We start from the raw sequence: 57,671 nt of genomic DNA, 5'->3' as shown, positions 1-57,671 counted from the left end.
GGCTACCGACTATGCTCTGTACAAAGCGGTAAAATGGAACGCGAAGGTCATTCTTTCCGTGCCCTGCTGCCAGCATGAACTGAACGGCCAGATCGAAAACGAGACCCTGGCGCCGGTGCTTGGCTACGGGCTTCTGAAGGAACGGTTCGCGGCCCTTATGACAGACGGACTGCGGGCCCGGCTTCTGGAGGGACAGGGCTATGACACGCAGATTCTGGAATTTATCGACATGGAGCACACGCCGAAGAACATTCTGATCCGGGCAGTGAAGCGTCCGGGAACGGAAGAGGCGGAGGAAGAAAAGCGGAGGCAGTGCATGGAGGAGTATGAGCGCTGCGCGTCGGCCATTCATGCGGATCTGACGCTTGCGCGTCTGCTGAGCGCAGAGGCGTCTCCCGCGGAAGCCTACCGGAGAAGAAAGAAAGGAGGAGAAAGCTGTTGAAGAAAACCATTCTGAAAATCGTGTCTATTACAGCAGCGTTTTTCCTGGGGCTTATGGGAATGGGCTATTATCTCATGGCCGGGAACGCGGATTCTACCGCGCATATGGCTTCCGCCACTCTGCCGCTCATCTACCTGGAAAGAGGCGGCCGCTCCTTCAATCTTCTCCACGGCTACACGGAGAGCATGGACGCGGCGTATATCCGGGACGCTGTGCTGCCGCTTTCTGACGACAGGACGATTTCCATCCGGATTGAAAGTCCGGATACGTCTGTACGGAATGTGTATTATGAAGTGCGGAGCACCAATATGGAGCGTCTGATTGAGGACGGTGAGCTGACGGATCTGCAGAGAGACGGAGACGAAATCCGGGCGGACTTTCAGCTGATGGACCTCCTGGAGGAAGGAGAGGAATACCTGCTTGTGCTCCGCCTGGAACTGGAGCAGGGCAGGGAGGTCTGGTATTATACCCATCTGTCCAACATCCCGGATACGCACCTGGACGAATGCCTGGATTTTGTGGACACGATCCACAATGCCCTGTTTGACAAAAACAATACGGTCAGCATTGCCCAGTATATGGAGACAGACTCCACCGCCGACAACGATACCCTCGATCATGTGACGATTCATTCCCGTTACAATCAGATGATCTGGGCGGATATGGACGTACAGCCGCCTTCGGGAGAGGTCCGGACCTATATCACGGAGATAGAGGATTCTGTCGCTTCGATCCGCCTGGAGTATGAGGCAGACTATGTGAATGAAAACGGAGAGACGGAGAGCTATGAGGTGACGGAAGCTTACCGCGTGCGGTATACGGATCAGAGGATGTATCTTCTGAACTATGACAGGAAGACTGACCGGATTTTCGACCCGTCTCTTGATATTTTCTCGGATACAGCCATAAATCTGGGTATCCTGAATACAGAGGTGGAATACCGGAAAAACGAAGAGGAAAACATCGTTGGTTTCGTGCAGAACGGGCAGCTCTGGAGCTATGACGCGGCGCAGAACAAGCTGGCGCTGGTTTTCGGCTTCCGGGAGGGCAGCGATCTCCGGGGCAGCTATGACGAGCATGGAATCCGGATTCTGGATGTGTCGGAATCCGGAAGCATGAATTTCCTGGTATACGGTTATATGAACCGCGGAACACATGAAGGCGAGACCGGCATAGCGCTGTATACCTATGACGCCCTGGCAAATTCTGTGGAGGAAAGAGTTTTTATCGAGAGCAGCCGTTCCTTCGCGGCTCTGGAGGCAGAGCTGGGAGAACTGGCGTATGTGAACAATGATCAGCAGTTCTATCTGTTCCTGGACGGAAATATTGTCCGGATTGATCTGAATACGCTGGAATATGAGAATATTGTGACGGATATCGAAGAAGAAAGCTGTATGGTATCCTCGGATGGGCGGTTTGCCGCATGGCATCAGGAAAACTCCCTGTATGAGTCCGGGGCGGTGACGGTTCTGGATCTGGAGACAGGCACGGGCAGGACGGTGTCGGCTCAGGACGGGTATTATATTCAGGCTCTGGGCTTTATGGGGACGGATTTTATCTACGGAGAAGCCAGACAGAGTGATGTGCAGCAGGATATTGCGGGAAATACGGTCTTCCCCATGGGACGCGTAGTGATTCAGGATCAGAACGGGAATGAACTCCGGACGTCCGATTATGAGTCTCTGGGGAAATATGTGGTTTCCATTTCCATCGAGAACAACCGGATTTCCTTAAGCTGCGTGCAGCGGTCGGCAGATGGAAGCTATACAGAGACTTCGCCGGAGACGATCACCAGCCGTGATGTGGAGAATGCGGAAAAGATTTCCCTGGAGACCAGAAATTCCGGAGATAAGAAACGGGAATATTATTTTGCCCTGTCAGAAGGACACGGATCGGGAAGGCTGAGGAGGCTTACGCCGGAGCAGGTACTCTTTGAAGGCAGCCGCGGCCTGGCTCTTGGAAATGAGACAGCGGATGAACGGTATTACGCCTACGGCTTCGATGGCTCTTTCCTGGGGGCTTATACAAAGGCGAACGCGGCCATCCTTGAGGCCTATGACGCGATGGGCAGCGTGGTGGACGGCAGACAGGCATATATCTGGAAGAGAGGCGGACGCAGCACCCGTGTGGATCTGGGAACCTTTGAGAATCCCCAGCAGAGTGCCGGAGAGTCCAGTCTTCAGGCAGCCATTGAGATTCTGCTGGGAACACAAAAGATTTACAGCGATGTGGAGGCCTATCTGTCCCAGGGCTACACGCCTTATGAAATTCTGACAGAGCAGTCGGGAGGACGGGTTCTCGATCTGTCGGGCTGCTCGATCAGCATGATACAGTATTATATCAGCCAGGGCTGCCCGGTGCTTGCCATGCAGGGCGGAAACGCGGCGGAGCTGATCACGGGCTACGATCAGCAGAATATCATCGTGACAGATCCGCTGACGGGCGAGAGCAGCCGCCGGGGACTGAACGACAGCACTCAGATGTATGAAGGGCTGGGGAATCTGTTCCTGGTCTGTCTTCCGGCTGAGGAGACCTGAGAAAGAAACATGGGAATATAGAAGAAGGAGGAAATGAAACATGGATGAGCGAATCAAGACGCTGGCAAAAAATCTGGTAAACTATTCCTGCAGGGTAAAGGCAGGGGACAAGGTATATATCAATTATACCGGTCCTTCCACAGAAGATTTGGCGAGACAGCTGGTAAAGGAAGTCTATGCCGCGGGCGGTCTTCCCTTTGTACACTATATTAACCCGAAGGTTCAGCGGGAAGTGCTGCTGAACTGTACGGAAGAGCAGATTCGGATCATGGCAGATCTGGCGGCTCAGGAAATGTCTCAGATGGACTGCTATATCGGCGTCCGCGGAAGCGACAACGTATCGGAGCTGTCGGATGTGCCCGCCGATAAAATGAATCTGTACGAAACCCTGTACTCTACTCCGGTGCATCATGGTATCCGCGTGCCGAAGACCCGCTGGGTGGTTCTGCGCTATCCCAACGCGTCTATGGCCCAGCTTTCCGGAACCAGTACGGAGGCCTTTGAGGATTTCTATTTCCAGGTGTGCAATCTGGACTACTCGAAAATGGGCCGGGCTATGAAAGCTCTGGTGGAGCTTATGAACCGCACGGATAAGGTGCGTCTGACTGGAAAGGATACGGATCTGACCTTCTCCATCAAGGATATTCCGGCCATCGCCTGCGACGGCCAGCTGAATATTCCGGACGGCGAGGTATACACGGCTCCGGTGCGGGATTCCATAAACGGCGTTATTACCTACAATACCCCCTCCCTTTACCAGGGCTTCACCTTTGAAAATGTGCGGCTGGAATTTGAAAACGGAAAGATCGTGAAGGCCACAGCAAACAATACCGAGCGGCTGAATCAGATTCTGGACACGGACGAAGGGGCCCGCTATGTGGGAGAGTTTGCTATCGGTGTGAACCCCTATATTCTGAAGCCCATGAAAGATATTCTTTTTGATGAGAAGATTATGGGATCTATCCACTTTACTCCCGGCAACTGCTACGATGACGCCTATAATGGCAATTCCAGCGCTATCCACTGGGATCTGGTGATGATTCAGAGAGAGGAGTACGGCGGAGGAGAGATCTATTTTGACGACCGTCTGATCCGGAAGAATGGCCGCTTTGTGCTGCCGGAGCTGGACTGCCTGAATCCGGAAAACCTGATCTGAAAAGCCTGGCAGACGTAAACGAAGACAGACAGAGACAGACAGAGACAGACACGGGAGCCCCGAAGGCCGCGTTCCGCAGAACCGGCCCCGGGGCTCCCTCTTTTCCCGCGCGCCTGTCGGCGCGCGTCTCATTTTGTTTTTTGCGCTGCTTTCGGTTCCATCCAGCAGGTTAATCTTCTTCGATGACCTGCAGCTCCAGGTAATCGAAATCTATCTGTTCGATAAAGCTGTCCTGATAGAAGCGCACTTTCGCGTGCCGCTGGAATTCCCGGATGTTTGTATCCAGCCACAGGGGCTGGCTTAAATCAAATTCCTGGCAGATCTGATCCAGCGCGTGGAAGACCTTATGAGTTCTCGTGTCCTTTGTGTCATCACAGATGACCGTATCCCGCAGCATGCGGTTATCTTTAAATTCCTTTGCCCAGAGACGGAACATGATTTCCCTCCAAAAAATGAAATGAAGTTTCGATGATTTTCAGTATAGAGGATTCCGGCAGGTTTGTAAAGAAGAGCTGTTTTTGGCTTGCCATTTTTCCCGGAATCCGGTATAATGTCGCTCATATCTTTGAACTGCCGGCTGGCTGCCGGACCGGGAAATCTGCCCGCCGGCGGCAGAACATTTACATTTTATCTGATGTGAAAGAGGAGGAGACATGAGTCCGATATTGTATGATCTTCTGTGGTTCTTTTTCCTGTATGCTTTTGCAGGCTGGGTGATTGGCACTGCCGCAGCCGCTGTCCGCGAAAAAAAGTTTGTGGACGTGGGCTTTCTTTATGGCCCCATATGTCCCGCCTACGGCTTCGGAGGCGTCATCTATATCATATTCCTGACAGAGCTTCGGGGACATCTGTTTTTCCTGTTCCTGGGCGGCGCGATCCTGTCCTTTCTGCTGACGCTGCTTACCGGCTTCGTGCTGGAGCGTATTTTCCACCGGAAATGGTGGGATTATTCCAGAAAACGGTTCCAGTTCAGCGGCTATGTGAACCTGCCTTATGCTCTTGTCTGGGGCGCGCTGGCGGTGATTTCCATTCGCTTCGTGAACCCCTTCCTGCGCGGAATGTTCCGGCTGCTGTCAAGAAGGGCAGGGGAAGTGGTTCTTCTGGTCCTTGTGATCCTGACATTTCTTGATCTGGCAGGGACCCTCACGGGAATTCTGAAGGTGAAATCTCATGTAAAGAAGCAGTCTCTGCTTTACGGAGTGTCGGAAAATCTTCAGAAGACTGCGGATATGATGGGAAAAGGGCTGACCCGGCTGGTCCTCCGGCGTATGGAACGGGCCTATCCCTCTCTGAATGCCGGAGAGCTTCTGAAGGCGCGCAGAGAGCAGGAGCAGAAAAAGAAGGAGGCCAAAGAGGGCGGGGCAGTATTTGCCGCAGGCTGCTCTTTCTATAAGCTGATAGTCCTGTTTTTCCTGGGAGCGTTTCTGGGAGATATTACAGAGACGATTTTTGTCTTTGTGACAGCCGGGAAGCTAATGAGCCGCAGCAGCGTGGTATATGGTCCTTTCAGTATTGTCTGGGGACTTGGCTGTATGCTTCTGACAGCCATTCTCTACCAGTACAGGAACCGCAGCGACAGTTTTATTTTCGTGTTCGGCACGGTGATGGGAGGCGCCTATGAGTACATCTGCAGCGTGTTTACGGAAATCGTGTTCGGTACGGTTTTCTGGGATTACAGCAAGATTCCCTTTAACCTGGGAGGCCGGATCAACCTTCTGTTCTGCTTCTTCTGGGGAATCGCGGCGGTAATCTGGATGAAGGTCCTGTACCCGTTCATCTCAAAATGGATTGAGAAAATTCCAAAGAAAACAGGTATCTGGGCCACATGGATTCTGATAGTTTTTATGGTTTTTGACATCGGAGTGACCGCCCTGGCTCTGAACCGGTATACGGTAAGACAGACGGGAGAGGGAATACATACGGCGGCAGACGCATACATGGACGCTCACTTTCCGGACGAGCGGATCGAAAGCCGTTTTCCGAACCTGAGAATGGTAGAAAAGCCAGTGGGACGGGAAATTCACTAAAAAAATTCTGTGTATTTTTCAGAGGAAAACGCTTGAATTTCGGGAAATTCTATGGTATAGTATTACCTCGTGATATATTATTAAATTCCTTGTTTCCTCCAAAGTGAGGAAGCCAGAGACCAAAAGGAGGTAAAGCATGAACAAGTATGAATTGGCATTAGTTGTGAATGCAAAGGTAGAGGATGATGTCAGAACCGCTACCGTAGAGAAGGCAAAAGAGTACATTGCCCGCTACGGCGGAGTTGTGACAGAGGTTGAGGACTGGGGCAAGAAGCGTCTTGCTTACGAGATTCAGCACATGAGAGAAGGATTCTACTACTTCATTCAGTTCGACGCTGAGGCTGACTGCCCGGCTGAGGTAGAGAAGCATGTTCGTATCATGGAGAATGTCATCCGCTATCTGTGTGTTCGCAAAGACGCATAGACGTAAGGTTTTTTGACCGGAAAAGTGGAGGATTGTTGGTATGAATAAAGTCATTTTAATGGGACGTTTGACGAGAGATCCGGATGTACGCTATTCCCAGGGCGAGAGCGCCACGGCGGTAGCGAGATATACACTGGCGGTAGACCGCAGATTCAGAAGGGACGGCGATGCCACTGCTGATTTTATCGGCTGCGTGGCTTTCGGCAGACAGGCTGAGTTTGCTGAGAAATATCTGCGCCAGGGAACGAAGATAGCGATCACCGGCCGTATCCAGACCGGAAGCTATACGAACCGTGACGGACAGAAGGTATATACCACAGACGTGGTAGTGGAGGAGCAGGAATTTGCGGAGAGCAAGGCCGCAGCGGGCGAGCGCGGCGCAGGCTTCCAGCCCCAGCAGAACTCCAATCCGTTCCAGTCCGCGCCGGCGCCTTCCGCAGCGGCGGGAGACGGCTTTATGAATATCCCGGACGGAATCGACGAGGAGCTCCCGTTCAACTGACAATCGTGGAACAGTTTTTGAAATATAGAAGGAGGTAACAGCCATGGCTTACACAAAATCCGATAAAGGCGACGCTCCGATGAGACGGAGAGGCATGGGACGCAGAAGAAAGAAAGTCTGCGTATTCTGTGGCAAAGAGAATAACGAAATCAGCTACAAGGATGTAGCGAAGTTAAAGAGATACGTATCTGAGAGAGGAAAGATCCTTCCCAGAAGAATTACAGGAAACTGTGCAAAGCACCAGAGAGCGCTGACTGTAGCGATCAAGAGAGCGCGTCACGTAGCTCTGATGCCCTACGTAATGGACTAATACCTGATACATGCGGGTTTTCCGGGGTGCCGGAGAGAAAATTTGACGCAATTTTTACTCAACTATGACACAGGAAAATCGGGGTCGGACTCAGGAAAAAGAACGGGCCGGAGGGCGGGAGGAAAGGAATGGATACATGATTTTCCCTTGCTTTCCGGCCTGGATTATGTTATATTAACGGTAGAAAAGGGAAAGCCAGAGACATGCGGCCTGCCCGATAATAGTTAGCTTATCTCAGATGAGGTCAGCCGTCACTAGTGCGAGTAGTGGCGGCTATTTTCTACCCCGGATTATTCTGTATTAACACTGTATTAACAATAGAAAGCGTCGGTGTATCAAGCGTATTGCTTTTGTACACCGACGCTGTGGGTCTTGACAGTATGAAGAGGAAGGCAAGATGATTCAAAAGAAAAAACTGAATCAGTTTTATATAGAAGAATATGAGCGGGCCGGGCGGAAAAAGTCGAAGAACTCCGTCAGGGATTCGGTGCTGCAATCCCGGGTAAAGAACCTTCAGAGAGCGTTCCGCAGGGCCAGACCCTATCAGACCAACAGCCAGGTGCTGGAGGATCTGCATCGGCAGCTGAAAAATGTGGCGGCTTACGCTTACCGGAAAAACAGGAGGGAACTGATCGAACAGATCAATACGGAGATGATTCCCAAACTGACAGCCCTGGATCTGGGGCTGCTTCTGGAGGAGCAGCGGGAAGGGATAAACGGCGAATTCCTTGCCTGGCTCCGGCGCACCATGCCGGAGGCGGTCTGTTCGGAGACGCTCTTTACCCTTTATCCGAAATTCCGCCGGTATAAGGTGAGAAACAGGATTCTGGAGCTGGTTCCGGCCAGGCCGGAGATGGAGTTTGCGGAGGTGCGGGAGCTCCGCCGCCATTTCATTTTCCATATCGGTCCCACGAACAGCGGAAAGACCTTCCAGGCGCTGGAGCGCCTGAAAGAAGCCGCCTGCGGCGTCTACCTTGGACCCTTGCGTCTTCTGGCGCTGGAGGTCTATGAGCGGATGAATGAGATGGGAGTGCCCTGCACTATGAGAACCGGGCAGGAGTGCATTGAGGAAGAAAACAGCCGGGTTACGGCGTCCACCATAGAAATGGCGGATTTCGATGAAAACTATGATATCGCCGTCATTGACGAGGCTCAGCTGGTGGCGGATACGGATCGGGGCCATTCCTGGACCAAGGCTGTTCTTGGCCTGCGGGCGGAAGAAATCCATATCTGCATGAGCCCTGCGGCTGAGCAGGTGATCTGCCACCTCGTCGGACTCTGCGGGGATGATTATGAAGTCAGGCGCTATGAACGCAAGACAGAGCTGATCTGCGAGGACAGGCCCTTTGTATTTCCGGATGACGTGCGGGAGGGAGATGCCCTTATCGCGTTTTCCAAGAAATCTGTTCTGGATGTGGCGGGACGGCTGGAGGAAGCGGGCGTGAGCTCCAGCGTCATCTACGGCAGCCTGCCGCCGGAGATCAGGAGGCGGCAGACCCGCCTTTTCAACCGGGGAAAGACAAAGGTAGCCGTAGCTACGGACGCCATCGGCATGGGGCTGAATCTCCCGGTGCGCAGAATCGTGTTTCTCCAGGCCGACAAGTTCGACGGAACCAGCCGGAGGCCCTTAAGGACACCGGAGATCAAGCAGATTGCGGGCCGGGCAGGACGTTATGGGATCTATGACAAAGGGTATGTGAGCGCCATGGGTGAGCAGGAACTGGAATATATCCGGGAGAGATTTGAGGCGCCGGAAGAGCCCCTGACCCAGGTGAACTTAGGCTTTCCCCAGGTGCTTCTGGATATCAATGCTCCCCTGGATGAGCTGATGAAAATCTGGTATTCAGTGACGCCATCGGAGCCCTTTGTGAAAGAGAATATCGACGAGGCTCTGTATCTCTATGAGCAGGCGAAAAAATGCCGGAATATGATAGACGGCTTTGAAAACAAGCATCTTCTCTACCGGATGATCACCTGTCCCATCGATATCAAGGACCGCAAGGTGGTGGCGCTGTGGCTGAATTACTGCAAGACCTGGTCGGCCGACGTGTCTCTGGAACGGCCGGTTCTGCGCCGGGAGAAAAAGGGCGGCATTCTTCAGTACGAGACCTATTACAAGCAGCTGGATCTGTATTACCAGTTCTCCCACCGGATGCAGAAGGAGATTGACGAGGAATGGCTGGCCGCGGAGCGGGAAAAGACGGAGATGCAGATCATGAATTATCTGGCGAAGGGCAAGCAGAATTATATCGCCCGCTGCCGCTACTGCGGAAAGCTGCTGCCACTGGGATCGCCGTTTCAGGTCTGCGACCGCTGTTACGAGAGAAAATAAGGAGGGATCTTATGGCGGCAGAGCAAAATCCCTATCAGTTTAACGCGGGGAAATCGCTGCTGTTAAGTAGGCCTGTCTCCAGCCTACAGTATCTACCAGCCAGGAAATAATGGGGGTAGTCACCATAGAGGCAAGAGGAACGCCCGCTCCGGCGATGCCGATAGCCAGTCCCTTTTTCTCCACGAACCAGTTGTTGATGATGGTGGACACGGGTACGTTGTTGACAAACGCGGTGGTTGCTCCGGCAAGGGGAATTAAGACGTAGAACCAGTAAATGTTCGGGGCCAGTGAGCAGGCGAACAGAGCCAGTCCAAAGACGACGGAGCCCGCAATCATAATCTTCTTTTTGGGATTGGTACGGAAATACCTTCCTGCAACCGGCGAGAGCACCATGACGACCGGCATGGAAATGACGGTGGCGAGGTTGAACATGGTACGCGGTACGGAGAAGTCTTCTGATACCAGCCCAATGACGACGTTGGCAATGCTGTTCAGAAGATTGGTGGCCGCGCCTATGAGCACTCCGCCCAGGACAATGATCCAGCCATAGAACAATTTGTCTCCTTTTTTCATTTGTTTCACTCCTATCCTTAATTTTTCTTATTTTAGAATGATGTCTTTTGTATTTTCAATAGAATCGGGGAAGGATGATGAATATTTGAAATCAGAACAATTTTTTTATATCCTGACAGAAAAATATGCCGGAGAGTAGAGAAAAGTATGCGATCAAAAACGCCGCCCGGTCATCATACAGCAGATGACCGGGCGGCAGGTTTTTTCTAAAATATCAGACAGACCGGCGGCGTATCTCTGCCGCCAGCCGGGACAGGCGCGGCATGGCGGCGTCCAGGAAGGCCCGGTGGCCGCAGAAGCCGTCTCTGGAGGAACAGAATACGGAGCTTCTCATGCGGGGACAGCCTCCGCCGCAGATGGAAGCGTAGGGACAGTCCCCGCACTGTTCCGGCATCGTCCGGGGACGGGAGCGGAAAGAAGCGTGCGCGGATGAATCGTAGAGTGTACGGATATTGTCCTCCTGAAGATTTCCGGACAGCCATTCATCCACTGCATAGAAATCGCAGGGATAGACATTTCCGTTGGCCTCCACCACGATCTGGGGATGGCAGTGCCCGGTGATGCCGCAGGCAGTCTCCTGGCCGAAAGCCAGGAGGGCCAGAAGATCGTCGAAGAGCTTGATGCTCATGGGCCGGCCCTGGGTCAGAGTGGGGTACCAGAGGTCAAAAAGCGCGGTATAAAAGGAAGCGTACCGCTCCGGGGTGAGGGCGTATACATTCTGCTCTCCGTCCAGCGGGGCGAGGCAGGGGACGAACTGCACCCAGGCGATCTGCTGCTCGTTCAGAAAATTCCAAAGCTTCTGCGGGTGGCGTGCCGCGGCGTTTGTGAGCACGGTCAGGATATTGTAGGACACATGGAGGCGGTCCATCTTCTTTTTGATATCCAGAAGGTGGGCAAAGGTTCCGTTCCCATGAGCGTCCGGCCGGTTTCGGTCATGAAAATCCTTCGGGCCGTCCAGGGAAAGGCCCACCAGAAAATGGTGCTCTTTAAAGAGGTTCAGCCAGTCGTCGTCCAGCAGCAGGCCGTTGGTCTGGAAGGCATAGGAAATCTGGATACCGTCTCCGGCCAGCTGTCTGGCTTCCTGAATAAACTGCCGGAACCAGCCGATACCGGCCATGGTGGGTTCGCCGCCCTGAAAGGCAAAGGTAATGGAATCGCCGGAGTCCAGCTGGGAAAAAATGTTGGACAGAACTTTCTTTCTGGTCTCGGAGGTCATAACCCCATAGGAGGGCTGCTCCCGGATACTGCTGATATCCGCGTAAAAGCAGTATTTACAGCGCATGTTGCAGAGTGATGAGGCAGGTTTGATCATTACAGACAGATTTTTCATGGGGTCCTCCTTCGATGTACGGCTCTCCCTCCCGGCAGAAGTCTTCTGACGGGAGGGAGAACTTTCTTTTAACAAGATTATAACAAGGGGCGGAGGAAAAGAAAAGGAAATGTTGCAAATGCGACAAACATTTCTGCCCCGGCTGGTTATAATAAAATTATCTGAAATAAAGTTATTTGAAAACTGAAAACGAACTGCCAAACAAAAAATCATACGCGCGGACTGTGGATCTGGATACCGGGAGCAGAGACGCGCCGCGCGGGAAAAGAGAACAGGAGGAAAGAACATGCAGACCAAAGCCTTAAAGCTTCGCGAGAACTTTTACTGGGCGGGAATTCTGGACGACACGCTCCGCGTATTTGACATCATTATGTATACGGAGTTTGGAACCACCTACAATTCCTATATTTACAAGGCCGGAGATAAGGTCATCCTTTTCGAAACGGTCAAGGCAAAGTTTTTTGACGATTATCTGAAGGAACTGAAAGAGATCACAGACGTGACGAAGATTGATTATCTGGTGGTTAACCACACTGAGCCGGATCATGCGGGCAGTGTGGAGAAGCTGCTGGAGCTGAATCCTCAGTTGAAAATTATCGCCACGCCCACGGCTGTCTCCTTCCTGCAGAATATTGTAAACAGGGACTTCTGCAGCATTGCGGTAAGGGATGAGCAGGAGATGCAGATCGGAAACATCACGCTCCGTTTTCTGCATGTGCCGAACCTGCACTGGCCGGATACCATGTACACCTACATTGAGGAAGAACAGGCGCTGGTGACCTGTGATTCCTTCGGCTCCCACTATGCTTCCGAGGACATTCTGGTGAGCAAAGTGAAGAACGAGGATGACTACTGGAAGGCCACCAAGTATTATTTTGACTGCATTATCGGCCCCTTCAAGCCCTTTATGCTGAAGGCTCTTGAGCGGGTGCGCCAGCTTGACGTTTCCATAATCTGTACGGGACACGGACCGGTCCTGGATGCCGGTATTGACAAGATGTACAACACTTACGAAGAGTGGTGCACTGTCGTCAATCCCAATCAGAAAAAGACCGTGGTGATGCCTTACGTGAGCGCCTACGGCTATACCGGCCAGCTGGCAGAGCAGATTGCAAAGGGAATCGAGGACAGCGGCGATATCGAGGTGCGCCGTTATGATATGGTGACGGCGGATCAGGCGAAGGTTCTGGACGAGCTGGGATTTGCGGACGGCATCCTGTTCGGCACGCCTACAATTGTGGGAGAAGCGCTGAAACCCATCTGGGATCTGACCACATCCATTTTCGCGGGAACCCACGGCGGAAAGCTGGCCAGCGCTTTTGGAAGCTACGGCTGGAGCGGAGAAGGTGTGCCTCACATCATCGAGCGTCTGAAGCAGCTCCGTATGCGGGTGCCGGATGAGGGCTTTAAGGTACGCTTCAAGCCAGGCGAAGTGGACATGCTGAACGCATACGATTACGGCTACAATTTCGGATGCATCCTGCAGGATAAGGAGAATCCAAAGAAGAAATCTGCGAAGACGACCCTGGTGAAATGTCTGGTCTGCGGAGAAATTTTTGATTCCTCCCTGGAGGTATGTCCGGTCTGCGGCGTAGGCAAAGAAAACTTTGTGCCGGTGGAGGCAGAGGATACCGGATACCGCAGGGACACGCAGAATCTGTACGCCATCATCGGAGGCGGAGCCGCAGGACTGAACGCGGCGAAGGCGATTCGGGAGAGAGACAAGACAGGCTCCATCTACATGCTTTCCAATGAAGCATATCCGGCCTATAACCGTCCCATGCTGACCAAGTCTCTGGTAGCGGGACTGGACGCGGAGCAGATTGCGGTGCAGGAAGCTTCCTGGTATGAGGAGAACAATGTCTGCCTGCTTCTCGGAAAGAATGTGGTCTCCATCGATACGGAGAAGAAGGAAATCCATACAGATGACGGAGCAAAATTCAAATATACGAAGCTGATTTACGCCCTCGGTTCCGAGTGCTTCATTCCGCCCATTCAAGGCGCGGATCAGCCGGAGGTAATCGCTATCCGCCGGCTGTCGGATACGCAGAAGGTGACAGAGCTTCTGCCCCAGACGAAGGAAGCGGTGGTCATCGGAGGCGGTGTGCTTGGTCTGGAAGCAGCCTGGGAGCTGAAAAAAGCCCGCTGTAAGGTGACGGTTCTGGAACTGGCTCCGAGACTGATGGGCCGCCAGCTGGACGAGGGAGCCGGAGAGATGATTAAGGCAGTCAGCGAAGCGCAGGGAATCACGATCCACACCGGCGTCCAGATTGAAGCTATCGAAGGAGACGGACATGTGACCGGCGTGCGTCTCGGAGACGGACGGGTCTTCCCGGCACAGCTTGTCATTGTATCCTGCGGCGTCCGTGCCAATGTGGCAGTGGCAAAGGCAGCAGGCATCGAGACAGACCGGGCGGTCGTGGTCAACAGCCGCATGGAGACGTCCGCAGCGGATGTATACGCCTGCGGCGACTGCGCCCAGTATCAGGGAATCAATTACGCCATCTGGCCCCAGGCGGTGGAAGAAGGCAAGACAGCCGGAGCAAATGCTGCCGGCGAGACCCTGGAGTACACGGGCGTTCCCGCAGCCCTGACCTTCCACGGCATGAATACAGCTCTGTTCGCTATCGGAGACAACGGCTCCCATCCGGATCTGGTCTACCGGACCGTGGAGTTCAAGGATATGGCGAGAAAACAGTATGAGAAATATTATTTCCGCAACAACCGTCTCTGCGGCGCGATCCTCATCGGCGATGTAAGCCGTATGGGTGAGATGACCGAGGCTGTGGAAAAGAGAGCTTCCTTTGGCGAGCTGTTTGGAAAGTAAGATGGAAACAGGGATATCTTCAGACAGGGAAGAGCAGGCAGTGCGCTTTCCGGCTGAAGGTATCTTTTTCTTTTTTGTTCTTTTGTTTTTTTCATCGATGAGCAGTTATCCGCCTTCTTGTAAATCATGACCCATATGTGCTATAATAGGAACATTAATGAACGAGTGAATCCCGTGTGCGAGAGAGGAATATTTTGGAACCGCATACGGGAGCGGGTATAGGAGCTTTGAAAAGAATGAAAAGAAAGGTTCAACTGAAGGGCCAGCTGAGGCGTTATGTCCAGTGGCCGCTCATATTGAGCGTTCTGCTCCTGGTGATGAATCTGGTCATGTACTTTGTGTCTGTGAAGGCAGGCTGCGTCATGAGCGGATTTCTTATCGTCTATATCGCGGTGGTCTTGCTGCTGTACGTAAAAAACCGGCCGCAGATATACGGGGAACTGGTGTCCTTTGCGACCCAGTACGGGCAGGTGCAGCGCAAACTTCTGAAAGAGCTGGCGATTCCCTATGCGCTTCTGGATGAGGATGGCAGGGTCCTGTGGGGAAATACCGCCTTTTTTGAAGCCAGCGGCAAGGGGAAAAAGAATCTGAGGAAATCCATCACCTGGTTTTTCCCGGAATTTACGCTGGAAATGCTGCCGGAAAGCGATTTCGAGGACAGCAGAACGGTTCATTTTTCCTATGGAGAGAAGGATTACCGGGCAGATCTGCGCCGGGTTTACATGGATCATGTGATGGACAGCAGCACCTTTGTGGAAGTGGAGGAGGACGAAGGCTTTCTGATTGCCGTGTATCTCTTCGACGAGACAGAGATGAACCGGTATATCCGCATGATTCGGGAGCAGAGACTGGTGGCAGGACTTGTCTATCTGGACAATTATGAAGAGGCGCTTGAGACGGTGGAAGAAGTGCGCCGTTCTCTTCTGGTTGCTCTTGTGGACCGGAAGATCAATAAGTATATCGGCGCTCTCGGCGGCATCGTCAAAAAGATGGAAAAAGACAAGTATTTCATAGCGATTCAGGAAAAGGATCTGCCTGTCATGCGGGAGAACAAATTTGAGCTTCTCCAGGACGTGAAGACCGTTAATATCGGAAATGAAATGGCAGTGACTTTAAGCATCGGCCTGGGCTACAGCGGAAAGACCTTCGCTGAGAACTATGATTACGCCCGGATTGCCATTGATCTGGCTCTGGCCAGGGGCGGCGATCAGGTAGTCATCAAGGAAGGAGAGAATATCTCCTATTTCGGAGGCAAGACCCAGCAGGTGGAGAAAGCGACCCGGGTAAAGGCACGGGTGAAGGCCCATGCTCTGCGGGAGTTTATCGAGAGCAGAGACAAGGTTATGGTCATGGGACACAAGAGGTCCGATACAGATTCCTTCGGCGCGGCTGTGGGTATCTACCGGGCGGCAAAGGTCCTTGGAAAACGGGCCTACATTGTCATTAATGAAGTTACCACGTCTATACGCCCCATGAAAAGCTGCTTTATGGATAATCCGGCCTATGAGACGGACATGTTCCTGACCAGCGAACAGGCGATGGAAATGATCGACCAGAATACGGTGCTGGTGGTGGTGGATACGAACCGGCCCAGCTATACGGAGTGTCCGGAGCTGCTTGCCAGGACTTCCACGATTGTGGTGCTGGATCACCACAGGCAGACCAACGAGCAGATCAGCAATGCGATCCTTTCCTACATCGAGCCTTACGCGTCCTCGGCCTGTGAGATGGTGGCAGAGATTCTGCAGTACTTTGATGAAGGACTGAAGATTAAGGCAGTGGAGGCAGACTGCCTGTATGCCGGTATCATCATTGATACCAATAACTTTACCAGCAAGACAGGTGTGCGTACCTTTGAGGCAGCGGCTTTCCTGCGGCGCTGCGGCGCGGATGTGACCCGTGTGCGCAAGATGTTCCGCAGCGATATGGCGGAATACAAAGCGAAGGCAGAAGCAGTGCGCCATGCGCAGCTGTATCACGGATTCGCCATTTCCGTATGCCCCACGGAAAATATAGAAAGCCCCACGATTGTGGGCGCGCAGGCTGCAAATGAGCTGCTGAATATCAACGACGTCAAGGCATCCATTGTTCTGACGGACTATCAGCATAAGACCTATGTCAGCGCCAGGTCCATCGACGAGGTGAATGTGCAGGTGCTGATGGAGCGTATGGGCGGCGGCGGTCATATGAACATGGCCGGTGCGCAGCTGGAATGCGGAGTGGAGGAAGCGATTGAAATCGTGAAGCATACCATTGATAAGCTTCATGAGGAAGGAGAATTTTAAAATGAAAGTAATTTTGATAGAAGATGTGAAGTCCCTGGGAAAGAAGGGACAGATTGTAGATGTGAACGATGGCTATGCCCGCAATTATATTCTGGCGAAGAAGCTGGGACTGGAGGCGACGCCGAAGAATCTCAATGACCTGAAGCTGAAAAAGGCCAATGAGGAAAAGATTGCGAAGGAAGTCTACGAAGAGGCGAAGGCCTTTGCGGAGCGTCTTTCCAAGATGGAGATCAACGTGAGCATCAAGACCGGAGAGGGAGGAAAAATCTTTGGTTCCGTCTCCACCAAGGAGATTGCTCAGGCTGCCCAGGAGCAGCTGGGAGTGGAACTGGACAAAAAGAAGATGCAGCTGCCGAGCCCGATTAAGACCCTGGGAACCACCATGGTTCCGATTCGTCTGCACCCGAAGGTAACTGCAGAGCTGAAAGTGAATGTAAGAGAAGCATAAGATGGAAGAAGCGATTATCAAACGTGTGATGCCTCACAGCCTGGAGGCGGAGCAGTCGGTCATCGGTTCCATGATTATGGACCGGGAGGCAGTTCTGGTAGCCTCTGAGATCCTGACCGGAGAGGACTTTTACCAGCGCCAGTACGGGATTGTGTTTGAAGCCATGGTGGAGCTCTTCAATAAGGATGAACCGGTAGATTTGGTCACGCTGCAGAATCAGCTCCGGGCCAAGGATGTGCCGGAAGAGGTCAGCAGCATGGAGTTTGTCCGGGATATCCTGAACCAGGTGCCGACCTCGGCCAATGTAAAATACTACGCGAACATTGTGGCGGAGAAAGCCACGCTGCGCAGGCTGATCCGTCTGAACGATGAAATCAATAATCTCTGTTATGCAGGTACGGAGCCCATGGAGGAAATACTGGAGCAGACAGAGAAAAAGGTGTTTGATCTGGTACAGCGGCGGAATGCCGGAGATTTTGTGCCGATTCGCCAGGTGGTGCTGAACGCCATACAGAAGATTGAGACAGCTTCCCGCACAAAAGGAAACGTAACGGGAATTGCCACGGGTTTTAAAGATCTGGATTATCAGACCTCGGGATTTCAGCCTTCGGACCTGATTCTGATCGCAGCCCGCCCTTCTATGGGAAAGACAGCCTTCGTGCTGAATATTGCTCAGTATATGGCTTTTCGCAGCCATGTGACCGTGGCGATTTTCAGTCTGGAGATGTCAAAGGAGCAGCTGGTGAACCGTCTCCTTTCCATGGAATCCGGTGTGGACGCCCAGAAGCTGAGAAACGGAAACCTGACAGATTCCGACTGGGAGCGTCTGGTGGAAGGGGCGGAAGGCGTAGCCTCCTCCAACCTGATTATTGACGATACGCCGGGTATCACCCTGGCGGAATTGCGCTCCAAATGCAGAAAATACAAGCTGGAAAACCAGCTGGGAATCATTATGATTGACTACCTGCAGCTGATGTCGGGAGGAGGAAGAGGCTCCGAGTCCAGACAGCAGGAGATTTCAGATATCTCCCGCGGTCTTAAGAGTCTGGCGAGAGAACTGAACGTGCCGGTGGTAGCTCTGTCTCAGCTGAGCCGTGCCGTGGAACAGCGGCCCGACCACAGGCCCATGCTGTCAGACCTTCGTGAATCAGGAGCCATTGAGCAGGACGCCGACATGGTCATGTTCCTGTACCGCGATTCTTACTATAATAAAGATACGGAAATGAAGAATCTGGCTGAAGTGATTGTGGCCAAGCAGAGAAACGGCCCTGTGGGAACCATTAATCTGCTCTGGATGCCGGAATATACAACCTTCAAAAACTTCAAACCGGGACCGCCCATCTAGGCGGTCCTGATTTCTGCCTGTGCACGGTATGTCCTTATCAACTTGGGTCGGCTTAAAAAAAGTCATAAAATTTCCTTTTATCCCCTTGTAAAAGATTGTAAACCTGTTATAATAGCAATATGGAAAAAATATACATATTTTGGAGGGGACAGGTATGAGTGACGTTCGGTATATGATTTCCGATGCGGCAAAACTGGTGGATGTGGAAGCTCATGTACTCCGTTACTGGGAGGAAGAGCTGGATCTTCCCATCGGACGCAATGAGATGGGACACCGTTATTATACAGAAGAAAATATCCGGTTATTCCGGCAGATCAAAGAACTGAAAGACCAGGGAGTGCAGCTGAAAGCGGTAAAAATGCTGCTGCCGGACCTGGAAAAGGGCGATTCTGAAATCACCCATCTGCTGGCCCGGGCGGACAAGCTGCCGATTTCCGCGGACAGCCAGACAGCGGCCCGGGAAGAGAAAATGCACCGGTTCCAGTGCATTATGAGCCGGCTGATTTCGGAAGCGCTGGAGGACCATACAGAGAAAATGGGAGTGGAAATCGGAACTCAGGTCAGCGATCAGGTGATTAAAGAGATGGATTATCTGCTTCGGATGAAAGAGGAACGGGAGGACGAGCGTTTCCGCCGTTTGGACGAGACCATCCGCAGTTCCCAGAAAGCCCGAAAGGAGCGGGCCCTTTTCGGCGGAGAGGAGAAAAAGAAACGAGGTTTTTTCAGACAGAAAAAGGGACAGACCGTATAGGCCTGTCCCTTTGCTGTACGCTGATTCAGCCGATTACTCTGCGCTGATTGCGCCGTTCGGACACTCTGCCTCGCAGGTTCCGCAGTCAAGACATGCGTCTGCGTCGATTACGTACTTGCCGTCACCCTCGCTGATAGCTTCTGCCGGACATACCTCTGCGCATGCGCCGCAGCTTACACACTCGTCACTGATTACATAAGCCATAATGTAAATCCTCCTTTTTATTCTACCTGCCGGGGAACGTAGGAAAACGTCTCTGCCGGGCGGGTAATTTTATGTGTCATCCTGATACCTTCCCATGCGGAGAAGCCTTGAAAGCTCTGCGCCGGAAGGATTGTTTACAGGTGTATTTTATAATAAATATTCAAATTATACAAGTGAAAAATATGTAAACAGAGGATTGTACGTAAAGATGTACAAAATCTGCGCTCCAGAGAGACAGCTGTAATTTAAATTGAAATTTCTGAATGAATTCCTTGCAAATTACTCGGAATTAGATTATAATAAACCTTGCAAATGTGCAGATAATAGTGAAAGCAGACAGAACAAAAGCAAGATAGATAAAGGAGGAGTTTCAGATGGCACAGGTAACAAAGGACATGCTGATTGCGGAAGTGCTTCAGACAAATGAGAACATGGCAAATATTCTGATGCGGGAAGGCATGCACTGTATCGGATGCCCGGCACATCAGTTTGAGAGTCTCGGAGAGGCTGCTATGGTTCACGGCATCGATCCGGACACGCTGGTAGCAAGACTGAATGCGTTTCTTCAGGCAGTCTAAAGGCTGGAGCGTCAGGCAGAAAGACTTCTCCGGGCGCTGATTTGGTCAGTAAAAAAATAGCAGAAGAGAATAAAAAGCACGGCTGCGTACCGGGATTTCCGGTCTGCAGCCGTATTTTTGTTCTCTTGTTTTACGCTGTATCTGTCATTCAAACCGCCAGCTTACAGAAGCGCAAGCTTCTGCAGAGCCTGTTCTCTGACCATGGCCTCTTCATGCTCATCCAGATAGGCTTCGCTGGCAGAGGAATACTTGCCGCTGGAGCCGTATTCGGAAAGAATATTGGCTACTTTGTTGAATTCTTCCGGGCTGTGGCCGCTCTTGCGGATCACCAGGCAGTAGCTGCCGTCTTTGGCCAGACGGTACAGGGAGTTGTATCCTTTATAATATCCCTGAAGCACATGGGCGGCCGAAATGACCGTATCCAGATTCGGGAAAAAGTACATACGGGTCAAATCAAGCTCGGAGGCCAGTTCTACGGCCTTTTCCGCCTGCTCCTCCCTGCCGCTCTCTTTCAGGTGGCGGTCGATCAGCCGGCGGAACATATCCAGCACATTGTCGGCGCCTTCCGGAAGCAGTCCATTCAAATCGCCTGCCTCATCACCGGCGCTTTCGCCGCCCGGGGCGAACTTGGAGAATCTGGTATCCAGCTCCTCCGGATCTTCCACCTTGGTGATAATCAGAACGATGCATTCATTGGGAAGCGGTATCGCCTCTATCATCAATGGGATATTATCAGCTTCAAAACCGAATTCAATGGCTGCCTGCTGCATCATATCCCGAAACAGCTCTTTTGCCTTTTCCGTGCCATAAGCCAGCTCGCTCAGCTTAATCTGGCGGTTGGCCAGGTCATCCCTGGTCAGGGTACAGCGTATCTGGTTGTCATTCAGTTTTTCTATTCTCATAATCCTCACATCCAAATCTGCAAATCAACTGGTTCTTTTCTATTATATACATTTTTGAAAGTATATACAATATTTAATCGGAAGTCAATACGTTAAAAATACCAATTTTTTATAAAGATTTTCTAAACAAAAAATGAAATTTCAGGAACGCTTGCATTTATTTTCCATTTTGTTTTATAATGAAAAAGCGAAGAAGCCGCCGGAAGAAAGGAGGCGGATTACGAATGATTCTCCGGATCTCCCGGAGTCCTGTGCCTGTGTAAGCCAGGCTGTTTCTTGTTTTCATTCACCAGATCGGTGGAATTTCCACAGAACCACGATTGTCAGAGAAAGATGTTTTTAAAAGAATAAGGCGGTTTTTTCGGATAATATATCACGAATCCTTTTGGAAAAGAGAGGAAGCCGCGGCTTTTTACTTACTGTTACGCAGGTGAGGCCCCTCCGAACCGGACAGAAGCGGAAGCCGCAGCTTCCTTTTGCGCTTTGTGGGCAGGAAGTTTCTAAAAGCCTTTCTGTGAACAGTCTTTCTCAGAAAATTCCGTGAATTTTTCCGAATGACGAACCGGGGAGAAAAATGTAGAAAACAGGGGTGACGTACCGTGGAAATTCTGTTATTATAATGGAAACAGGAGGATTCTGCAATGACGGCAAAAAAACGAAGGAAAAAAAGGAAAATGCAGGTAAACAGACGGGTAGCGCCTGTACTGGCAGTGCTGCTGCTGATCATTGTCGTGCTGGCTGGTATATTTGTCAGCTATCTGATAGATAAATACAGCCCTTCCAAGGAGCGCATGGCGTGGACGGAATATTATTCTGTGTCGGAAGCGGACGAAGTGGCAGTGATTCTGAACGATGAGTTGACGGAGATCAAGGGGCGTATGTTTGACGGCGAGGTCTATGTGACGACCGATACGCTGTACGATTACCTGAATTCACGTTTCTACTGGGATCAGGCGGAAAATCTGCTTTTGTATACGACGCCTACAGAAGTGGTTACGGCTGCAGTGGGAAGTAATACCTATACGCAGGGGAACCAGAGTTATACGGAAAGCTATGTGCCTGTTAAGGTGGATGGAGATACGGCATATGTTGCGCTTTCATATATCCAGAAGTATACAGCCCTTCAGTATGAGGTTATGACGGACGAGGTGAACCGGGTCGTGATTACCACAGAATTCGGCACGATAGAGACAGTGACCGCGAAGAGAACGGGTCAGGTGCGTTACCGCGCCGGTATCAAGAGCCCGATTCTCACGGAAGTGAAAAAGGGTGACATACTCTATGTGCTGGAAGAGGAGGAGGATATCGGAGACTGGACAAAGGTAAGGACAGCGGACGGCTTTATCGGCTATATCCGGAACAGAAGTCTGGGCAGCCGGGGCGAAGAGACGATTGAATCCAATTACGAAGAGCCGGAGTACACAAGCATTTCAAAAGATTACACCATCAACATGGCCTGGCATCAGGTGACGAATTCGGACGCAAACAGTAACGTGCTGGAAATGATAGCGAATACAAAGGGACTTACGACGATTTCGCCCACCTGGTTTTTCCTCAATGACAATGAAGGAAACATAGAGTCTCTGGCCAGTCAGACTTATGTAAATTACTGCCACCAGAACGGAATCGAGGTATGGGCTCTGGTGGAGGATATTACCTATAAAGACAGTATCGTGGATTATGAGATCCTGTCCCGGACTTCTTCCCGCCAGCGTCTGGTAAGCAACCTGATTGCGAGGGCCATCGAGTATGATCTGGATGGTCTGAATATCGATTTTGAGTATATTAACGCGGATTCCGCAAAGGCATTTCTGCAGTTCCTGCGGGAGCTGTCCATCCGATGCCGCCAGAATGGAATCGTGCTTTCCGTGGACAACTACCGTCCGGCGGATCACAATACGTTCTATGATCTGGAAGAGCAGGCAGTGGTGGTGGATTACGTGATTCTGATGGGCTATGATGAGCATTATGCAGGTTCTGAGACAGCGGGAAGCGTAGCCAGCATCAACTGGGTGCGTGAGGGCATCGAGCTGGCGCTGGAACAGGTTCCGGCTGAGAAGCTGATCAATGCCGTTCCGTTCTATACACGCCTGTGGGAGGAGCGGCCCCTTACTGAAGAAGAAGAGGCAGAGCTTCCGGCGACAGATACCAGTGTACACGTGAAGGTATCCAGCCGGGCCTACGGCATGGATGCCATTGACGAGGTTCTGGCAGATAATGGAGCTGAAAAAACCTGGGACGAGACTTCGGGCCAGTATTACGCTGAATATACGGCGGATGGAAATACCTATAAAGTCTGGCTGGAAGAAGAGGAATCCATAGCTTTGAAGGCGTCGCTTATCAAGGAATACAATCTGGCCGGTATTTCTGCATGGAAGCTCGGCTTTGAGCGGCAGGATATCTGGGATGTGATTCTGAGATATGTCAATTAGTAAATGATAAATGGGAAATGATAAAGATACAGCAAACAGCAGCAGTATGCCGGCTTTGTCCGGCACAGGAAGCGCCCGCGGCATCCGCCGCGGGTGCTTCCTGTTACTGTCTTCCGGTTTCTGCTTCCCGCGGCTGCTTCCGGCTCCGGTTTTCAGCTCTGCGTTTCTGTTCCGGCTTCCGGCACCGCCCGGTATGAAACATTTATATCTGCCATATATTTTTAATAAAGAGATAAGCGGCGGATGAACACAGCATGGAATTTTTGCGCAGAATCAGAAGCAGGCTGAAAATGGACAGCAGAGGCCTGGGAATCGGGATGGCGTTTGTAGTTCTTGCGGCAGCCTCCTATTTTTCAAGAGAGAGTTTCTGGGAGGAAGCCTGGACGGGAGCAAAGCGGGAGGATACAAGACTGATTATGATTGACGCGGGGCATGGCGGAAATGATCCCGGCAAGGTGGGAGTGGACGGCGTGCTGGAAAAGGATTTGAATCTTCAGCTTGCCAAAAAACTGAAAACACTTCTGGAGCAGCAGGATATGGAGGTTATGCTGGTCAGAGAGGAAGACCGGGGGCTGTATGATGAGAACGCTTCCAATAAAAAGGTGCAGGATATGAAAAGGCGCTGTGAACTGATCAATGAAGAGCAGCCGGTCTGCGTCGTCAGTATTCATCAGAACAGTTATCATGAGGAAAGCATTCATGGGGCTCAGGTCTTTTATTACAGTACGTCGCGGGAAAGTGAAAAGCTGGCAAAGGTTCTGCAGTCGGAGCTTGTCCGCGTGGCTGAGCCGGAAAATACCAGGCAGGCCAAGGCAAATGACACCTACTACCTGCTGAAAAAGACGGAAGCTCCGGTTGTTATCGTAGAGTGCGGGTTTTTAAGCAACTGGGCAGACTGCGCGAAGCTTCAGGATGAGAACTATCAGGATAAACTGGTCTGGGCGATTCACATGGGAATTCTGAAATATATGAACAGCGTATAGTTCTCTTCCCTTCAGACGCCGCTTCTGCGGCCGGATTTCATTGCCATTCTCCAGAAAAAATGATATAATCTCTAAAAGAAAAACAGTCCGGTACGCTTCATGACTGAACTGTTGGGAAAATACTTCATAGGAGGAGAAACGCATGATAGCATTGGGGTGTGATCACGGCGGCTATGATCTGATGCAGGCTGTGATCGCGTATCTGGATCGTGAGGGAATTGCCTATAAAAACCTGGGCTGTGAGAATAATCATGATTCCGTGGATTATCCGGATTACGGAAGAAAGGTTGTCAAGGCCATTTTGAGCGGAGAGTGTGAGAAAGGGATCGTGATCTGCGGAACGGGAATCGGAATTTCCATTACCTGCAACCGGTATAAGGGAATCCGCGCGGCGCTCTGCAGCGACTGCTTCAGCGCGGAAGCTACCAGAGAGCATAATGACGCAAACATTCTGGCTATGGGCGGCCGTGTCGTGGGTCCGGGGCTGGCAGTAAAGATTGTGGATACTTTCCTGCACACAGAATTTTCGGGCGACGAGCGGCATAAGAGAAGAATCAGCAAAATTGAAGATTGCTAGAGAGGGGACAAAAGAAATGTCAAAGGTAGTAGTAATGGAGCATCCGCTGATTCAGCACAAGATCGGGGTGATTCGGCGCAAGGAGACGGGTTCAAAGGATTTTCGGGCAATGATAGGCGAGATAGCCAGCTTGATTACCTACGAAGCCACAAAGGATCTGAAGCTTCAGGATGTGGAGATTGAGACGCCTATCTGCAAAACTACAGTGAAAGAGCTGGCCGGAAAGAAAATGGCAATCGTTCCGATTCTCCGGGCGGGTCTCGGAATGGTGGACGGCATGCTTGCCATGATACCGTCAGCCAAGGTCGGCCATATCGGCCTGTACCGGAACGAGGAGACGCTGGAGCCGGTGGAGTATTACTGCAAGCTTCCGGCAGACTGCAGTGAAAGGGATGTGTTCGTGGTAGACCCCATGCTTGCCACAGGAGGTTCTGCAGTGGCGGCCATTCAGATGCTGAAGGAGCGCGGGGTTAAGAATATCCGCCTGCTCTGCATCATCGGAGCGCCGGAGGGCGTGAAGAAAATGCAGGAGGTTCATCCTGATGTGGATATCTATATCGGCGCGCTGGACGACCACCTGAACGAGCACGGCTATATTGTTCCCGGACTGGGAGACGCGGGAGACCGTATCTTCGGAACAAAATAAAGAGGTGTCCCACAGGAGGAAAGGGAGAGATTCATGGGAGAGAAAAGACAGGATTATATCAGCTGGGACGAGTATTTTATGGGAGTAGCCATGCTGTCCGGAATGCGTTCCAAGGACCCGAACACTCAGGTGGGAGCCTGCATCGTCAGCCAGGACAATAAGATACTGTCCATGGGGTATAACGGATTCCCCAAAGGCTGTGACGACGATGAATTTCCCTGGGCGAGAACCGGCGAAAGCAATGAGACCAAATATCCCTTTGTGACTCACGCGGAGCTGAACGCCATTCTGAATTACCGGGGAGGCAGCCTGGAAGGCGCCAAGATCTACGTGGCTCTCTTCCCCTGCAACGAGTGCGCCAAGGCGATCATTCAGGCGGGACTGAAGACGGTGGTCTACGCTTCCGATAAGTATGCGGATACGGCGGCCACACTGGCGTCCAAGCGGATGTTCCGGGCGGCCGGCGTGGAGCTGGTTCCCTATCTGCACACGGGCAGGAAGATTGAGCTTGAGGTATAGGTGGATTTTACTGATTGACGGTGTGCGAGCCCTGCATGTGGACAAAGCAGAAATAATCATATGGTAAAAAGATAACGCGGAGCACTTTAAGACAAGACGGTCTTAAAGTGCTCCGCGTCTGTATGTGGGAACTGAGTTGGAGTATTGATGAAAACCATGTCGGATACCTATTCTAACAAGCTGGGCGAAGCGATTGAAAGCTATGCGGAAGAGGCGTATCCGGACTGCGATCTCTATCTGATGGATGGACAGGCTGATGTGGCAAAACAGATTTCTCAGGCGGAAGATCTGATAGCCAAGCAGGTCGATGTGATTATTCTGAATCCGCAGGATGCGGACGGTTCCGCACAGGTACTGGATCTTGCGGCAGACGCCAATATTCCGGTTATTGAGATTAATACGGAAACCACGCGTACAGATTATGTATCCTACATTGGTTCTGACGATACGCAGGCAGGCGAAATTATGGGTAATTTTGTAATGGAGCAGCTGGGAGAAGAGGGCGGTCAGTACGCAATCCTGGAAGGCGAGATGGGACAGAGCTCTCAGCTTCTCAGATATGAAGGGCTTGAGAATACGATTCTTGCAGACGATACTTATGAGTGTGTAGCGACGCTTTCTGCAAACAGGTCCAGAGATGAGGCTATGTCCACTACAGAAGACTGGCTGGGGAAATATCCGGAACTGAAAGCGATTATCTGTGAAAACGATGATATGGCCATGGGTGCCCTTCAGGCTGCAGAATCACAGAACAGAGACCTGATCATTATCGGAACAGATGCCATTCCTGATGCGCTCCAGGCAGTAAAAGATGGCAGACTTTCCGGCACAGTGCTTCAGGACGCAAACTCACAGGCAAGTACAGCAGTAGATACTGCCGTAAAAGTAGCATCTGGTGAAGAAGTGGAAGAAAGGTACGATATTTCTTTCCAGCTTATTACTATTGACAATGTAGATCAGTACATTGAGGAGTGAGAATAATCATGGCAAGAATACTGGAAGACGGAATATTTCCGGGATACGATAAAAATATGTCGCTGGAAGGGAAAGTTGCCATCATAACCGGCGCTGCGGGCTCTATTGCCCGCAGCACAGCGGAGCTCTTTGCGGGAAGAGACCATGATGATCTGGCGGAAAAATTATCAACATGGCATCTCAGGCCGGTATTGTGGGACTTCCGCGGCATGCTCTGTACGGAGCGGCTAAAGCGGGAGTTATTAACATTACGAAAACGCTGGCAAACGAATGGGGACGCTATCATATTAACGTAAATGCAGTTTCTCCCACGGTGGTTCTGACACCACTGGCAGTAAAATGCTGGGGCGGGGAACGCGGACAGGAATTTTTGAAATCTGTTCCGGCAGCTTTTTTGGAGGAAATTTTGTAACAGTTCTGTCCAGGTCTGCGCACATGCTGCGCAGACCGTGAGGACATGATTCACGAAATTTTTCTTTTCTTTTTCAGGAGCCCTTGACAGGCAGGCTTTGTTTCCTGTACTATAAAAATAGATTACTTAGAAATTAATTATTTTGAAGTTAATTATATCTTACAGTAAGGAGATACACATGTTTGTAGGCAGAGAAAAGGAACTGGAAGAATTGAACCGGCTGTATAAACAGGACAGATTTCAGCTTTTCATATTATATGGGCGGAGGCGAGTGGGAAAGACTACGCTGCTGAATGAATTTTGCAGGAGCAGAGACAGCATATTTTATGCAGCGGAGCAGACCAATGATAAGATGAATCTGGAAAAGTTTTCTGCAGAGGTGTTCCGGTTTTACGGGGAGGAGCATGTGAGCGGGTTTTCAAACTGGGAAAAGGCATTCCTGTATATAAATGAGAGGCAGAGAGACAGGCAGCTGGTGGTTGTTCTGGACGAGTTTCCCTATCTTGCGGACAGCAATCCTGCCCTGATGTCTGTGCTGCAGCATTTGATTGACCACCGGCTGAAGGATGGAAAGCTGTTTCTGATTCTGTGCGGCAGTTATATGGGATTTATGGAGAAAGAAGTGTTGAGCAGCAAAAGCCCGTTGTTTGGGAGGAGAACAGCTCAGCTTCATATGAAGCCCTTTCTGTATACGACGGGAATCCGCATGCTTCCGGGATTTTCCGGCGGAGAAAAACTGATGCTCTATTCCATTTACGGAGGTACGCCGCTGTATCTGCGGCAGATAGATAATGAAACCGGATTTGAGGATAATATCAGAAAAGATTTTCTGACGCCGACGGGTTATCTGTATGAGGAACCCATGCTTCTGATGAGGCAGGAGGTCCAGAAACCGGGTATGTACTGTGCAGTGATCGAAGCGATTGCGGGGGGCGCTGTCCGTTCAGCGGAAATCGCGGCCAGGACAGGAGAAGAAACAGCTAAATGTCTGAAATATATTTCTGTGCTCCGCGAGCTTGGAATTCTGTACAGGGAAGTTCCGTTCGGAGAAAAGGAAAACAGCAGAAAGGCTCAATACGGTATCTGCGATCCCATGTTCCGTTTTTGGTACCGCTATGTATCTCCCAATAAAACATTGCTGGAGACAGGAGCAGAAAGGCTTGTGTGGACGAAACGGATTGCGCCGGACCTCAGCCATTATATGGGAACTGCTTTTGAAATGATCTGCAGGGAGTACCTGCTGCTGAAAAACAGCAGAGGAGAGCTTCCGGTGCTTTTTACAAAAATTGGACGCTGGTGGGGAACTGACCCGGAGAAAAGAAAAGAGACGGAAATAGATCTCATCGCTGAAGACGGGGAAGATTATCTGATTTGCGAGTGTAAATGGAGAAACGAGTTGACAGACCGGCGCGTGTATGAAGAACTGAAGCAAAAGGCAGATGTTTTCAGAAAGAGACGGCATGATACATGGTATGTATTATTTTCAAAAAGTGGTTTTAGCAGCGGCCTCATACAGGAAGCGCGGAATGATCCGCGTCTGCTGCTGGTTACGCTGGAAGAACTTCTTGTTTTATCTGCCCCGCCCGATTATGAGGAAATGTAATTGCGCTTTTTTCCAAGGCAGTGTATGATATAACATATAGGAAACGGCAGACCTGCTGCCGGAACACTTAAAAAGTGAGGAGGAAACAGATATGTCATTTGTTACATCGGAAAAAATGCTTTTGGACGCACAGAAGGGCGGCTACGCGGTAGGCGCGTTTAATGTGGAGAATATGGAGATGGTGATGGCCGTAATCGCGGCGGCGGAAGAGCTCCGCGCTCCGCTGATGATGCAGACTACTCCGTCCACAATCAAATATGCGGGACTGGACATGTATCTGGCAAATGTAAAGGCGGCGGCTGAGAAGGCCAGCGTTCCGGTGTGTCTGCACCTGGACCACGGCGACAGCTTTGAGCTGGCCATGCGGGCGCTGCGCACAGGCTATACCTCCATCATGATTGACGGTTCCCACAATGTGTTTGAGGAAAATATCGCAGTGACCAAGGCGGTGGCAGATGCCTGCCGTCCCTCCGGAATTCCGGTAGAGGCGGAGCTTGGAAAAGTAGGCGGCAAGGAAGATGATCTAGACGGCGGAAACGGCGGCTACACTGATCCCATGGAGGCAAAGGAGTTTGTGGAGCGCACCGGCGTGAGCTCTCTGGCAGTGGCTATCGGAACAGCACACGGCGTATATAAGGGAGAACCGAAGCTGGATCTGGACCGTCTGGCGGAGATCCGGAAAGTGGTTTCCATTCCTCTGGTACTGCATGGAGCCAGCGGCCTTTCTGAAGAGGCTGTTGTGGAGAGCATTAAGCGGGGCATCTGCAAGGTGAATTTTGCCACAGAGCTTCGTATTGCTTACACGGACGGCGTGAAAGAATTCCTGGCGGCCAATCCGGACGCTTTCGATCCGAAGAAGTATGGAAAAGTGGCTATGGAAAAGGTAAAAGAGATCGTGAAGCTGCGTATGACCATGTGCGGCTGCGCCGGTAAAGTGTGAATCTGCTGACAGGCTCCTGACCGTTCGGCTGCGGGGCTCCTCCGGGGCCCCGCAGTCCGGAAAAGGGGAGAACAGGAACGGGAAAGCGTCATAAGGCCTTCCTTTAGGCGGTTCAGAAGGGGGAGATAAAAATGAAGGTGACACAGCTGGAGCAGCTGTACAGAGACGGGATGAGCAGACTGAAGGAGCAGAAGAAAAGGCAGGAGCAGGGCCGGCTGGAGCAGACGGTAAAACGGCTTTCACAGGAGCAGAAAGCCCTTTACGAAAAGAAGCTTCAGGATATGGAGCAGGCTCATGCAGAGGAACTGAAAAAAATAGAGACGGACAGGGAAAATGAGCTTCGTGACACGGAGGAAGCGCGGCGCAGAGAGCTGAGGCTTGTGCAGGAAGAGCTGGAGAGGATTACGGACCAGGCAGTTTCCCTGAGAAGACATGTAGAAGAACTGCTTGTGCAGAAAAAGGAGTAAAGAGAGCGTCAGAGGTTATGACAGAGAAGCAGACAGCAATACAGACAGCAGCGCGTACAGAAACACAGACACAAAAGCAGCCCAAGAAGACGGAGACAGGACGGAAGAGGACAGGACGCCAGCGGCAGCACCTGATTTTTATCGCCCTGTTTCTTATTCTTGAGCTTATTTTTATTTTCCGAAGCTTTTACGGTTTTAATACAGCGGATGAGATGTACTTCATCGGTACCTCGGAACGGATTTTCCGGGGAGAAAAGATCCTGATCGACGAGTGGAATCCGACTCAGCAGCTTTGTACCTTTCTTCTTCACCCGGTTTACTGCCTGATCCGGCTGGCGCTGGGCTCTACGGAAGGAATCGTGATGGCGAGCCGCTTCCTGTATCTGGCTTATTCCGCAGTGCTGACGCTGTTCTTTTATCTGCGGTTCCAGAGGCGGGGGTACGCGTCCTTCGGACCCGTATTTCTGTTCCTGATTTTCGCGCCCTTCAGTATCTGCGCCATGTCCTACAATTCCATAGAGTTCGGACTTCTGCCGGTGCTTCTGGCAGTGCTTTCTGCCAGAATGGAGCACTCTGTGCCGGAATATATTTTATGCGGAATTCTGATGGCGGCTATCGTGCTGGCGAACCCCTTTGCCATTCTGATGTACGCGGCCTATGGGGTTATCTGCCTGGCGGCGTCCATTCGCGGAAAGAGGCGGGGAACAGAGCCGGAAGGCGCGCTTCGGTTTAGCAGCTTTCTTTGGATGACTGCGGGGGCGGTCCTGATTCTTGTGCTGTTTCTGGCTTTTGTGTTTCAGAGGGGAACGCTTGCGGAGGTGCTTGCGAACGTGCCGCACATAGTGGGGGACTCTGAGCATCAGCAGGATTACTGGTACAAGACCTGGAGATATTTTGATCTCTGTTTTAAAAATTACAAATACATGTTCTGCGCCCTTGGCGTGATTTACGCGGCGACGCTGCTGGATAAAAAGCGCTTCCGGCATGGACTGGCTTATATGCTGCTGGCTTCTGCCGCTGTGCTGCCGTATCTGATCTATTACGGTTTTATCTTTGAACATATTACGGTGAACTATCAGATGCTTCCTCTGGCTTTCTGGTGCCTGGAGGCTTATCTGGTCACGGAGAAAAAGGACAGGCGGCTATTCTGCTGGTGGTATCTGCCAGCCATGGTTTTTACGCTGGTGGTGCAGTACGCGACCAATACGGGCATTGTGACGCTGAGTGTGGCTTATGGCATGTGCTCCTGGGTGGGCCTGATCTTTGTGGCGGACTGGCTGAAGGAGTGGAAGCAGAGAGCGGCCGGCGGACGCGCCGTGTCATGTCTTGCGGTAGTGTGTGTGGCGGTGATGATTGTGGCTCAGTTTGCCGGAACCTTTTTCCTGCGGATGACCTATGCCTGGGGAGACGAAAGAGTATGGGAGCTTTCCGAGCGGATGGAGAGGGGGCCTCTGAAAAACGTGTACACGACGCCGGAGATGGCAGACTGGTACGCGCAGGTGCTGGATGAACTGGACATGTTGAATCTGACAGAGGAAGATGAGATTATGGTAGTGGGCGTGGCGCCCTGGATTTACCTGTATGTGGACGCGGGCTGCGGAAACTATTCCACCTGGCAGGTTCATGAGAACAGCACCCAGCTGTATGACTACTATGCGCTGCATCCCGACAAGTTCCCCAACGTGATCTATATGGCCCACTGGGCAGAGGAGTTCCTGGCAAGCGGCCTGTCAAATCAGTTCCTGGATAAGGGCTATACGGTCGTCTACGAAGGAACAGGAACGGTGATGATGTCTCCGGAGCGGGCCGCCTGGCAGAATGGATAAAGAGATTTCAGAAAGGCAGTTTTGAGTTTGACTTTCTGATGCAGATATGATAAGCTTACCCCTAAGTGATAACACATGTGTCAAGACACATATATGGTCAATGATGGACCGGCGGAAAACCGGACGTGAAAGAGGGGGAAAGGTTATGGAAAAACTGAAGAAGCTTTGCAATCATATTCTGATCGACGGCCTGAGCGGTATGGCGCTCGGGCTGTTTGCCACATTGATAGTGGGTACGATCATTCAGCAGATCGGAACGCTTGTAGGGGGAAGAGCGGGAGATACGCTTTTTCTTTTTGGAAAACTGGCGGCGGCCCTGACAGGGGCGGGCATCGGAGTGGGAACGGCCTGCAAATTCAAAGCCAGTCCTCTCGTAGTGCTGTCAGCAGCCACGGCCGGTATGGCCGGAGCTTTCGCCAGCGGGATTCTGGCCGGCTCCGTGCTTTCGGATGGGGCAGTGGTCCTGTCTGGTCCGGGAGAGCCTCTGGGCGCCTTTATTGCCGCGCTCACAGGCATTGAGCTTGGGCGGCTGGTGTCCGGCCGGACCAAAATAGATATTCTGGTGACTCCGCTGACAGTGATTGTGTCCGGCTCCATTGCGGGCCTGATTTTCGGACCTCCCATCAGCAGCCTGATGACTGCCCTGGGCGGGCTGATCAACTGGGGAACCGTTCAGCAGCCTTTTCTGATGGGAATTGTGGTTTCCGTCTTGATGGGAATGATTCTGACGCTTCCCATCAGCTCGGCGGCCCTGGGCGTGATCCTGAATCTTTCCGGCCTGGCGGCGGGAGCCGCGACGGTGGGGTGCTGCTGCAATATGGTAGGCTTCGCGGCAGCCAGCTTCCGGGAAAACAGACTGGGCGGGCTGCTGGCCCAGGGCGTGGGAACGTCCATGCTTCAGGTGCCGAATATTGTGAGAAAGCCTCTGATCTGGCTCCCGGCCATCATTTCCAGCGCCGTTCTGGGACCGGTGGGAACCATGCTGCTTCATATGGAGAATAACGCGACCGGTTCCGGAATGGGAACCTCCGGGCTGGTAGGCCAGATTATGACCTGGCAGGTGATGGCCCCGGTGGACGGTCCCGCGCTGACGCTTGTCAAAATCCTTCTGATTCAGGTGATTCTGCCGGCGGCAGTGACGCTGGCTGTATCAGAATTCATGAGGAAAAAGGGCTGGATTCAGTATGGCGATATGAAGCTGGATCTGTAGGCGGATACAGGCGGGAGATAAGCTGTATTTAATTTAGAAAAAATTTAGATTTTTTATCATATTTTCCAAGCAGGACCTCTGGCTCTGTGATATAATAAAAATGTTGTCAGACGTGAATGAGACTGATATACCACAGAGCTGGAGACGATCATGAAACTTCGTTCAAAATTAATCATTACATTTCTGATTCTGATTCTTGTCCCGGTGTTGTTTACGACAGTGGCCTTTTTTGGCTTTGGGCAGTATCAGCTCAATTCCATTCGAAAACTGTATGGCGTGGAGAACGTCACTTATGAGACCCTTTCCAATACGCCTGCCATGATGAGCCGGATTACCAGAGAGACCTATGACGGAATGCAGCAGAAGGCAGAGACTGACCCGGACGCCTTTGAGGATACGGAATATCTGGATACGGTAAATCTGGATCTGGAGAAGAGATATTCATTTCTGGTGGTGCGTAAAGGAGACAGCTTCACCTATATAGGAAATGACGGGGACCAGACAGATCTTCTGGAAAGCCTGCCGGAATACGGAGCCCATGATGCGGATCAGGAGCAGGATATGGGAATCTATATTGGAGGAAATCTGCAGGCTCTTGTGAGGCAGCTGGATTTCCGGTATTCCGATCAGACGGAGGGCACGGCGTTCATCGTCACTTCCATAAGCGGCATGATTCCGGAGATGGAGTCTCTGGTGATGGATGTGATCATGGTCCTGGCGCTGATTCTGATTTTTACCAGTATGATTCTGACGGCATGGATTTATAAAAGCATCGTGACGCCCATCCATCATCTGCAGGTGGCGACCAAAAAGATTACCGATGGCAATCTGGATTTTGAGATGCCGGCCGGCGGAGAGGATGAGATCGGAGAGCTCTGCACAGATTTTGAGGATATGCGCCGCAGGCTGAAGGAAACCGCGGAAGAGAAGCTGGAGGCGGAGAAGCAGAATAAGGAGCTTATCAGCAACATTTCCCATGATTTGAAGACGCCTATCACCGCAGTCAAGGGATATGTGGAAGGGATTATGGACGGCGTGGCTGATACGCCGGAGAAGCAGGAAAAATATATCAGAACCATTTATAATAAAGCCAATGATATGGAACGGCTTATCAATGAGCTGACCTTTTATTCCAAGATCGATACGAACCGGATTCCATACAGATTTGACCGGATCAATGTAAACGAATATTTTGCGGACTGTGTGGAGGAGCTGTCCATCGAACTGGAGGAGCAGAACATTGAGCTGGCCTATTTCAATTATGTGGACGAGGACGTGCAGGTTATCGCGGATGCGGAACAGATCAAGCGCGTTATCAATAATATTGTGAGCAATTCCATCAAATACATCGATAAGCCCAAAGGCTATATCAATATCCGCGTGAAGGACGTGGGAGATTTTGTTCAGGTGGAGATAGAGGACAACGGAAAGGGAATTGCCACAAAGGATCTGCCGCTGATTTTCAACCGCTTCTACCGGACGGACGCCTCAAGGAATTCCTCCAAGGGAGGCAGCGGGATCGGCCTGTCCATCGTGAAGAAAATCATTGAAGACCACGGAGGCAAGGTCTGGGCGACAAGTAAGGAGAACACAGGGACAGTGATGTATTTTGTCCTCAGAAAATATCAGGAGGTACCGGTCACATGAGTAAGATACTGATCATAGAAGACGAAGAAGCCATCGCGGATCTGGAGAAGGATTATCTGGAGCTTTCGGGTTTTGAGGTGGAGATTGCCGCAGATGGGGAGACAGGACTGAAACGTGCGCTGGATGAGGATTTTCAGCTGGTGATTCTTGACCTGATGCTGCCGGGAGTGGATGGATTTGAGATCTGCCGCCAGGTACGGGAGAAGAAGAATACTCCGATTATCATGGTTTCCGCCAAAAAGGACGACATCGACAAGATCCGGGGACTGGGTCTGGGCGCAGACGATTACATGACAAAACCCTTCAGTCCAAGCGAGCTGGTGGCCCGTGTAAAAGCCCATCTGAACCGGTATCAGCGCCTGGTGAACAGCAATGCCAGAGAAAATACCGTGATTGAGATCCGGGGCCTGAAAATTGACAAGACAGCCCGCCGTGTCTGGGTGAACGGTGAGGAGAAAAATTTCACCTCCAGGGAATTCGATCTGCTGACCTTCCTTGCGGAAAATCCGAATCACGTATTTACCAAGGAGGAGCTGTTCCGGAAAATCTGGGATATGGATTCTGTGGGAGATATCGCGACAGTCACCGTACACATCAAGAAGATTCGGGAAAAGATAGAACAGAATTCCGCCAAGCCCCAGTATATCGAGACGATTTGGGGCGTAGGGTACCGGTTTAAAGTATAAACCGGACACAGTGCGTCATAGCGCAAAAGCCTCATTATTAATGAAGAAGAACGGCGCAGGTTTCTCTGCCATCAGCTGACAGAGAAACCCGTGCCGTTCTTTTATTCTTTTCGCGCAGTCTGCATGGATATTTGAGCAGAGGAGAATATCTGCATCTGCCGATTTCGGAACCTTAAGGGTGTTTATAAAACCCCGTTTTAATCCTGACCCTGCAGCTCACCATTCCGATATCTTCTGACCAGTGCCTGGATTCTGTCATAGGGGTCCAGCAGATCGCTGATGGACACGTCGTGGTTCAGCGTATCTACAAGAAGAGCGATGTATTTGCTCATATTGCAGCTTACATAATAAGGACGGCTTAAGAGATCCGGCGTCTGGTAGACCAGGTTGGTGGTCAGAAGCTTGGTGAAGAGGCCTTCTTCGTAAGCCTTATCGAATTTCTCCAGGCCGTTGGTAAAGAGGCCGAAGGTGCAGAAGATATAGATATTGCGGGCCTTGCGCTTCTTGAGCTCGCGGATGACTTCCAGCATGCTGTCGCCGGAGGAAATCATATCGTCCACCACGATCATATCCTTGCCTTCGATATCCGTACCCAGGAACTCGTGGGCCAGAATCGGGTTGCGTCCGTTGATAATGCGGGTATAGTCGCGGCGCTTGTAGAACATTCCCATGTCAAGGCCGAGAACATTGGCCAGGTATACAGCGCGGGACATGCCGCCCTCGTCCGGGCTGATGACCAGCATGTGCCTGCTGTCGATCTCCAGACCCGGCGTAGTCTCCAGAAGGCCCTTGATCAGCTGATAGGCCGGGGTGACAGTCTCAAATCCGTTCAGAGGAATCGCATTCTGCACTCTGGGATCATGGGCTTCAAAGGTGAGGATGTTTTCCACACCCATATTTACCAGCTCCTGCAGAGCCATGGCACAGTCCAGGGACTCCCGGGCGCTGCGCTTGTGCTGGCGGCTCTCGTACAGGTAGGGCATGATTACCGTGATACGGCGGGCCTTGCCGCCGATGGCGGCGATGACACGTTTCAGGTCCTGGAAATGATCATCGGGAGACATGCGGTTTGTGTAGTTGTAAAGCTTGTAGGTAAGGCTGTAGTTGCACACATCCACCATCAGATACAGATCGTTTCCGCGGACGGAATCGTCAATAGTACCTTTTCCTTCTCCGGAACCGAACCGGGGTGTGTGGGCCGGGATCAGATAGGAGTCTCGCTCATATCCTGTGAAGGCAATGCTGGACTTGTGCTCCAGATCGCTGCTGTGGCGCCATTTTACAAGATAGTCATTGACCTGGCGTCCAAGCTCTTCACAGCTTTTAAGAGGGATCAGTCCGAGAGAACCGACAGGGATAGTTTCCAGTACGCGCTGGCTGCGTTGCAGTAACATAACAGTATTCCTCCATGGTTTATGAATTGGTATTGGCAGGGGCTCATTAAGAGGCAGGGCGCCCAGGCTTAAGTTTCTTCTTGATTCGTATATCGCTTCCGGGCAGCTGACGGATAGTGTAGCAGCTGATAATCCGGGACAGAGCGCGCTCGGAATAGATATTCCGCAGGGCTTCCATGTCCAGGTTCGAAGAGATGAGAGTGGATTTCTTCCGCAGAATCCGTTCGTTGATACAGAGAAAGAACTGGGATACGGTGAACGAATTGGGAAGCTCTGTTCCCAGATCGTCTATAATCAGAAGGTCACAGTCAAAGATATAGGGATAGGTCTGCTGGTAGCTTCTGTTCTGCTTCTCTGATCCAAAGGCAGCTCTGGAAAGCAACTCAAACAGCTGAAAGGCCGTCAGATAGACTACGGAATGGCAGGTATCCATCAGTTCTTTTGCGATACAGTTGGAAAGAAAGGTCTTTCCGGTGCCGACAGCGCCCAGAAGCAGAAGATTCTGAAAGCTGCTGTCAAAGTTTTCGATGAACATGCGGGCGTCCATCACGCAGCGCCGCATGATTTCCCGATCTTCTCCCTCATACCAGGAGTAGGAAAAGGTATGGAAATTCTCTTTTTCCAGAATCTCCTTCAGATGAGACTGGTGGTAGAGAAGATCGATTTCAGCCTGCAGGAAGCAGTGGCATTTTTCTTCGCCGATATAGCCGGTATCCCGGCAGTCCGGACAGGTATAGACCGGCTCCAGATCGGAAAGTGACAGCCCATGCTCAGCCAGAAGTTCTGCCCGTCCCTCAAAAAGCTGAGTAAGACGTTCCTCCAGCTCAGCGCTCAGTTCCCGGTTCTGGGAGACGGCGGCGCGGACTTTTTCCGCCTGACAGGCTGTAATCTGTTCTTCCAGGGCGGAAAGCTCCGGAATCTCCCGATGAATGCGCTCCAGACGTTCCTCCAGCTCCTGGCGGGAACGGGCCTGCCTGCGGGCGTATCCGCGCATGATAGAATCATACTGTGTATTGATCAAAGGCATAAGCTGCTCCTTTGCTTACTGATTGATAAGCTGCTTCTGCAGTTTCTCAAAATCATAATCACGTTCCTTGAAATTGTGAAAGCGGTTCTGGGCCCCGGTCCTGCGGGAGGGCGCCTGCTCTTTTTCGCCGGCTGGCTGAGAAGACGTCTGGGCTGTCCTGGCTGCGGAGCGGCGGCTTTGGTCCAGAGCCTCCAGATCCGCAAGAGAAGCCACATGATTCTTTTTCCAGCCGGACAGGATCTTGTCCGCGTATTCAAAACCGGGCTGGTGGATAGTCGCCATGGTCCGGCTGCAGGCTTCGGTGATGAGCTCCAGGGAGAAACCATAGGACTTCAGCCACTTGTCCATATAAGAAATTTCCACGTCCACCGGGTTGCGGTTGGAGATGCCGAAGGCCTTCAGAATCTTGTAATAGGCGCGGTTGTATGTAGTGGTCTGCTGCCGTGCCTGAGAGACTGTCCGTATGCCGGCCTCATGCCAGCCCCGGGCGGTGCCTTCAATATAATGGATGCTTTTGTGTCCTCCTGACACACAGTATTCCACAAGATATTCGATGAGCTCCGCGCTGAACCCGAAAGAGTCGTGCAGATCCAGGATCTGAGCCACCTCTCTGGAGCTTAAGGTCTTGCCCAGATACTGCTCACAGATGAAAAGAAGCTGCTGGGCCTCCTGGGGAGACAGCAAATCGGTGGGGATTCGCCCGGAAGCGGAAGATTTTTCAGAGGTTCCCGCGTTTCCTGCATATGCCGTATTTCCGGCCGCTTTCGTATCTTTCGCATCTTTCGCATCTTTCGCATCTGCCGCGCCGCTCACGGCCTTTGCGGCCTTCTTGGCCTTTTCCGGCTCCGGCTGGTCCAGTCCCCGGGGTCCCGGACTGCCTTCGGAGGCTTCGTGCTCCAGTACGCGGACTCCGGTGAGATTGCTGGAAGCGTCGTATTCCAGTTTCAGGAGCTTCCTCTTTTCCCAGTACTTTAATGCGCGGCACACGTCGCTTTCTGTATGTTCAAATTTATCTGCGATGAGAGAAATGGACAGCTCCTGTGTGTCAGACTTCAGGCAGCGCAGCAGATAGAGATAAATCTTCACATATTCTCCATTGGCGCCGGGCATGTAATTGTCCAGAAAAAAATCGGGGACCAGCGTATGACCGCTGTCCGCATCCTTACGCAGAATAAAACCGTTCATGATTTCGCACCTTTCTATTCCCTTCCGGCAGACAGACGTATCTCTGCAACCTTAGGGTATCTGTATTGTAGCACACTTCCCGACAAAAAAAAACAGGCTTTTTTGCTGAAAGGCCACAGTTTCCGTGCCGGCACGACACATTTGCTTCCCTGTCTGAACCGGCTGTGAATGGTAACTGTGGAGACAGAAAATGTGGATAATGTGGATAACTTTGTGGAGAAATATTATCTGCAACCGGGAAAAGGACCGCACAGACCTGAAAACAGGCAAAAAAGAGGAAAAGAACAAAAAATAAGAGAAACTCTGGAAAATATTTATGTCAACAGGTTGTCCACAGAAAAATCCACATGCTTTTTGCGGATAAAAGGTGCATAAGCATGTGGATAATGTGGATAACTATTTGTTCAGCAGGTTTTCACCAATATTTATCACGTCTCCGGCGCCCATAGTTATACACAGGTCGCCGTGTATACATTTTTCCAGCAGAAAGGCTTCGATCTCTTCAAAGGAAGGAAAGTAGTGGACGTCTGTGCCCAGGGCCTTCAGTTCCTGCTCCAGATCACGGGAACTGATTCCCAGGGTGTCGGTCTCCCGGGCCGGATAGATGTCGGCCAGAACCACATGGTCCGCCAGAGAGAGCGCCGCTGCAAAATCCTTCAGAAAAGCTTTTGTGCGCGAATAGGTATGGGGCTGGAAGACGCACCAGATTTCCCGGTGCGGATAATGGGCAGCCGCATGCAGAGTCGCCCGGATTTCCGTGGGATGGTGGGCGTAATCGTCAATGATGGTGAATCCATTTACTTCGCCCTTGTACTGGAAACGCCGATCTGTTCCGGTAAAAGCGAGAAGGCCCTTTTCCACGGTCTCCTCCGGAACCTGAAGAGCGTCAGCCAGGGCCACAGAAGCCAGAGCATTCAGCACGTTATGCTCTCCCGGAACCCGGAGCCGGAAGGATGCGCTCTCTCCGTTCTTCCGGATCAGCCGGAAGGAAGGATGGCCGAACTCGTCGTAGGTGATATCAGAAGCATGGTAATCCGCGCTCTCCTGAGAACCAAAGGTCACGACGCGGCAGGCAAGCCCTTCTGTAATCTCCTCGTAATCGGGAATGCCGCTGTTGATAATCAGAATGCCCTGGGTGGGAAGGAGCTCCGCGAACCGCCGGAAAGAGCGGCGGATATCGTTCAGATCCTTAAAGAAATCCATGTGGTCTTCTTCTATATTTAAAATAATCCCGATGGTGGGGAAAAAATGAAGAAAGCTGTTCGTATATTCACAGGCTTCTGTCAGAAATACATCCGGACCGCCGACCCGGATATTTCCGCCGATGGAGGGCAGAATGCCGCCCACAGAGATAGTAGGGTCTGCGTCTTCTTCCATAAGAATAGAAGCAATCATAGAAGTGGTCGTGGTCTTTCCGTGGGTCCCGGCCACTGCGATGGAAGTCTTGTAGTTGCGCATAAGCTGCCCCAGAAGCTCGGCGCGGGAGAGCATGGGAAGCTTCCGCTTTTTTGCCTCGGCGTATTCCGGATTGTCCGGATGAATGGCCGCCGTGTATACCACCAGCTGACAGTCCTCCGGAATATTGGAGGCAGACTGGCCGATCTGAATCCTGGCGCCTAAGTTCTCCAGATGTTCAGTCAATGCGGAGGCGTGGCTGTCAGAGCCGGATACCGGGAAACCTTCCTTTATAAGAATCTCGGCCAGGCCGCTCATGCTGATGCCGCCGATGCCGATGAAATGGACGGGGATGGGATTATGAAAATGAAGCTGATACATATTATACACTTCCTGTTCGTCGATTTTTTTGTGCCGCATAAGAGAAGAATGTCCCATATGCTTCTGGCATATTCAGTATAGCATTAATATATGAAGATAGACAAGTCTCAGTTTGCGGAAGAGAAAAGCTGATACAGGCTTCAGTTTACGGAAAAGAAAAGCTGGTACAGGCTTCAGTTTACGGAAGCGGAAAACAGAATATCCGCTCCTTTTTGCTGTTATTTTCCGTCTCATATAGTAAGATAATACGTCTCAAAAGAAGAACCGCGTCAGAAATCTTATGAAATTGGGTACAATAAGGATTATTTCACAGAACTTTGGAAAGGAGCCAAAATGGATCAGAGAATCTTGAACGAACAGCGGATAGAAGAGTTCCGCGCCTATCTGCAGCAGGAAGAAAAAAGTGAAGCTACTATAGATAAATATATCCGGGACGCGCGGGCATTCTGTGCATTTAGCGGCGGGACCGGGGTAACAAAGGAGCTCGTGCGGAGCTGGAAACAGACCCTGACGGAAAAAGGGTATGCGGTGCGCTCCGTAAATTCCATGCTTGCCAGCCTGAACAGTCTGCTGGGCTTTCTGGGATGGGAAGACTGCAGGGTAAAGAGCCTGAAGACCCAGCGCCAGACCTACTCTCCCGAGGAAAAGGAACTGACCAGGGCGGAATATCTGCGGCTTTTGAAGGCTGCCAAAGACCGGCCTCAGCTTATGTACAAAAGTAGCCGGAATCTTGTACATACGCGACACTTTTTTTCTATATAGAAAATGGAAGAGTTATGTAAACTGTTTTGCAGAAAAATCCCGCCGTTTCATGCAGAAAATGGATACTGGGAGAGAATTTTTTCTATATGTCCAAACACTGGCTGCACCGCCCCCCTGGCACACTGACGCTAAAGTTGCACAAAAATGAAGCTTCATTTTTGGTAAGTATTTCGAAGCTTTTGCATTGACAGCCGGACAGGAGAATCTTATAATACAAATAGATTGAATGTATAAAAAAATGTATATTCGGAAAGGGGGAGGCAGATGAAGCTGGATGACAGGCAGGTTCTGTATCAGAAAAAAGGCGTTACCATCAGCAATGTGGCATCCAGCCTCCTTTCCAGAAATGCAGGAGACAGGATTCCTCCTATCTCTTATTATCAGGAAGAGTACGGAGTTTCCAGGGGGACGATTCAGAATGCGTTCCGGTATCTGAAAGAAGCCGGAGCTGTGGAGCTGGTGTCCCACGGACATATGGGTACCTACATCGAGAAGATTGATTATGTGAAGCTTCAGGACTGTACCCTGGCCAGAGAGCTGCTTGGAATTATGCCGCTTCCCTATTCCAGAACCTACGAAGGCTTTGCTACCGCTATTTATGAACAGCTGAAGGAATACCGGTTTAACATGGCCTATGCCAGGGGAGCGGTAGGAAGAATTCAGCTGGTGGAGTCAGGGACTTATCAGTTTGCGGTGTGTTCCCAGTATGCGGCTGAGAATGCCATTGAAGAGGGAAGAGAGATAGAGATTGCTTTGAATTTCGGTCCTGGCAGCTTCCTTTCCAGACATGTGCTGATTCTCGGAGAAAAGTTTTCTTCCGGTATTCAGGATGGTATGAGGGTGGCTTATGACAGAGATTCTCCGGATCAGAAAGGCATCACCGAGAATCTGATCCGCGGGAAAAAGGTATGGCTTGTGGATATCAGAGTGCAGCAGACTCTTTCCGCGATAGAGGACGGCGTCATCGATGCTGGAGTATGGAACTACGATGATATTATTGAGAACCCGTCAGAGGGCCGGTTCCATGTGGAATTTCTGGAAGATGATGAGTATAACAGCAGATTTTCCACAGCTGTAATAGTGATTCAGAAAGGAAACTCTTCGCTGGAGCAGTTTTTGAAGAAAAATATCCGGATAGAATATACACTGAAAGTTCTGGATAAGGTGAGAAAGCAGAAGATACGTCCGTTTTACTAGGACGCCTGCTTTTATGGGTGAATATACAAAATATTGTATATTAAAGGAAACCCATTTTGCTCAGGTTCCAATATTCTTTTATGCATCAATATACAAAAAAATATATATTCAGCGAAAGGAGGGAAATTTGTGAAGGAAATACTGTATGAAAGGATTGCGATACTGGAACAAAACGGAGTGATCAGTCCAAAAGCAGCCGCTTATTCCAGACATGTGACAGATCTGATTCTTGCTGCAGACGAAGACGTGTCTCAGGATAAGATGGAGATGTTTATCACGCATCTTGCGATGGCGGCCCAGAGGGCGGAAGAAGGCACCGAGGAAAATCCCATGGATGAAGCCTTATTGGAGAGCATCCGGGAAGAGCCGGCCTATGAAAAGGCAGTAGAGCTTCGAGACCGTATTCTGGCGGAGACGGATATTGCATTTCCGAAAACGGAGCAGGACTTTTTATCCGTTCATTTATGCAATCTTTTATCATAAGGAGGAGGAAATATGAAGATTGTGGTAGGAGGGCAGATCGACAAAGAAGATATTGCCGCGATTGTAAAAAAGGAGCTTGGAGATCAGGCAGAGGTGACTGTCAAGGGAGACCTGGACGCCACGATGGGCATGAAGGCCGGAACCTACGATTATTATGTGGGAGCCTGTAACACGGGCGGCGGCGGAGCTCTTGCCATGGCACTCGCGATTTTAGGCAAGGCCAAGTGCGCGACCTTGTCTATGCCGGGAAAAATCCGCAGTGATGAGGAGATAAGACAGGAAGTAAAAGACGGAAAAGTAGCTTTTGGATTCACGGCACAGCATAAAGAAGCGGTGCTCCCGGTACTTTTAAAAGCTTTGACTGACAAAGAAGGAGGATTGTTATGAGGTACGTTATCATTGCGCTGATAGGCGCTCTTGCATCGGTATTGTCAAATCAGGGTATCGCCGTATTCAATGACGGCTTCCGCCCCATTGTAGGCCAGTATTTCAATAAAGAAATTTCCAGAAAAGAGCTGGCAGCCATGAGCTTTGCCATCAGCTTTGGCCTGGTAATTGGATTTGGTATCCCCACATCTATAGCGGCAAGCATTATTTTGATTCACTGTCTGCTGCTTACAACAGATATTATCGGTTCCTTCTGTCCGGATACAAAGGTGGGCATGATTATTTCCGCGGCAGTCGGCGCTGTATATGGTCTGGCGCTCCTGGCAGGTCTGGAGTTCATCGTAAATCTGTTTGGAATGATGCCTTACAATTTCACCAGCGATCTGGGCGGCGTGTCCAACTATGTAACAGTAGCATTTGCGGTTTTCCCGGCGGTAGGCGTGGCATACCAGCATGGATTTAAGAAGGGTACCATCACAGCGGGAGTGACCGTTCTGGTATACTATCTGATTAAAAAATTCGGTGTATTCTCAATCGCGGGCAATACAGTGTCTCTGAACGCAGAAGGAATGGCTATGCTGGCAGGCATGGTTATGATGATTGTTTTTGCGGCTCAAATCAAGGGCGAGTCCAACAGCAACGAAGCGCTCACTCAGGGCTTCAGCGGTAATGTGTCGAGAATCCGTAAGAACTGGTTCCTGCTTGCCATCATGGGCGGACTTATCGCGGCTGGCACAAGCGTTTCCATCATTGCCGGCGATCCGGCTTCTCTGGCCCTTTTGGCGGAAGGTGAGTTTACAAACGCGGCTTTGACAGCTCTTGCACGCGCCATTGGCTTTATCCCGCTGGTATTTACAACCGCGATTGTAACAGGTGTGTATGGTACGGCCGGATGTACGTTTGTATTTGTGGTAGGTCTTCTGCTTCATGGAAATCCGATTCTCGCTTTTGTTGTGGGCGTGCTGGTAATGGTTGTGGAGATTCTGCTTATCAATCTGTTTGCAAAGGGAATGGATAAGTTCCCGGGAGTAAAAGATATGGGCGAATATGTGCGTACTTCCATGAACAAGGTGCTGGAAGTCGCTCTTCTGGCAGGCGGTATTGTAGCTGCAGAAACCATGTCAGCGGCAGCTTCCGGCTACACAGGTATTGGAGCGTTATTTGTAATTGGCGCTTTCCTGCTGAACAAGAAGGCGAAGAAGCCGATTGTAGACCTGGCGGTAGGTCCTGTAGCATGTATTATTTTTGGAATTCTGCTGAACGTTCTTCTGCTTATCAGACTGATTGCGGTGCCGGCAGCAGGTTAAATCACAGGTGATACAATGGAACAGTATGCTAAGAAGACATTTCTGGCGCTGAAAAATCCATATCACACGGTGGAGAAGGTATACCCGAACGTCATCGATAAGGTAAGGGCAGCTTTGGGAAAAAACGGGTATGCTTTCTACACCGGATACAAGCAGACCGCTTCCATTTCGGACACTCTGATGGAACGAATGGAAGCGGGAGGCTTTCTGACCCACACCAGGGACAGGATGGCTCTGGGCGGCAGGGCTGTAGATATGCAGCTCGTGAATCCGCTGACAGGCCGGCCCATGACAGGCTCCAGCAGCGGAACCGCGCTGAATGTATTTTACAGAATCAACGATCTGGGTGTGGGAACGGACGGAGGAGGCTCTGTGCTTGCGCCGGCCGCGTCTTTGAATCTGTATGGGTTTATCTCGCCTCTGATTGAGGAAAAGCATATGAAGCGTTTCCGGAAAAAATCCACAGATGGTATCTCTTTTTCACCGTCTGCAGGATTGATAACCAGGGATATGGATACGCTGGAAAAAGCAGCCGGGACGGCGCTGGGACTGGATCTGAATAAGAGGGAAAGACAGCAAAACAGGGAAAAGAAGTCTTTGGAATACAAACTGGCAGAGACAGAGAAAGATCTGGACATCTTCGGCCCACGGGAAGGGCTGATAGAGTATGTCAGAGACACCGTCAGAGAAGGCGTGATTCTCGTATCAAAAGAGGGACCTGTAGACCTGATGGGTCTGGGGGACACTATTTTCGGGCATTTCGGCCAGGACACGAAGAAAATGCAGGAGCGTTCCGGCAAGGGGCTGATGCGGGTGGCAAATATGTGCGGAGTATCCGCGCTGACAGTGCCGGACCGGGGACTGGGCAGATGTACGGTGCTTTTGGGCGGCAGCAGACCGGAAGATATCCGGGCCCTGTTTGACTGCGCACGGAGCTGTCAGACAGAGCCGGATGCTTTGACAGAGAGGTATTTTGGCAATCTCAGTATGTATTTTGAGGACTGAAAGCCGGATCAAAATCCGGGAAATAACGGGGAGGAGGATGGAAACGGCATGGCAGTGCTGAAAGAGGGTTACACGCTGATGCATGAGCATGTGGCCATAGATTTGTCGGGAGTAAAGAAAGATTTGGACTGCCGCCTGGACTGCTTTGACGAGACAGTCAGAGAGTTCCGGCAGCTATATGAATATGGAGTAAGAAATATCCTGGAAGTCACCAATATGGGAATGGGACGGGATATCGAATATATAAAGCGGGTAGAAGAAGCCACAGGAATTCAGCTTCTGGTGTCCACAGGTTTTTATAAAGAACCATTTCTGCCGGATATGGTCAGGGAGAGTACTGTGGAGGAACTCGCCGGCCTGGCTGTGAAGGAAGTGCGGGAGGGAATCGAAGGCACAGATATCCGGGCCTCCGCTATCGGGGAATTTGGCACCAGCAAAAATGAGATGAAGCCCATGGAAGAGAAGGTTTTTGAAGCCATGAGCCTGGCTGCCTGCCGGACGGGAGCGCCTGTGACCACTCATACTACGCTGGGAACGCTGGGAGCGGAGCAGGCGGATTACCTGATCGCCCACGGCGTGAAGCCGGAGAAAATCGTCATCGGCCATATGGATCTGTCCCAGGATACGGAAAAGATTCTCGAGATCCTGGAAAAGGGAGTCAATGTGGGCTTTGACACAATAGGAAAGCTGAATTACTGTCCGGACACCTTCCGCGTGAAGGCTCTCCGTGAGATCGCGGAAAGAGGAAGATTGTCCCAGGTAGTACTTTCCATGGATATTACGAGAAAATCCCATCTGAAGGCCTTCGGCGGAATCGGTTACGGTTATCTGTTTGAGAGCTTCCTGCCGCTGCTTCGGGGAAACGGATTTTCAGAGGAAGAGATTGATATGCTGCTGATTCACAATCCGAAACGAATTCTGGAACAGAGAGGGGAGAGAGAAGCATGAATACCTATCCGCTGCACAGCTTAAGCCTTGAGGAAGCCATGAAGCTTCAGTTCAAGGTGGTAGACTGTATCACAAAGGAATTTGAGGGGCATGAGATTCTGACCAGGGGAGATCTGGGTGTGGTTATGGGGCTGAATAAGCCTGTGACGACGGCCAAGGCAGAGAAGGTCATTGCCCGGATTTTTGACGCGGAGGCCTGTGTGCTGGTGAGAGGCGCGGGAAGCGCGGCTATCCGCTTCGGCCTGCATACGATGCTGAAATGCGGACAGAAGATTCTTGTGCACAAGGCGCCTATCTACAACACCACAGCCACCTCCATAGAGATGCTGGGGCTGGTGCCTGTGGAGGCTGACTACAATGACCTGGAAGAGATTCGGAGGGTTCTGAAAAGAGAACCCGATATTCAGGGAGCTCTGGTCCAGTATACGAGACAGAAAATGGATGACCGGTATGATATGGAAGAAGTAGTCCGCGCCATAAAAGAGACAAAGGATATACCGGTGCTGACAGATGATAATTATGCCGTGATGAAGGTGAAAAAGATTGGAATTCAGTGCGGAGCAGATCTGTCCTGCTTTTCTTCCTTTAAGCTTCTCGGACCGGAGGGAATCGGTATCATTGTCGGCAAGCAGAAATATATTGAGCAGCTGGTTTCGGAAAGCTATTCCGGAGGAATGCAGACTCAGGGGCATGAAGCTTTGGACGTGCTTCACGGTCTGGTGTACGCGCCGGTATCTCTGGCTGTCCAGGCACAGGTAAATGAAGAGTGTGTCAGCCGCCTGCGTGCCGGAGAGATTCCCGAAGTGAAGGACGCTTTCCTTGCCAACGCCCAGTCCAAGGTGCTGCTGGTGGAATTCCACAAGAACATTGCGGAGGCAGTTTTGAAAGAAGCGGAAAAACTGGGAGCAGCCCCCAATCCGGTGGGAGCAGAGTCCAAATATGAGATGGTTCCCATGTTCTACCGGGTGTCTGGAACTTTCCGGAAAGCAGACCCGACGCTGGAACACCGGATGATTCGTATTAACCCCATGCGGGCTGGAGCAGATACCATATTGGATATTATCAAAAAGTCAGTAGAGAGAGTGAGAGAGTAAGCGAATGTTTGTAGAGCAGACTTTAAAGAAAAACAGAGCGCTGATGGATACGGCGTTCCGGCTTCATGGAAGCGGGCAGATACTGCCGGATTCCTATGTGGTTGATGTGGATGCGTTCTGCTCCAACGGGAAGAAGATTCTGGAGGAAGCCGGAAAGCATGATATTAAGCTGTATTTTATGCTGAAACAGCTGGGCCGGAATCCGTATCTGGCAGAAAAGCTGGTGCAGCTGGGATATGAAGGAGCGGTTACCGTAGATTTTAAAGAAGCTCAGACCATGATGGAACACAATATTCCCATTGGAAACGTGGGGCATCTGGTTCAGGTTCCGGAGTCTATGGTAGAAAAAATCGTAGCGTATGGGCCGGAGGTAGTCACTGTCTATTCTCTGGATAAGGTACGCTCCATCCAGCGGGCGGCGGCCCGTCTCCAGAAGCGGCAGGGAATCCTGCTGAGAGTTTTTGGAGAAGGCGACATGATTTATTCTGGCCAGACGGCCGGATTCCATCTCTCAGAGGTGGAAAAAACAGTGGAATTTATCCAGAAAGAATGCCCGAATGTACAGATCAAAGGAATCACTTCTTTCCCCTGTTATCTGTACAGCGAAGAGCAGGGGGATATAGCGCCTACGGCCAATCTGAATACGGTTTTGAGAGCGAAAGAGATCCTGGAAAGAATGAATTATTCAGAACTGTTGATCAATACGCCGTCAGCTACCTGTACAGCTGCTATTGAAAAGATGGCTCTGTTGGGAGGAAACTGCGGAGAACCGGGGCATGGGCTGACAGGAACCACGCCTCTGCATGCCCGTCTGGAACAGCCGGAGGTACCGGCTGTCGTGTACGTGAGCGAGGTTTCCCATAATTTTATGGGAAATGCCTACTGCTACGGCGGCGGACATTACCGGCGCTCCCATGTGAAACATGCGCTGGTGGGAAGCTCACTGGAGGACAGCCGCAGCCTGGAGGTAATTCCCCCCAGTGATGAGAGCATTGACTATCACTTCGGCCTGTCTGAGGAATGTAAAGTAGGGGAGACCGTGGTAATGGCCTTCCGCTTTCAGATATTTGTAACCAGAAGCGATGTGGTGCTGGTGGAGGGCATCTCTTCGGGCCAGCCCCAGATCGTGGGAGTATATGACAGCCTGGGCAGAAAGAAAGGATAAGAAATGAGACGTTTTGTTGTGATTGTGCTGGACGGTTTTGGAATCGGCGCCATGGACGACGCGAAGATCGTGCGTCCCGGAGATGAGAAGGCCAATACACTGGGAAGTATTTTGAGAGACCATCCGGATCTGAAGCTTCCGGTTCTGGAGAAGCTGGGGCTGATGAATGCCTTTGGCAGGGAGAGCAGCTGTATGAAGTTTTCTCCTGACGCCAATTACGGAAAGTCAGAATTGATGCATTTCGGAGCGGATACCTTTATGGGACATCAGGAGATCATGGGAACTCTTCCTAAAAAGCCGGATGTGCACCCGTTTCAGGAAAAGGTGGATGCAGTTGCGGATCATCTGAAGCAGGCAGGTCATAAGGTAGAGATTATCGAATGTGAAGGGCTGCGGTATGTGCTCTGTGATGACTATGTGACAGTAGCGGATAACCTGGAAGCGGATTTGGGTATGTGTTATAACGTGACAGCGCCCCTGGATTTCATTTCTTTTGAAAAGGAAGTGGAGATCGCCAGGCTGGTCCGTGAGGTGGTGACGGTAGGAAGGGTCATCGTGTTCGGCGGCACGGGAAATACCATGGACGATCTCTGGAACGCCCAGGAAGTGAAGAACGGCCGTTTTATCGGCATCGCTTCGGCCAAGTCTAAATCCTATGAGCAGGGTTATCAGTGCCTGCATCTGGGATACGGCGTGGACAAAAATGTGCAGGCCCCCACGATCCTGACGGCGGCGGGAATTCCGGTGACTCTGATCGGCAAGGTGGCGGATATCGTGGCAAATGACCAGGGAACCAGTATCTCCTGCGTACCCACAAAGGACTGCCTGGATCACACCATCGAAGAGTTTCAGAAGATGGAAAAAGGCTTTATCTGCACCAATGTCCAGGAAACCGATCTGGCAGGCCATTCCCAGTCCTCGGAGGAATATAAGAAGATACTGGAAACTGCCGATGAGGGAATCGGAAGGCTGCTTCCCCTTCTGGAGGAAGAGGATGTACTGGTTGTCATGGCGGATCACGGCAATGACCCGGATATCGGACACAGCAAGCATACGAGAGAGTGCGTGCCTCTTCTGATTTATCAGAAGGGCGTGCATGGAAAGACAGTAGGAAAGAGAAAGACTCTGTCAGACGTGGGCGCCACAGCCTGCAGCTATCTGGGCGCGAAGGCCCCCCAGAACGGTGTGCCGTTCTGGCCGGCGCAGGAATGAGAATAAAGAGAACCAGAGTGCCGCTGTCCTTGGAACAGCGAGAAATGGAAGGAAAGTAAAATGAGGATTATCAAAGTAAAAGATTATGCAGAAATGAGCAGAAAGACAGCGAATTTAATTTCTGCTCAGCTTGTGATGAAACCGGACAGCGTGCTGGGACTGGCTACCGGCTCCACGCCGGTGGGAGCTTACCGGGAGCTGATAGAGCGTTATGAAAGCGGAGATCTGGACTTTGGCCATGTAACGACCGTAAATCTGGATGAATATAAGGGACTCCCCAGGGAGAACGAGCAGAGCTATTACCGGTTCATGCACGAAAACCTGTTTGATCACATCAACATTTCACCGGATCGCGTACATCTTCCCGATGGCATGAATCCGGACACGGCGGCAGAGTGCGAAGCCTATGAAAAGCTGATTCGTTCGCTGGGCGGTATCGATCTGCAGCTTCTGGGCCTTGGCCACGACGGCCACATCGGCTTCAATGAACCGGCGGCTGAATTCCCCCGGGAGACCCACTGCGTCGATCTGCAGGAGAGGACGATTGAAGCGAACAAGAGATTCTTTGCTTCCGCAGACGAGGTGCCGAGACAGGCGTACACCATGGGAATCGGAACGATTATGGCGGCCAGGAAAATCGTGATGGCAGTCAGCGGAGCGGACAAGGCAGAGATCGCGGCAAAGGCCCTTCTGGGCCCTGTGACTCCGGAGATTCCGGCTTCGATTCTTCAATTTCATCCGGATGTGACAGTCATCGCGGATGAGGCCGCGCTGTCGGAGTGTGTATTCCAGACGGTATAGAGATAACCAGAAAGAAGGTAAGTGCTGAGAAATAAATATAAAAAGCACTTCCAAAATAAAAAGAAAGAAGGAGGATACTGGAATTGAAAAGAAACAGGAGGGGTAAAAAGGTGACAGCTTTGCTGCTGGCGGCATGTATGCTGACAGCGCTGACGGGCTGTGCCGGCAGTGGACAGACTGGCACAGACGTGAAGGAAACGGAGGAAACGACGGCGGCAGAGCAGACAGCAGAGGCTGCGGACACAGCGGCACAGGAGGAGACAGCAACTCCCTCTCTGGAAGAACAGATGGATTCTTACTGGAACGATCAGCTGGACGGGGATCTGAAAAATGAAGCAGGTTATCCCCATGGAAGTGAAGGAATGGGAGCTGTTGTTCTGGCAATGAAGGATGGCGAAGTTATATTTGAAAAAGCTTATGGCTATGCGCATTACTATGATGCGGATTATGAGGCTGAGGGCTCTTCTTATGCCAATCCGGTCTATGTAAAGACGGAAAATCCCCGCGAGATGACTACAGATACGCTTTTTGATCTGGCGTCGGTGACCAAGGTTATGGCGACTACTCAGTCCATCATGATACTGGTAGACCGGGGAGAGCTCCGTGTGGATGATAAGGCGGCAGACTATCTGCCTGGTTTTGAGGCAAATGGAAAAGGAGATATCACGATCGCTCAGCTGCTGACGCATTCCTCAGGCCTGCCTCAATGGGAAGCTACGTTCCTGTATTGCGATTCCAAAGAGGAGCAGCTGGAATATATCAAAAATCTGGAGCTGGTGGAGGACTATAAAACAGATGGCTCTGAGCCCATGTATTCAGATTTTTCATTTATGACGCTGGGCTTTATTGTAGAAGCTGTCACAGGGCAGGATATGGATGTATTTGTAAAGGAAAATGTATATGAGCCTCTGGGAATGACATCTACTACCTATAAGCCTTTGGAAAACGGATTCACTGAAGATCAGATTGCGGCTACTTCTCTGGGCAATCCCTATGAGTATCGGATGGTGGATGAAGAGAACTGGCCGGATGTGGGATATGACTGTACAAAGGACGCGGAAGCCTTTGCGGATTTTGACGGCTGGAGAGATTACACTTTGATTGGTGAGGTAAATGACGGCAATGCCGGTATGGGCGGCCAGGGAGTGGCTGGCCACGCAGGCCTGTTTTCTACAGCTCATGATTTGGGGATTCTGCTGCAGTGCATGCTAAATGGCGGTGAATATAACGGCGTGCGTTTGTACAGCCCGGAGACAGTCGAACTGTTTACGACAAGACATACCACTTATCAGGAGAACCATACGGATGAGGATGGAAATCCTGTTTTGTCCAATGAATTTGGATATGGCTTTAAGCTGGATCAGAGCTGGATGGGGGACAGCGCTACAGAAAATGCGTTTGGTCATGATGGATTTACCGGCACAACTGTGTATGCGGACCCGGATCATAACTATATTTTCGTATGCCTGACCAACAAAATGCAGGCAGGTTTCCGTGATTCCACAGCCAACGGAGGCACAGAAGATGTGTCAAATTATTATAATACCAATTCGTGGGTATCATGGAATATGAATCAGATTGTAAAAGACTCTCTGGGAATCTGAGTTTGTCAGAAAAAGGATAGCGAAAAAGGAGCGGCTGCTCCGCGGTTTCACACAGATACTGCGGGGCAGCTGCTCCTTTTGTATGAAAGAAAAGTTCCGCCCGGAGCCGGATACAATTTTGGAGTCAATCCCGAAGTCGATCCTTGAGGTCAAATCTGGAGTCAAATCTGAAGTCAATCCTGGAGCGGCAGTCTGATTGGATATATACAGTTTTTTTTCTGTTCTGATATCCAAAAGTCTGCAGATCCGGGCTATTTTTCTGTTCTTTTGGCGTACAACAGCAGACAGATTGTATATATGGAAATTAATTTGCCTACTATGTACAAAATTAACCGGAATCCTGGACATACACGGCACCTTTTTTTCTATATGGAAAATAGGCGAGTTATGTAAATTGTTTTGTGGGCAGATCCCGCCGTTTTACGCAGAAAATGGATACTGGGAGAGAATTTTTTTCTATATGTCTAAACACTGGCCGCGCGGTCAACCTGTACCAGCCGCGCCAGGAAATCTGCGCCAGCTACACCGGGCGCGCCGCGGCAATCTGTGTCCGCCGGACTGGCATCTGCGCCCGGGCCGGTGGCTCCTGGCGCCCCAAACGACTGGTATCTTCACTTGTTTTCCGCGCAGCCAGAGGAATTCTATATTGAATAATTAACAATAAATTAATCTAAATTTAATGTAAAATAGCTATTGTGCTTATATTCATGCAAGAAAACTGTCGCAAAATGTTTAAAATAAATTGGTGATTCGAGAAAAAAATGTTCACTATTTACAAAACATATGGTATAATAACCGAAAAGACAGCGGAGCTGTCGTGACGGAATAGTGAGGCAGAAGGAAAAACACATGTAAGAGGTGATTATGTGATTAAGAAAGAGATGATAGCCATGCTCCTGGCTGGCGGGCAGGGAAGCCGCCTGGGAGTTTTGACTGCGAAGGTTGCGAAACCGGCCGTGTCTTTCGGAGGAAAGTACCGGATCATTGACTTCCCGTTGAGTAACTGCATCAATTCGGGTGTTGATACCGTGGGCGTGCTGACTCAGTATCAGCCCCTGCGTCTGAACACTCATATCGGTATCGGAATGCCGTGGGACCTTGACCGCAATGTGGGCGGCGTGACCGTTCTTCCGCCCTATGAGAAGAGTACGAACAGCGAGTGGTATACCGGAACCGCCAATGCAATCTATCAGAACCTGGATTACATTGATACCTATAATCCGGATTATGTCCTGATTCTGTCAGGAGACCATATTTACAAAATGGATTACGAGGTTATGCTCGATTTCCACAAAGAGAACAATGCTGACGTGACTATCGCGGTAATGCCCGTGCCAATGGAAGAGGCAAGCCGGTTCGGCATCATGATCACCGATGAAAATAACCGTATCACTGAGTTTGAGGAGAAGCCGGAGCATCCGAGAAGCAATCTGGCCTCCATGGGAATCTATATCTTCAGCTGGCCGATTCTGCGGAATGCCCTGATTCAGCTTTCGAGCCAGCCGAGCTGTGACTTTGGAAAACATATCATTCCCTACTGCCACGAGAACGGGAACAGGCTGTTTGCCTTCGAGTTCAATGGCTACTGGAAAGACGTGGGGACGCTGGGTTCCTACTGGGAAGCGAATATGGAGCTGATCGACATCATTCCGGAGTTCAATCTTTACGAAGAATTCTGGAAGATCTACACAAAGAGCGACGCGGTTCCGCCCCAGTATATTTCCGCGGAATCCAAGATTGAGCGGAGCATTATCAGCGGAGGCTCGGAAATCTACGGAGATGTGTTTAATTCTGTGATCGGTTCCGGCGTCACGATTGGAAAGGGTACGGTGGTGCGCGATTCCATTGTGATGAAGAATACGAAGATTGGCGAGAACTGTACGATAGACAAGTCTATCATCGCGGAGGAGGTTGAGATCTCTGATGGGGTGGTTCTCGGCATCGGAGAGGATATTCCGAACAAGATTCAGCCGAAGATTTACTCCTTTGGCCTGGTGACTATCGGTGAGAACTCCTACATACCGCCCAATGTGAAGATTGGAAAGAATACGGCCATCTCCGGTGACACGACGCCGGACGACTACCGTGACGGCGTGCTGGAAAGCGGAGAGACATTGATAAAGGCAGGTGAGAGATAATGAGAGCGATTGGAATTGTACTGGCAGGCGGAAATAATCACAGAATGAAAGAGCTGTCCGACAAGCGTGCCATCGCGGCCATGCCTGTGGCAGGAAGCTACCGGGCCATCGACTTTGCCCTCAGCAACATGTCCAACTCTCATATCCAGAGGGTAGCGGTGCTGACGCAGTATAACGCCCGTTCTCTGAACGAGCATTTAAGCTCCTCCAAGTGGTGGGATTTCGGAAGAAAGCAGGGAGGCCTGTATATCTTCACCCCGACCATCACAGCGGCGAACAGCTCCTGGTACAGAGGAACCGCGGATGCCATTTATCAGAATCTGGACTGGCTGAAGAAGAGCCATGAGCCCTATGTGGTGATTGCCTCCGGCGACGCGGTCTATAAGATGGATTACAACAAGGTGCTGGAGTACCATATTGATAAAAAAGCTGATATTACCGTAGTCTGCAAGGACATGCCGGCAGGCACGGACGTCTCCCGTTTCGGAGTGCTCCGGACGGACGAGGACGGACGAATCCTTGATTTCGAGGAGAAGCCCGTGGAGACCAGCGGAAGCACCATTTCCTGCGGAATCTATGTGATCCGCAGAAGACAGCTGATAGAGCTGATTGAGAAATGTGCGCAGGAAGACAGATATGATTTCGTGCGCGACATCCTCATTCGCTATAAAAACCTGAAGAGAATTTTTGCGTACCGCATCACAGATTACTGGAACAGTATCTCTTCAGTGGAATCCTATTATGAGACAAATATGGATTTCCTGAAAGCGGACGTCCGCAAATATTTCTTCAAAACCTATCCGGATGTGTATTCCAAGGTGCTGGATCTTCCACCGGCCAAATACAATCCGGGAGCAGATGTGAAGAATTCCCTGGTATCCAGCGGCTGTATCGTCAACGGAACCGTGGAAAATTCCATCTTATTTAAGAAAGTGTTCGTGGGGAATAACTGTGTGATCAAAAACTCCATTATTCTCAACGAAGTGTATATCGGCGATAATACTTACATAGAGAACTGCATCGTTGAAAGCCGCGATACAATTCGTGCCAACTCCCGTTACGTAGGAGAGCATGGGGTCAAGATAGTCGTCGAGAAAAACGAGCGTTACGTCCTGTAGCGGAGCCCACGTGAAGCACTATTACGATAAACTGACCTGAAAAGGCAGAAAAAAGGGGGCAAGAAGTATGCATATTACAGATGTACGCGTACGGAAGGTATCAAAAGAAGGTAAAATGAAAGCCGTCGTATCCATCACCATTGACGATGAGTTTGTGGTTCATGACATCAAAGTGATCGAAGGCGAAAAAGGGCTGTTTATCGCAATGCCCAGCAGAAAAGCTTCTGACGGTGAATACCGGGATATCGCGCATCCGATCAATTCCGGTACACGGGATCATATCCAGTCCATCATTCTGGATAAGTATGAAGCAGCTTTGCTGGAATCGGAAGAAGAGGCTTAAGCTTATTAAGGGGTAATATAAAAATTTAAATATAGTATTGGGGTCAGGCGCCGTCCGGGGGGACGGCGCCTTTTTGTATCAGGACCACGCGGCGTCCGCGTGGTCCTGTTCCGGCTGCCGGGTTTACGGGAATTTAACAAACAATTTACGCAACTGATCTCGTATGCCGAAAAAATGGGGAGTATAATCACACTGCGGAACAAGAGAGGTACAATATGAGGATTATACTGAAAGAAATTACAAAAGCATTTGGTGAGAAAACAGTAATTACGCCCACCAGTCTGACGGTGGAGAGCGGCAGCTTTACGACCCTGCTTGGCCCTTCAGGCTGCGGGAAGACCACGCTGCTGAGAATGATTGCCGGACTGGAAAGTCCGGATACCGGCGAGATCTGGCTGGACGATCAGTGTGTTTTCTCCGGAGAAAAGAAAATCAATATTCCCCCGGAAAAGAGAAATCTGGGCTTTGTGTTTCAGGATTTCGCCCTGTGGCCTCATATGACGGTATTTGAAAATGTGGCTTTCGGCCTTCGGGCGCGCAAAGACACAAAAGATCTGGAGGAGCGGGTCATGGAAGCGCTCCGGGCGGTGCGCCTGGAAGAATACGCAAAGCGTTATCCGCATCAGCTGTCGGGCGGCCAGCAGCAGAGAGTAGCCTTTGCCAGATCGATTGTCATCCGGTCAAGCTGCATCCTCTTCGACGAGCCCCTGTCTGCTTTGGACGCGCTGCTGCGGGAAGAGATGCGCCATGAGCTCAAGGAACTTGTATCAAGACTGGGAGTTACGGCGGTATTCGTCACCCACGACCAGACAGAGGCCATGAGTATGAG

The 57,671-nt window shown here is 51.0% G+C and carries 55 protein-coding genes (2 of these 55 cut by a window edge); 46 read left to right on the top strand and 9 right to left on the bottom strand.

Annotation, left to right across the window (positions count from 1 at the left end; translation table 11 throughout):
* The 3 genes in view from B5E82_RS06335 to B5E82_RS06325 are tightly spaced (at most 40 nt apart) and all read left to right on the top strand, a layout consistent with a single transcriptional unit that may run on beyond the window.
* Positions 1-442: the 3' end of a class I SAM-dependent methyltransferase gene (locus B5E82_RS06335; protein WP_087306722.1), read on the top strand. Its footprint begins 800 nt before the window's first position; 442 of the gene's 1,242 nt are visible here — the last part of the coding sequence; the start codon falls outside the window, past its left edge; its stop codon occupies positions 440-442.
* The gene (locus B5E82_RS06330) at positions 439-2,979 is read left to right on the top strand and encodes a hypothetical protein (RefSeq protein WP_087306721.1); all 2,541 of its coding nucleotides are present in this window, start codon (positions 439-441) and stop codon (positions 2,977-2,979) included. The genes B5E82_RS06335 and B5E82_RS06330 overlap by 4 nt, the downstream gene beginning before the upstream one ends.
* A 40-nt stretch (positions 2,980-3,019) precedes the next feature.
* Positions 3,020-4,135, top strand: a complete 1,116-nt coding sequence (locus B5E82_RS06325; RefSeq protein ID WP_087306720.1) for an aminopeptidase — start codon at positions 3,020-3,022, stop codon at positions 4,133-4,135.
* Between the two features lie 169 nt (positions 4,136-4,304).
* Here the strand turns inward: B5E82_RS06325 and B5E82_RS06320 are convergent, their stop codons facing one another.
* Entirely contained in the window at positions 4,305-4,571 is a 267-nt protein-coding gene (locus tag B5E82_RS06320; RefSeq protein WP_087306719.1) for a hypothetical protein, read from the bottom strand.
* Between the two features lie 217 nt (positions 4,572-4,788).
* On the opposite strand from B5E82_RS06320, the gene B5E82_RS06310 reads away from it, so the two are divergent.
* The 5 genes from B5E82_RS06310 to B5E82_RS06290 all read left to right on the top strand — a co-directional run bounded on the left by B5E82_RS06310 (position 4,789) and on the right by B5E82_RS06290 (position 9,730).
* Positions 4,789-6,162 (top strand): putative ABC transporter permease, encoded by a 1,374-nt coding sequence (locus tag B5E82_RS06310; protein WP_206415637.1) that lies wholly within the window; start codon positions 4,789-4,791, stop codon positions 6,160-6,162.
* A gap of 136 nt (positions 6,163-6,298) precedes the next feature.
* The gene (gene rpsF, locus B5E82_RS06305) at positions 6,299-6,586 is read left to right on the top strand and encodes a 30S ribosomal protein S6 (protein WP_087306717.1); all 288 of its coding nucleotides are present in this window, start codon (positions 6,299-6,301) and stop codon (positions 6,584-6,586) included.
* 40 nt (positions 6,587-6,626) lie between these two features.
* Complete coding sequence (locus B5E82_RS06300) at positions 6,627-7,088, top strand: single-stranded DNA-binding protein (RefSeq protein WP_087306716.1); 462 nt, start codon at positions 6,627-6,629, stop codon at positions 7,086-7,088.
* Between the two features lie 43 nt (positions 7,089-7,131).
* Positions 7,132-7,398, top strand: coding sequence for a 30S ribosomal protein S18 (gene rpsR, locus B5E82_RS06295; protein WP_087163381.1), 267 nt, complete (start codon positions 7,132-7,134; stop codon positions 7,396-7,398).
* Positions 7,399-7,795: 397 nt separating this feature from the next.
* The gene (locus B5E82_RS06290) at positions 7,796-9,730 is read left to right on the top strand and encodes an SUV3 family DEAD/DEAH box RNA helicase (RefSeq protein WP_242966255.1); all 1,935 of its coding nucleotides are present in this window, start codon (positions 7,796-7,798) and stop codon (positions 9,728-9,730) included.
* A gap of 39 nt (positions 9,731-9,769) precedes the next feature.
* Here the strand turns inward: B5E82_RS06290 and B5E82_RS06285 are convergent, their stop codons facing one another.
* Positions 9,770-10,303, bottom strand: a complete 534-nt coding sequence (locus tag B5E82_RS06285; protein ID WP_087306715.1) for an MFS transporter — start codon at positions 10,301-10,303, stop codon at positions 9,770-9,772.
* A 214-nt stretch (positions 10,304-10,517) separates the two neighbouring features.
* Positions 10,518-11,633 (bottom strand): radical SAM/SPASM domain-containing protein, encoded by a 1,116-nt coding sequence (locus tag B5E82_RS06280; protein WP_162610725.1) that lies wholly within the window; start codon positions 11,631-11,633, stop codon positions 10,518-10,520.
* A 286-nt stretch (positions 11,634-11,919) separates the two neighbouring features.
* Here B5E82_RS06280 and B5E82_RS06275 point away from each other — a divergent pair, with 286 nt between their 5' ends.
* From B5E82_RS06275 to B5E82_RS06255, 5 genes are all read left to right on the top strand, one after another.
* Positions 11,920-14,460, top strand: a complete 2,541-nt coding sequence (locus tag B5E82_RS06275; RefSeq protein WP_087306713.1) for an FAD-dependent oxidoreductase — start codon at positions 11,920-11,922, stop codon at positions 14,458-14,460.
* A gap of 236 nt (positions 14,461-14,696) precedes the next feature.
* Positions 14,697-16,745 carry a DHH family phosphoesterase gene (locus tag B5E82_RS06270; RefSeq protein ID WP_087306712.1) on the top strand — a complete coding sequence of 683 codons (2,049 nt, stop codon included), beginning with the start codon at positions 14,697-14,699 and terminating at the stop codon, positions 16,743-16,745.
* Between the two features lies 1 nt (position 16,746).
* The gene (gene rplI / locus B5E82_RS06265; RefSeq protein ID WP_087306711.1) at positions 16,747-17,193 is read left to right on the top strand and encodes a 50S ribosomal protein L9; all 447 of its coding nucleotides are present in this window, start codon (positions 16,747-16,749) and stop codon (positions 17,191-17,193) included.
* Between the two features lies 1 nt (position 17,194).
* On the top strand, positions 17,195-18,538 hold the full coding sequence (gene dnaB / locus B5E82_RS06260; protein WP_087306710.1) for a replicative DNA helicase: 1,344 nt from the start codon (positions 17,195-17,197) through the stop codon (positions 18,536-18,538).
* Between the two features lie 154 nt (positions 18,539-18,692).
* Positions 18,693-19,289, top strand: coding sequence for a helix-turn-helix domain-containing protein (locus B5E82_RS06255; RefSeq protein ID WP_087306709.1), 597 nt, complete (start codon positions 18,693-18,695; stop codon positions 19,287-19,289).
* Between the two features lie 33 nt (positions 19,290-19,322).
* On the opposite strand, the gene B5E82_RS06250 is transcribed toward B5E82_RS06255, so the two are convergent.
* Entirely contained in the window at positions 19,323-19,493 is a 171-nt protein-coding gene (locus tag B5E82_RS06250) for a DUF362 domain-containing protein (RefSeq protein WP_087306708.1), read from the bottom strand.
* Between the two features lie 374 nt (positions 19,494-19,867).
* Here B5E82_RS06250 and B5E82_RS06245 point away from each other — a divergent pair, with 374 nt between their 5' ends.
* Positions 19,868-20,071, top strand: a complete 204-nt coding sequence (locus B5E82_RS06245) for a DUF1858 domain-containing protein (RefSeq protein WP_087306707.1) — start codon at positions 19,868-19,870, stop codon at positions 20,069-20,071.
* A 161-nt stretch (positions 20,072-20,232) separates the two neighbouring features.
* Here the strand turns inward: B5E82_RS06245 and B5E82_RS06240 are convergent, their stop codons facing one another.
* Positions 20,233-20,973 carry an adaptor protein MecA gene (locus B5E82_RS06240; RefSeq protein ID WP_087306706.1) on the bottom strand — a complete coding sequence of 247 codons (741 nt, stop codon included), beginning with the start codon at positions 20,971-20,973 and terminating at the stop codon, positions 20,233-20,235.
* Positions 20,974-21,647: 674 nt separating this feature from the next.
* Here B5E82_RS06240 and B5E82_RS06235 point away from each other — a divergent pair.
* The 15 genes from B5E82_RS06235 (at position 21,648) to B5E82_RS06165 (ending at position 35,896) form a co-directional block, all read left to right on the top strand.
* Positions 21,648-23,405: a glycosyl hydrolase family 18 protein gene (locus tag B5E82_RS06235; protein WP_242966254.1), complete on the top strand. Its 1,758-nt coding sequence runs from the start codon at positions 21,648-21,650 to the stop codon at positions 23,403-23,405.
* A 290-nt stretch (positions 23,406-23,695) separates the two neighbouring features.
* A complete protein-coding gene (locus B5E82_RS06225) occupies positions 23,696-24,388 on the top strand; it encodes an N-acetylmuramoyl-L-alanine amidase (protein WP_087306774.1) in 693 nt (230 codons plus the stop codon).
* Positions 24,389-24,530: 142 nt separating this feature from the next.
* Positions 24,531-24,965 (top strand): ribose 5-phosphate isomerase B, encoded by a 435-nt coding sequence (gene rpiB / locus B5E82_RS06220; RefSeq protein ID WP_087306704.1) that lies wholly within the window; start codon positions 24,531-24,533, stop codon positions 24,963-24,965.
* A gap of 16 nt (positions 24,966-24,981) precedes the next feature.
* Complete coding sequence (upp, locus tag B5E82_RS06215; protein ID WP_087306703.1) at positions 24,982-25,611, top strand: uracil phosphoribosyltransferase; 630 nt, start codon at positions 24,982-24,984, stop codon at positions 25,609-25,611.
* A gap of 33 nt (positions 25,612-25,644) precedes the next feature.
* Complete coding sequence (locus B5E82_RS06210; protein ID WP_087306702.1) at positions 25,645-26,130, top strand: deoxycytidylate deaminase; 486 nt, start codon at positions 25,645-25,647, stop codon at positions 26,128-26,130.
* Between the two features lie 147 nt (positions 26,131-26,277).
* Positions 26,278-27,105 carry a substrate-binding domain-containing protein gene (locus B5E82_RS06205; protein WP_087306701.1) on the top strand — a complete coding sequence of 276 codons (828 nt, stop codon included), beginning with the start codon at positions 26,278-26,280 and terminating at the stop codon, positions 27,103-27,105.
* 8 nt (positions 27,106-27,113) lie between these two features.
* A complete protein-coding gene (locus B5E82_RS18450) occupies positions 27,114-27,401 on the top strand; it encodes a hypothetical protein (RefSeq protein WP_242966258.1) in 288 nt (95 codons plus the stop codon).
* Positions 27,299-27,517 carry an SDR family oxidoreductase gene (locus B5E82_RS18835; protein ID WP_242966256.1) on the top strand — a complete coding sequence of 73 codons (219 nt, stop codon included), beginning with the start codon at positions 27,299-27,301 and terminating at the stop codon, positions 27,515-27,517. The genes B5E82_RS18450 and B5E82_RS18835 overlap by 103 nt, the downstream gene beginning before the upstream one ends.
* Positions 27,518-27,695: 178 nt before the next feature.
* On the top strand, positions 27,696-29,120 hold the full coding sequence (locus tag B5E82_RS06195) for an ATP-binding protein (protein WP_087306699.1): 1,425 nt from the start codon (positions 27,696-27,698) through the stop codon (positions 29,118-29,120).
* A gap of 91 nt (positions 29,121-29,211) precedes the next feature.
* Complete coding sequence (gatY, locus tag B5E82_RS06190; RefSeq protein ID WP_087306698.1) at positions 29,212-30,060, top strand: tagatose-bisphosphate aldolase subunit GatY; 849 nt, start codon at positions 29,212-29,214, stop codon at positions 30,058-30,060.
* A 131-nt stretch (positions 30,061-30,191) separates the two neighbouring features.
* A complete protein-coding gene (locus tag B5E82_RS06185; RefSeq protein ID WP_087306697.1) occupies positions 30,192-30,527 on the top strand; it encodes a hypothetical protein in 336 nt (111 codons plus the stop codon).
* A 17-nt stretch (positions 30,528-30,544) separates the two neighbouring features.
* Positions 30,545-32,353 carry a hypothetical protein gene (locus B5E82_RS06180; RefSeq protein ID WP_087306696.1) on the top strand — a complete coding sequence of 603 codons (1,809 nt, stop codon included), beginning with the start codon at positions 30,545-30,547 and terminating at the stop codon, positions 32,351-32,353.
* 145 nt (positions 32,354-32,498) lie between these two features.
* Complete coding sequence (locus B5E82_RS06175; protein ID WP_087306695.1) at positions 32,499-33,563, top strand: PTS transporter subunit IIC; 1,065 nt, start codon at positions 32,499-32,501, stop codon at positions 33,561-33,563.
* Positions 33,564-33,713: 150 nt separating this feature from the next.
* Complete coding sequence (locus B5E82_RS06170; protein WP_087306694.1) at positions 33,714-35,210, top strand: sensor histidine kinase; 1,497 nt, start codon at positions 33,714-33,716, stop codon at positions 35,208-35,210.
* A complete protein-coding gene (locus B5E82_RS06165; protein WP_087306693.1) occupies positions 35,207-35,896 on the top strand; it encodes a response regulator transcription factor in 690 nt (229 codons plus the stop codon). The genes B5E82_RS06170 and B5E82_RS06165 overlap by 4 nt, the downstream gene beginning before the upstream one ends.
* Before the next feature lie 197 nt (positions 35,897-36,093).
* Here the strand turns inward: B5E82_RS06165 and B5E82_RS06160 are convergent, their stop codons facing one another.
* Genes B5E82_RS06160 through B5E82_RS06150 form a run of 3 tightly spaced genes read right to left on the bottom strand, consistent with a single transcriptional unit; the run spans position 36,094 to position 39,502 of the window.
* A complete protein-coding gene (locus tag B5E82_RS06160; RefSeq protein ID WP_087306692.1) occupies positions 36,094-37,290 on the bottom strand; it encodes a ribose-phosphate pyrophosphokinase in 1,197 nt (398 codons plus the stop codon).
* Between the two features lie 46 nt (positions 37,291-37,336).
* Complete coding sequence (locus B5E82_RS06155) at positions 37,337-38,317, bottom strand: ATP-binding protein (RefSeq protein WP_087306691.1); 981 nt, start codon at positions 38,315-38,317, stop codon at positions 37,337-37,339.
* A 15-nt stretch (positions 38,318-38,332) separates the two neighbouring features.
* Positions 38,333-39,502 (bottom strand): DnaD domain protein, encoded by a 1,170-nt coding sequence (locus tag B5E82_RS06150; protein WP_087306690.1) that lies wholly within the window; start codon positions 39,500-39,502, stop codon positions 38,333-38,335.
* Positions 39,503-39,694: 192 nt separating this feature from the next.
* Between B5E82_RS06150 and B5E82_RS17855 the strand changes: the two genes are divergently transcribed.
* Positions 39,695-39,877, top strand: coding sequence for a hypothetical protein (locus B5E82_RS17855; protein WP_140393096.1), 183 nt, complete (start codon positions 39,695-39,697; stop codon positions 39,875-39,877).
* Positions 39,878-39,898: 21 nt separating this feature from the next.
* Here B5E82_RS17855 and murC read toward each other — a convergent pair whose 3' ends face one another.
* A complete protein-coding gene (gene murC / locus B5E82_RS06145; protein ID WP_087306689.1) occupies positions 39,899-41,278 on the bottom strand; it encodes a UDP-N-acetylmuramate--L-alanine ligase in 1,380 nt (459 codons plus the stop codon).
* 333 nt (positions 41,279-41,611) lie between these two features.
* On the opposite strand from murC, the gene B5E82_RS06140 reads away from it, so the two are divergent.
* The 16 genes from B5E82_RS06140 to B5E82_RS06065 all read left to right on the top strand — a co-directional run.
* On the top strand, positions 41,612-42,040 hold the full coding sequence (locus B5E82_RS06140; protein ID WP_087306688.1) for a site-specific integrase: 429 nt from the start codon (positions 41,612-41,614) through the stop codon (positions 42,038-42,040).
* Between the two features lie 264 nt (positions 42,041-42,304).
* A complete protein-coding gene (gene yhfZ / locus B5E82_RS06135) occupies positions 42,305-43,237 on the top strand; it encodes a GntR family transcriptional regulator YhfZ (RefSeq protein ID WP_087306687.1) in 933 nt (310 codons plus the stop codon).
* A gap of 129 nt (positions 43,238-43,366) precedes the next feature.
* Positions 43,367-43,720, top strand: coding sequence for a PRD domain-containing protein (locus tag B5E82_RS06130; protein ID WP_087306686.1), 354 nt, complete (start codon positions 43,367-43,369; stop codon positions 43,718-43,720).
* Between the two features lie 12 nt (positions 43,721-43,732).
* Positions 43,733-44,107, top strand: coding sequence for a DUF2620 domain-containing protein (locus tag B5E82_RS06125; RefSeq protein ID WP_087306685.1), 375 nt, complete (start codon positions 43,733-43,735; stop codon positions 44,105-44,107).
* Positions 44,104-45,414, top strand: a complete 1,311-nt coding sequence (locus tag B5E82_RS06120) for a YhfT family protein (protein WP_087306684.1) — start codon at positions 44,104-44,106, stop codon at positions 45,412-45,414. Before B5E82_RS06125 ends, B5E82_RS06120 begins: the two co-directional genes overlap by 4 nt.
* A gap of 15 nt (positions 45,415-45,429) precedes the next feature.
* The gene (locus B5E82_RS06115; protein WP_087306683.1) at positions 45,430-46,419 is read left to right on the top strand and encodes an amidase family protein; all 990 of its coding nucleotides are present in this window, start codon (positions 45,430-45,432) and stop codon (positions 46,417-46,419) included.
* Between the two features lie 48 nt (positions 46,420-46,467).
* Positions 46,468-47,367 (top strand): phosphotriesterase family protein, encoded by a 900-nt coding sequence (locus tag B5E82_RS06110; RefSeq protein ID WP_191520203.1) that lies wholly within the window; start codon positions 46,468-46,470, stop codon positions 47,365-47,367.
* The gene (locus tag B5E82_RS06105) at positions 47,364-48,461 is read left to right on the top strand and encodes an aminotransferase class V-fold PLP-dependent enzyme (protein ID WP_087306682.1); all 1,098 of its coding nucleotides are present in this window, start codon (positions 47,364-47,366) and stop codon (positions 48,459-48,461) included. The genes B5E82_RS06110 and B5E82_RS06105 overlap by 4 nt, the downstream gene beginning before the upstream one ends.
* A gap of 4 nt (positions 48,462-48,465) precedes the next feature.
* Positions 48,466-49,626 carry a YhfX family PLP-dependent enzyme gene (locus B5E82_RS06100; RefSeq protein ID WP_087306681.1) on the top strand — a complete coding sequence of 387 codons (1,161 nt, stop codon included), beginning with the start codon at positions 48,466-48,468 and terminating at the stop codon, positions 49,624-49,626.
* A gap of 3 nt (positions 49,627-49,629) precedes the next feature.
* On the top strand, positions 49,630-50,838 hold the full coding sequence (locus B5E82_RS06095) for a phosphopentomutase (protein WP_087306680.1): 1,209 nt from the start codon (positions 49,630-49,632) through the stop codon (positions 50,836-50,838).
* Between the two features lie 60 nt (positions 50,839-50,898).
* A complete protein-coding gene (nagB, locus tag B5E82_RS06090) occupies positions 50,899-51,639 on the top strand; it encodes a glucosamine-6-phosphate deaminase (RefSeq protein ID WP_087306679.1) in 741 nt (246 codons plus the stop codon).
* Between the two features lie 110 nt (positions 51,640-51,749).
* Positions 51,750-53,243, top strand: coding sequence for a serine hydrolase (locus tag B5E82_RS06085; protein ID WP_206415635.1), 1,494 nt, complete (start codon positions 51,750-51,752; stop codon positions 53,241-53,243).
* Positions 53,244-54,109: 866 nt separating this feature from the next.
* Positions 54,110-55,381 (top strand): glucose-1-phosphate adenylyltransferase, encoded by a 1,272-nt coding sequence (locus B5E82_RS06080; protein WP_087306678.1) that lies wholly within the window; start codon positions 54,110-54,112, stop codon positions 55,379-55,381.
* On the top strand, positions 55,381-56,499 hold the full coding sequence (gene glgD, locus B5E82_RS06075) for a glucose-1-phosphate adenylyltransferase subunit GlgD (RefSeq protein ID WP_087306677.1): 1,119 nt from the start codon (positions 55,381-55,383) through the stop codon (positions 56,497-56,499). The genes B5E82_RS06080 and glgD overlap by 1 nt, the downstream gene beginning before the upstream one ends.
* A gap of 67 nt (positions 56,500-56,566) precedes the next feature.
* Entirely contained in the window at positions 56,567-56,842 is a 276-nt protein-coding gene (spoVG, locus tag B5E82_RS06070; protein WP_087306676.1) for a septation regulator SpoVG, read from the top strand.
* Positions 56,843-57,057: 215 nt separating this feature from the next.
* A protein-coding gene (locus tag B5E82_RS06065; protein WP_087306675.1) for an ABC transporter ATP-binding protein crosses the window boundary here: on the top strand, positions 57,058-57,671 show its 5' portion. 352 nt of this gene lie beyond the right edge of the window; 614 of the gene's 966 nt are visible here — the first part of the coding sequence; it begins with the start codon at positions 57,058-57,060; the stop codon falls past the right edge of the window.

Source organism: Lachnoclostridium sp. An138 (genome assembly GCF_002160765.1).
Taxonomy (GTDB): domain Bacteria; phylum Bacillota; class Clostridia; order Lachnospirales; family Lachnospiraceae; genus Laedolimicola; species Laedolimicola faecalis.
This window is presented reverse-complemented; position numbering and strand designations above follow the sequence as displayed.

What these genes read in the sequence shown, in the direction of transcription:
- B5E82_RS06325 (WP_087306720.1), top strand. Translation starts at nt 3,020, where the DNA reads ATGGATGAGCGAATCAAGACGCTGGCAAAAAATCTGGTAAACTATTCC.
- B5E82_RS06320 (WP_087306719.1), bottom strand. Translation starts at nt 4,571, where the DNA reads ATGTTCCGTCTCTGGGCAAAGGAATTTAAAGATAACCGCATGCTGCGG.
- B5E82_RS06310 (WP_206415637.1), top strand. Translation starts at nt 4,789, where the DNA reads ATGAGTCCGATATTGTATGATCTTCTGTGGTTCTTTTTCCTGTATGCT.
- rpsF (WP_087306717.1), top strand. Translation starts at nt 6,299, where the DNA reads ATGAACAAGTATGAATTGGCATTAGTTGTGAATGCAAAGGTAGAGGAT.
- B5E82_RS06300 (WP_087306716.1), top strand. Translation starts at nt 6,627, where the DNA reads ATGAATAAAGTCATTTTAATGGGACGTTTGACGAGAGATCCGGATGTA.
- rpsR (WP_087163381.1), top strand. Translation starts at nt 7,132, where the DNA reads ATGGCTTACACAAAATCCGATAAAGGCGACGCTCCGATGAGACGGAGA.
- B5E82_RS06290 (WP_242966255.1), top strand. Translation starts at nt 7,796, where the DNA reads ATGATTCAAAAGAAAAAACTGAATCAGTTTTATATAGAAGAATATGAG.
- B5E82_RS06285 (WP_087306715.1), bottom strand. Translation starts at nt 10,303, where the DNA reads ATGAAAAAAGGAGACAAATTGTTCTATGGCTGGATCATTGTCCTGGGC.
- B5E82_RS06280 (WP_162610725.1), bottom strand. Translation starts at nt 11,633, where the DNA reads ATGAAAAATCTGTCTGTAATGATCAAACCTGCCTCATCACTCTGCAAC.
- B5E82_RS06275 (WP_087306713.1), top strand. Translation starts at nt 11,920, where the DNA reads ATGCAGACCAAAGCCTTAAAGCTTCGCGAGAACTTTTACTGGGCGGGA.
- B5E82_RS06270 (WP_087306712.1), top strand. Translation starts at nt 14,697, where the DNA reads ATGAAAAGAAAGGTTCAACTGAAGGGCCAGCTGAGGCGTTATGTCCAG.
- rplI (WP_087306711.1), top strand. Translation starts at nt 16,747, where the DNA reads ATGAAAGTAATTTTGATAGAAGATGTGAAGTCCCTGGGAAAGAAGGGA.
- dnaB (WP_087306710.1), top strand. Translation starts at nt 17,195, where the DNA reads ATGGAAGAAGCGATTATCAAACGTGTGATGCCTCACAGCCTGGAGGCG.
- B5E82_RS06255 (WP_087306709.1), top strand. Translation starts at nt 18,693, where the DNA reads ATGAGTGACGTTCGGTATATGATTTCCGATGCGGCAAAACTGGTGGAT.
- B5E82_RS06250 (WP_087306708.1), bottom strand. Translation starts at nt 19,493, where the DNA reads ATGGCTTATGTAATCAGTGACGAGTGTGTAAGCTGCGGCGCATGCGCA.
- B5E82_RS06245 (WP_087306707.1), top strand. Translation starts at nt 19,868, where the DNA reads ATGGCACAGGTAACAAAGGACATGCTGATTGCGGAAGTGCTTCAGACA.
- B5E82_RS06240 (WP_087306706.1), bottom strand. Translation starts at nt 20,973, where the DNA reads ATGAGAATAGAAAAACTGAATGACAACCAGATACGCTGTACCCTGACC.
- B5E82_RS06235 (WP_242966254.1), top strand. Translation starts at nt 21,648, where the DNA reads ATGCAGGTAAACAGACGGGTAGCGCCTGTACTGGCAGTGCTGCTGCTG.
- B5E82_RS06225 (WP_087306774.1), top strand. Translation starts at nt 23,696, where the DNA reads ATGGACAGCAGAGGCCTGGGAATCGGGATGGCGTTTGTAGTTCTTGCG.
- rpiB (WP_087306704.1), top strand. Translation starts at nt 24,531, where the DNA reads ATGATAGCATTGGGGTGTGATCACGGCGGCTATGATCTGATGCAGGCT.
- upp (WP_087306703.1), top strand. Translation starts at nt 24,982, where the DNA reads ATGTCAAAGGTAGTAGTAATGGAGCATCCGCTGATTCAGCACAAGATC.
- B5E82_RS06210 (WP_087306702.1), top strand. Translation starts at nt 25,645, where the DNA reads ATGGGAGAGAAAAGACAGGATTATATCAGCTGGGACGAGTATTTTATG.
- B5E82_RS06205 (WP_087306701.1), top strand. Translation starts at nt 26,278, where the DNA reads ATGAAAACCATGTCGGATACCTATTCTAACAAGCTGGGCGAAGCGATT.
- B5E82_RS18450 (WP_242966258.1), top strand. Translation starts at nt 27,114, where the DNA reads ATGGCAAGAATACTGGAAGACGGAATATTTCCGGGATACGATAAAAAT.
- B5E82_RS06195 (WP_087306699.1), top strand. Translation starts at nt 27,696, where the DNA reads ATGTTTGTAGGCAGAGAAAAGGAACTGGAAGAATTGAACCGGCTGTAT.
- gatY (WP_087306698.1), top strand. Translation starts at nt 29,212, where the DNA reads ATGTCATTTGTTACATCGGAAAAAATGCTTTTGGACGCACAGAAGGGC.
- B5E82_RS06185 (WP_087306697.1), top strand. Translation starts at nt 30,192, where the DNA reads ATGAAGGTGACACAGCTGGAGCAGCTGTACAGAGACGGGATGAGCAGA.
- B5E82_RS06180 (WP_087306696.1), top strand. Translation starts at nt 30,545, where the DNA reads ATGACAGAGAAGCAGACAGCAATACAGACAGCAGCGCGTACAGAAACA.
- B5E82_RS06175 (WP_087306695.1), top strand. Translation starts at nt 32,499, where the DNA reads ATGGAAAAACTGAAGAAGCTTTGCAATCATATTCTGATCGACGGCCTG.
- B5E82_RS06170 (WP_087306694.1), top strand. Translation starts at nt 33,714, where the DNA reads ATGAAACTTCGTTCAAAATTAATCATTACATTTCTGATTCTGATTCTT.
- B5E82_RS06165 (WP_087306693.1), top strand. Translation starts at nt 35,207, where the DNA reads ATGAGTAAGATACTGATCATAGAAGACGAAGAAGCCATCGCGGATCTG.
- B5E82_RS06160 (WP_087306692.1), bottom strand. Translation starts at nt 37,290, where the DNA reads ATGTTACTGCAACGCAGCCAGCGCGTACTGGAAACTATCCCTGTCGGT.
- B5E82_RS06155 (WP_087306691.1), bottom strand. Translation starts at nt 38,317, where the DNA reads ATGCCTTTGATCAATACACAGTATGATTCTATCATGCGCGGATACGCC.
- B5E82_RS06150 (WP_087306690.1), bottom strand. Translation starts at nt 39,502, where the DNA reads ATGAACGGTTTTATTCTGCGTAAGGATGCGGACAGCGGTCATACGCTG.
- murC (WP_087306689.1), bottom strand. Translation starts at nt 41,278, where the DNA reads ATGTATCAGCTTCATTTTCATAATCCCATCCCCGTCCATTTCATCGGC.
- B5E82_RS06140 (WP_087306688.1), top strand. Translation starts at nt 41,612, where the DNA reads ATGGATCAGAGAATCTTGAACGAACAGCGGATAGAAGAGTTCCGCGCC.
- yhfZ (WP_087306687.1), top strand. Translation starts at nt 42,305, where the DNA reads ATGAAGCTGGATGACAGGCAGGTTCTGTATCAGAAAAAAGGCGTTACC.
- B5E82_RS06125 (WP_087306685.1), top strand. Translation starts at nt 43,733, where the DNA reads ATGAAGATTGTGGTAGGAGGGCAGATCGACAAAGAAGATATTGCCGCG.
- B5E82_RS06120 (WP_087306684.1), top strand. Translation starts at nt 44,104, where the DNA reads ATGAGGTACGTTATCATTGCGCTGATAGGCGCTCTTGCATCGGTATTG.
- B5E82_RS06115 (WP_087306683.1), top strand. Translation starts at nt 45,430, where the DNA reads ATGGAACAGTATGCTAAGAAGACATTTCTGGCGCTGAAAAATCCATAT.
- B5E82_RS06110 (WP_191520203.1), top strand. Translation starts at nt 46,468, where the DNA reads ATGGCAGTGCTGAAAGAGGGTTACACGCTGATGCATGAGCATGTGGCC.
- B5E82_RS06105 (WP_087306682.1), top strand. Translation starts at nt 47,364, where the DNA reads ATGAATACCTATCCGCTGCACAGCTTAAGCCTTGAGGAAGCCATGAAG.
- B5E82_RS06100 (WP_087306681.1), top strand. Translation starts at nt 48,466, where the DNA reads ATGTTTGTAGAGCAGACTTTAAAGAAAAACAGAGCGCTGATGGATACG.
- B5E82_RS06095 (WP_087306680.1), top strand. Translation starts at nt 49,630, where the DNA reads ATGAGACGTTTTGTTGTGATTGTGCTGGACGGTTTTGGAATCGGCGCC.
- nagB (WP_087306679.1), top strand. Translation starts at nt 50,899, where the DNA reads ATGAGGATTATCAAAGTAAAAGATTATGCAGAAATGAGCAGAAAGACA.
- glgD (WP_087306677.1), top strand. Translation starts at nt 55,381, where the DNA reads ATGAGAGCGATTGGAATTGTACTGGCAGGCGGAAATAATCACAGAATG.
- spoVG (WP_087306676.1), top strand. Translation starts at nt 56,567, where the DNA reads ATGCATATTACAGATGTACGCGTACGGAAGGTATCAAAAGAAGGTAAA.